At 38.0% G+C, this 56,292-nt stretch carries 65 protein-coding genes (1 of these 65 only partly in view); 22 read left to right on the plus strand and 43 right to left on the minus strand.

Annotated elements, in window-relative coordinates:
* Positions 1 to 98: 98 nt before the first annotated feature.
* The 3 genes from GJU39_RS12975 to gpmA all read left to right on the plus strand — a co-directional run bounded on the left by GJU39_RS12975 (position 99) and on the right by gpmA (position 2,300).
* Entirely contained in the window at positions 99 to 1,214 is a 1,116-nt protein-coding gene (locus GJU39_RS12975) for a M42 family metallopeptidase (protein WP_154281227.1), read from the plus strand.
* Positions 1,214 to 1,483 carry a hypothetical protein gene (locus GJU39_RS12980; RefSeq protein ID WP_154281228.1) on the plus strand — a complete coding sequence of 90 codons (270 nt, stop codon included), beginning with the start codon at positions 1,214 to 1,216 and terminating at the stop codon, positions 1,481 to 1,483. Before GJU39_RS12975 ends, GJU39_RS12980 begins: the two co-directional genes overlap by 1 nt.
* A 127-nt stretch (positions 1,484 to 1,610) precedes the next feature.
* Complete coding sequence (gpmA, locus tag GJU39_RS12985) at positions 1,611 to 2,300, plus strand: 2,3-diphosphoglycerate-dependent phosphoglycerate mutase (protein WP_154281229.1); 690 nt, start codon at positions 1,611 to 1,613, stop codon at positions 2,298 to 2,300.
* Positions 2,301 to 2,319: 19 nt separating this feature from the next.
* On the opposite strand, the gene cobA is transcribed toward gpmA, so the two are convergent.
* Entirely contained in the window at positions 2,320 to 3,078 is a 759-nt protein-coding gene (gene cobA, locus GJU39_RS12990; RefSeq protein WP_154281230.1) for a uroporphyrinogen-III C-methyltransferase, read from the minus strand.
* 96 nt (positions 3,079 to 3,174) lie between these two features.
* Between cobA and GJU39_RS12995 the strand changes: the two genes are divergently transcribed.
* The 3 genes from GJU39_RS12995 (at position 3,175) to GJU39_RS13005 (ending at position 6,461) form a co-directional block, all read left to right on the plus strand.
* On the plus strand, positions 3,175 to 3,390 hold the full coding sequence (locus GJU39_RS12995) for a hypothetical protein (protein WP_154281231.1): 216 nt from the start codon (positions 3,175 to 3,177) through the stop codon (positions 3,388 to 3,390).
* Positions 3,341 to 5,845: a nitrite reductase large subunit NirB gene (gene nirB / locus GJU39_RS13000; protein WP_154281232.1), complete on the plus strand. Its 2,505-nt coding sequence runs from the start codon at positions 3,341 to 3,343 to the stop codon at positions 5,843 to 5,845. Before GJU39_RS12995 ends, nirB begins: the two co-directional genes overlap by 50 nt.
* 220 nt (positions 5,846 to 6,065) lie before the next feature.
* Entirely contained in the window at positions 6,066 to 6,461 is a 396-nt protein-coding gene (locus tag GJU39_RS13005) for a hypothetical protein (RefSeq protein ID WP_245227871.1), read from the plus strand.
* 44 nt (positions 6,462 to 6,505) lie between these two features.
* Here GJU39_RS13005 and xth read toward each other — a convergent pair whose 3' ends face one another.
* Complete coding sequence (xth, locus tag GJU39_RS13010) at positions 6,506 to 7,288, minus strand: exodeoxyribonuclease III (RefSeq protein ID WP_154281233.1); 783 nt, start codon at positions 7,286 to 7,288, stop codon at positions 6,506 to 6,508.
* 110 nt (positions 7,289 to 7,398) lie between these two features.
* On the opposite strand from xth, the gene GJU39_RS13015 reads away from it, so the two are divergent.
* From GJU39_RS13015 to GJU39_RS13030, 4 genes are all read left to right on the plus strand, one after another.
* Positions 7,399 to 7,869 carry a sigma-70 RNA polymerase sigma factor region 4 domain-containing protein gene (locus GJU39_RS13015; protein WP_154281234.1) on the plus strand — a complete coding sequence of 157 codons (471 nt, stop codon included), beginning with the start codon at positions 7,399 to 7,401 and terminating at the stop codon, positions 7,867 to 7,869.
* Between the two features lie 7 nt (positions 7,870 to 7,876).
* The gene (locus GJU39_RS13020) at positions 7,877 to 8,353 is read left to right on the plus strand and encodes a hypothetical protein (RefSeq protein WP_209437644.1); all 477 of its coding nucleotides are present in this window, start codon (positions 7,877 to 7,879) and stop codon (positions 8,351 to 8,353) included.
* A 56-nt stretch (positions 8,354 to 8,409) separates the two neighbouring features.
* A complete protein-coding gene (locus GJU39_RS13025) occupies positions 8,410 to 8,991 on the plus strand; it encodes a DUF1543 domain-containing protein (protein WP_154281236.1) in 582 nt (193 codons plus the stop codon).
* An 85-nt stretch (positions 8,992 to 9,076) separates the two neighbouring features.
* Positions 9,077 to 9,664: a DUF4142 domain-containing protein gene (locus tag GJU39_RS13030; RefSeq protein WP_154281237.1), complete on the plus strand. Its 588-nt coding sequence runs from the start codon at positions 9,077 to 9,079 to the stop codon at positions 9,662 to 9,664.
* A gap of 39 nt (positions 9,665 to 9,703) precedes the next feature.
* On the opposite strand, the gene GJU39_RS13035 is transcribed toward GJU39_RS13030, so the two are convergent.
* The 3 genes from GJU39_RS13035 to GJU39_RS13045 form a co-directional block, all read right to left on the minus strand.
* Positions 9,704 to 11,440, minus strand: a complete 1,737-nt coding sequence (locus GJU39_RS13035; protein ID WP_154281238.1) for an FAD/NAD(P)-binding protein — start codon at positions 11,438 to 11,440, stop codon at positions 9,704 to 9,706.
* A 279-nt stretch (positions 11,441 to 11,719) separates the two neighbouring features.
* Entirely contained in the window at positions 11,720 to 14,215 is a 2,496-nt protein-coding gene (locus tag GJU39_RS13040) for a PAS domain S-box protein (RefSeq protein WP_154281239.1), read from the minus strand.
* A gap of 627 nt (positions 14,216 to 14,842) precedes the next feature.
* Positions 14,843 to 15,265, minus strand: coding sequence for a hypothetical protein (locus GJU39_RS13045; protein ID WP_154281240.1), 423 nt, complete (start codon positions 15,263 to 15,265; stop codon positions 14,843 to 14,845).
* 430 nt (positions 15,266 to 15,695) lie between these two features.
* Here GJU39_RS13045 and GJU39_RS23590 point away from each other — a divergent pair, with 430 nt between their 5' ends.
* From GJU39_RS23590 to GJU39_RS13075, 7 genes are all read left to right on the plus strand, one after another.
* The gene (locus tag GJU39_RS23590; RefSeq protein ID WP_209437645.1) at positions 15,696 to 16,700 is read left to right on the plus strand and encodes a hypothetical protein; all 1,005 of its coding nucleotides are present in this window, start codon (positions 15,696 to 15,698) and stop codon (positions 16,698 to 16,700) included.
* A 159-nt stretch (positions 16,701 to 16,859) separates the two neighbouring features.
* Entirely contained in the window at positions 16,860 to 18,113 is a 1,254-nt protein-coding gene (locus GJU39_RS23595) for an alpha/beta hydrolase family protein (protein WP_209437646.1), read from the plus strand.
* 886 nt (positions 18,114 to 18,999) lie between these two features.
* The gene (locus GJU39_RS13055; RefSeq protein WP_154281241.1) at positions 19,000 to 19,881 is read left to right on the plus strand and encodes a DnaJ C-terminal domain-containing protein; all 882 of its coding nucleotides are present in this window, start codon (positions 19,000 to 19,002) and stop codon (positions 19,879 to 19,881) included.
* A gap of 6 nt (positions 19,882 to 19,887) precedes the next feature.
* Positions 19,888 to 20,184 carry a chaperone modulator CbpM gene (locus GJU39_RS13060; protein ID WP_154281242.1) on the plus strand — a complete coding sequence of 99 codons (297 nt, stop codon included), beginning with the start codon at positions 19,888 to 19,890 and terminating at the stop codon, positions 20,182 to 20,184.
* Between the two features lie 97 nt (positions 20,185 to 20,281).
* Entirely contained in the window at positions 20,282 to 21,850 is a 1,569-nt protein-coding gene (locus GJU39_RS13065; protein ID WP_154281243.1) for a helicase HerA-like domain-containing protein, read from the plus strand.
* Between the two features lie 59 nt (positions 21,851 to 21,909).
* The gene (locus GJU39_RS13070; RefSeq protein WP_209437647.1) at positions 21,910 to 22,809 is read left to right on the plus strand and encodes a nucleotidyltransferase family protein; all 900 of its coding nucleotides are present in this window, start codon (positions 21,910 to 21,912) and stop codon (positions 22,807 to 22,809) included.
* Complete coding sequence (locus GJU39_RS13075; RefSeq protein WP_154281245.1) at positions 22,800 to 23,879, plus strand: phosphotransferase enzyme family protein; 1,080 nt, start codon at positions 22,800 to 22,802, stop codon at positions 23,877 to 23,879. The genes GJU39_RS13070 and GJU39_RS13075 overlap by 10 nt, the downstream gene beginning before the upstream one ends.
* A gap of 270 nt (positions 23,880 to 24,149) precedes the next feature.
* Here GJU39_RS13075 and dnaK read toward each other — a convergent pair whose 3' ends face one another.
* On the minus strand, positions 24,150 to 26,060 hold the full coding sequence (dnaK, locus tag GJU39_RS13080; protein ID WP_154281246.1) for a molecular chaperone DnaK: 1,911 nt from the start codon (positions 26,058 to 26,060) through the stop codon (positions 24,150 to 24,152).
* 463 nt (positions 26,061 to 26,523) lie between these two features.
* Here dnaK and GJU39_RS13085 point away from each other — a divergent pair, with 463 nt between their 5' ends.
* Positions 26,524 to 26,883, plus strand: a complete 360-nt coding sequence (locus GJU39_RS13085; RefSeq protein WP_154281247.1) for a DUF1304 domain-containing protein — start codon at positions 26,524 to 26,526, stop codon at positions 26,881 to 26,883.
* A 167-nt stretch (positions 26,884 to 27,050) separates the two neighbouring features.
* On the opposite strand, the gene GJU39_RS13090 is transcribed toward GJU39_RS13085, so the two are convergent.
* Positions 27,051 to 28,238, minus strand: coding sequence for a class I SAM-dependent methyltransferase (locus tag GJU39_RS13090; RefSeq protein ID WP_154281248.1), 1,188 nt, complete (start codon positions 28,236 to 28,238; stop codon positions 27,051 to 27,053).
* Between the two features lie 278 nt (positions 28,239 to 28,516).
* Here GJU39_RS13090 and GJU39_RS13095 point away from each other — a divergent pair, with 278 nt between their 5' ends.
* On the plus strand, positions 28,517 to 30,253 hold the full coding sequence (locus GJU39_RS13095; RefSeq protein WP_154281249.1) for a GMC oxidoreductase: 1,737 nt from the start codon (positions 28,517 to 28,519) through the stop codon (positions 30,251 to 30,253).
* 11 nt (positions 30,254 to 30,264) lie between these two features.
* Complete coding sequence (locus GJU39_RS13100; RefSeq protein ID WP_154281250.1) at positions 30,265 to 30,903, plus strand: gluconate 2-dehydrogenase subunit 3 family protein; 639 nt, start codon at positions 30,265 to 30,267, stop codon at positions 30,901 to 30,903.
* 100 nt (positions 30,904 to 31,003) lie between these two features.
* Here GJU39_RS13100 and GJU39_RS13105 read toward each other — a convergent pair whose 3' ends face one another.
* From GJU39_RS13105 to GJU39_RS13270, 34 genes are all read right to left on the minus strand, one after another.
* A complete protein-coding gene (locus GJU39_RS13105; RefSeq protein ID WP_154281251.1) occupies positions 31,004 to 33,976 on the minus strand; it encodes a glycoside hydrolase domain-containing protein in 2,973 nt (990 codons plus the stop codon).
* A gap of 356 nt (positions 33,977 to 34,332) precedes the next feature.
* Entirely contained in the window at positions 34,333 to 34,866 is a 534-nt protein-coding gene (gene rplQ / locus GJU39_RS13110; protein ID WP_154281252.1) for a 50S ribosomal protein L17, read from the minus strand.
* 134 nt (positions 34,867 to 35,000) lie between these two features.
* Positions 35,001 to 35,993 carry a DNA-directed RNA polymerase subunit alpha gene (locus tag GJU39_RS13115; protein WP_025145205.1) on the minus strand — a complete coding sequence of 331 codons (993 nt, stop codon included), beginning with the start codon at positions 35,991 to 35,993 and terminating at the stop codon, positions 35,001 to 35,003.
* 85 nt (positions 35,994 to 36,078) lie between these two features.
* Complete coding sequence (rpsD, locus tag GJU39_RS13120) at positions 36,079 to 36,687, minus strand: 30S ribosomal protein S4 (protein ID WP_029278658.1); 609 nt, start codon at positions 36,685 to 36,687, stop codon at positions 36,079 to 36,081.
* Between the two features lie 62 nt (positions 36,688 to 36,749).
* Entirely contained in the window at positions 36,750 to 37,139 is a 390-nt protein-coding gene (gene rpsK, locus GJU39_RS13125) for a 30S ribosomal protein S11 (RefSeq protein ID WP_131532654.1), read from the minus strand.
* Positions 37,140 to 37,239: 100 nt separating this feature from the next.
* Positions 37,240 to 37,617 (minus strand): 30S ribosomal protein S13, encoded by a 378-nt coding sequence (gene rpsM / locus GJU39_RS13130; protein WP_010599886.1) that lies wholly within the window; start codon positions 37,615 to 37,617, stop codon positions 37,240 to 37,242.
* Between the two features lie 70 nt (positions 37,618 to 37,687).
* The gene (rpmJ, locus tag GJU39_RS13135) at positions 37,688 to 37,804 is read right to left on the minus strand and encodes a 50S ribosomal protein L36 (RefSeq protein ID WP_010599887.1); all 117 of its coding nucleotides are present in this window, start codon (positions 37,802 to 37,804) and stop codon (positions 37,688 to 37,690) included.
* Between the two features lies 1 nt (position 37,805).
* A complete protein-coding gene (gene infA, locus GJU39_RS13140; protein WP_010599888.1) occupies positions 37,806 to 38,024 on the minus strand; it encodes a translation initiation factor IF-1 in 219 nt (72 codons plus the stop codon).
* Positions 38,025 to 38,095: 71 nt separating this feature from the next.
* Positions 38,096 to 38,881 (minus strand): type I methionyl aminopeptidase, encoded by a 786-nt coding sequence (map, locus tag GJU39_RS13145; protein WP_154281253.1) that lies wholly within the window; start codon positions 38,879 to 38,881, stop codon positions 38,096 to 38,098.
* 9 nt (positions 38,882 to 38,890) lie between these two features.
* On the minus strand, positions 38,891 to 40,231 hold the full coding sequence (gene secY / locus GJU39_RS13150; RefSeq protein ID WP_029282713.1) for a preprotein translocase subunit SecY: 1,341 nt from the start codon (positions 40,229 to 40,231) through the stop codon (positions 38,891 to 38,893).
* A 7-nt stretch (positions 40,232 to 40,238) separates the two neighbouring features.
* The gene (rplO, locus tag GJU39_RS13155) at positions 40,239 to 40,685 is read right to left on the minus strand and encodes a 50S ribosomal protein L15 (protein ID WP_154281254.1); all 447 of its coding nucleotides are present in this window, start codon (positions 40,683 to 40,685) and stop codon (positions 40,239 to 40,241) included.
* Between the two features lie 135 nt (positions 40,686 to 40,820).
* On the minus strand, positions 40,821 to 41,000 hold the full coding sequence (rpmD, locus tag GJU39_RS13160) for a 50S ribosomal protein L30 (protein WP_154281255.1): 180 nt from the start codon (positions 40,998 to 41,000) through the stop codon (positions 40,821 to 40,823).
* Between the two features lie 4 nt (positions 41,001 to 41,004).
* Positions 41,005 to 41,523, minus strand: a complete 519-nt coding sequence (gene rpsE / locus GJU39_RS13165; RefSeq protein WP_010599893.1) for a 30S ribosomal protein S5 — start codon at positions 41,521 to 41,523, stop codon at positions 41,005 to 41,007.
* Between the two features lie 17 nt (positions 41,524 to 41,540).
* The gene (rplR, locus tag GJU39_RS13170) at positions 41,541 to 41,894 is read right to left on the minus strand and encodes a 50S ribosomal protein L18 (RefSeq protein WP_025145211.1); all 354 of its coding nucleotides are present in this window, start codon (positions 41,892 to 41,894) and stop codon (positions 41,541 to 41,543) included.
* Between the two features lie 5 nt (positions 41,895 to 41,899).
* Positions 41,900 to 42,457: a 50S ribosomal protein L6 gene (gene rplF, locus GJU39_RS13175; protein WP_154281256.1), complete on the minus strand. Its 558-nt coding sequence runs from the start codon at positions 42,455 to 42,457 to the stop codon at positions 41,900 to 41,902.
* Positions 42,458 to 42,476: 19 nt separating this feature from the next.
* A complete protein-coding gene (rpsH, locus tag GJU39_RS13180; protein ID WP_056869756.1) occupies positions 42,477 to 42,875 on the minus strand; it encodes a 30S ribosomal protein S8 in 399 nt (132 codons plus the stop codon).
* A gap of 153 nt (positions 42,876 to 43,028) precedes the next feature.
* Positions 43,029 to 43,298, minus strand: coding sequence for a 30S ribosomal protein S14 (gene rpsN / locus GJU39_RS13185; protein ID WP_025145214.1), 270 nt, complete (start codon positions 43,296 to 43,298; stop codon positions 43,029 to 43,031).
* The gene (rplE, locus tag GJU39_RS13190) at positions 43,298 to 43,864 is read right to left on the minus strand and encodes a 50S ribosomal protein L5 (RefSeq protein ID WP_088301915.1); all 567 of its coding nucleotides are present in this window, start codon (positions 43,862 to 43,864) and stop codon (positions 43,298 to 43,300) included. The genes rpsN and rplE overlap by 1 nt, the downstream gene beginning before the upstream one ends.
* Entirely contained in the window at positions 43,861 to 44,202 is a 342-nt protein-coding gene (gene rplX / locus GJU39_RS13195) for a 50S ribosomal protein L24 (RefSeq protein ID WP_029282701.1), read from the minus strand. Before rplX ends, rplE begins: the two co-directional genes overlap by 4 nt.
* A gap of 1 nt (position 44,203) precedes the next feature.
* Positions 44,204 to 44,572 (minus strand): 50S ribosomal protein L14, encoded by a 369-nt coding sequence (rplN, locus tag GJU39_RS13200; RefSeq protein ID WP_010599900.1) that lies wholly within the window; start codon positions 44,570 to 44,572, stop codon positions 44,204 to 44,206.
* A gap of 1 nt (position 44,573) precedes the next feature.
* A complete protein-coding gene (gene rpsQ / locus GJU39_RS13205; protein WP_010599901.1) occupies positions 44,574 to 44,828 on the minus strand; it encodes a 30S ribosomal protein S17 in 255 nt (84 codons plus the stop codon).
* A gap of 13 nt (positions 44,829 to 44,841) precedes the next feature.
* On the minus strand, positions 44,842 to 45,054 hold the full coding sequence (gene rpmC / locus GJU39_RS13210; protein WP_132530128.1) for a 50S ribosomal protein L29: 213 nt from the start codon (positions 45,052 to 45,054) through the stop codon (positions 44,842 to 44,844).
* 73 nt (positions 45,055 to 45,127) lie between these two features.
* Positions 45,128 to 45,550: a 50S ribosomal protein L16 gene (gene rplP / locus GJU39_RS13215; RefSeq protein ID WP_010599903.1), complete on the minus strand. Its 423-nt coding sequence runs from the start codon at positions 45,548 to 45,550 to the stop codon at positions 45,128 to 45,130.
* A 40-nt stretch (positions 45,551 to 45,590) separates the two neighbouring features.
* Positions 45,591 to 46,451, minus strand: a complete 861-nt coding sequence (gene rpsC / locus GJU39_RS13220; RefSeq protein ID WP_154281257.1) for a 30S ribosomal protein S3 — start codon at positions 46,449 to 46,451, stop codon at positions 45,591 to 45,593.
* Positions 46,452 to 46,460: 9 nt separating this feature from the next.
* Positions 46,461 to 46,823, minus strand: a complete 363-nt coding sequence (gene rplV, locus GJU39_RS13225) for a 50S ribosomal protein L22 (protein ID WP_056097519.1) — start codon at positions 46,821 to 46,823, stop codon at positions 46,461 to 46,463.
* A gap of 7 nt (positions 46,824 to 46,830) precedes the next feature.
* A complete protein-coding gene (rpsS, locus tag GJU39_RS13230) occupies positions 46,831 to 47,097 on the minus strand; it encodes a 30S ribosomal protein S19 (protein ID WP_010599906.1) in 267 nt (88 codons plus the stop codon).
* Positions 47,097 to 47,921, minus strand: coding sequence for a 50S ribosomal protein L2 (gene rplB / locus GJU39_RS13235; RefSeq protein ID WP_029282695.1), 825 nt, complete (start codon positions 47,919 to 47,921; stop codon positions 47,097 to 47,099). Before rplB ends, rpsS begins: the two co-directional genes overlap by 1 nt.
* Positions 47,922 to 47,941: 20 nt before the next feature.
* Complete coding sequence (gene rplW / locus GJU39_RS13240) at positions 47,942 to 48,232, minus strand: 50S ribosomal protein L23 (protein WP_025145221.1); 291 nt, start codon at positions 48,230 to 48,232, stop codon at positions 47,942 to 47,944.
* Between the two features lies 1 nt (position 48,233).
* Positions 48,234 to 48,863: a 50S ribosomal protein L4 gene (rplD, locus tag GJU39_RS13245; protein WP_154281258.1), complete on the minus strand. Its 630-nt coding sequence runs from the start codon at positions 48,861 to 48,863 to the stop codon at positions 48,234 to 48,236.
* Positions 48,864 to 48,867: 4 nt separating this feature from the next.
* Positions 48,868 to 49,485, minus strand: a complete 618-nt coding sequence (gene rplC, locus GJU39_RS13250) for a 50S ribosomal protein L3 (RefSeq protein WP_029278646.1) — start codon at positions 49,483 to 49,485, stop codon at positions 48,868 to 48,870.
* A gap of 172 nt (positions 49,486 to 49,657) precedes the next feature.
* Positions 49,658 to 50,053 carry a DUF1634 domain-containing protein gene (locus GJU39_RS13255; protein WP_154281259.1) on the minus strand — a complete coding sequence of 132 codons (396 nt, stop codon included), beginning with the start codon at positions 50,051 to 50,053 and terminating at the stop codon, positions 49,658 to 49,660.
* A complete protein-coding gene (locus GJU39_RS13260) occupies positions 50,053 to 50,886 on the minus strand; it encodes a sulfite exporter TauE/SafE family protein (RefSeq protein ID WP_154281260.1) in 834 nt (277 codons plus the stop codon). Before GJU39_RS13260 ends, GJU39_RS13255 begins: the two co-directional genes overlap by 1 nt.
* Positions 50,887 to 51,044: 158 nt before the next feature.
* The gene (locus GJU39_RS13265) at positions 51,045 to 51,638 is read right to left on the minus strand and encodes a hypothetical protein (RefSeq protein ID WP_154281261.1); all 594 of its coding nucleotides are present in this window, start codon (positions 51,636 to 51,638) and stop codon (positions 51,045 to 51,047) included.
* Between the two features lie 9 nt (positions 51,639 to 51,647).
* On the minus strand, positions 51,648 to 52,904 hold the full coding sequence (locus GJU39_RS13270) for a prephenate dehydrogenase (RefSeq protein WP_154281262.1): 1,257 nt from the start codon (positions 52,902 to 52,904) through the stop codon (positions 51,648 to 51,650).
* A 172-nt stretch (positions 52,905 to 53,076) separates the two neighbouring features.
* Between GJU39_RS13270 and GJU39_RS13275 the strand changes: the two genes are divergently transcribed.
* Positions 53,077 to 53,688 (plus strand): BAR domain-containing protein, encoded by a 612-nt coding sequence (locus GJU39_RS13275; protein WP_154281263.1) that lies wholly within the window; start codon positions 53,077 to 53,079, stop codon positions 53,686 to 53,688.
* Positions 53,689 to 53,720: 32 nt separating this feature from the next.
* Here GJU39_RS13275 and GJU39_RS13280 read toward each other — a convergent pair whose 3' ends face one another.
* Together GJU39_RS13280 and dgt are read right to left on the minus strand one after the other, a co-directional pair.
* Complete coding sequence (locus GJU39_RS13280; RefSeq protein ID WP_154281264.1) at positions 53,721 to 54,359, minus strand: YiiX/YebB-like N1pC/P60 family cysteine hydrolase; 639 nt, start codon at positions 54,357 to 54,359, stop codon at positions 53,721 to 53,723.
* 11 nt (positions 54,360 to 54,370) lie between these two features.
* Positions 54,371 to 55,714 (minus strand): dGTP triphosphohydrolase, encoded by a 1,344-nt coding sequence (gene dgt / locus GJU39_RS13285; protein ID WP_154281265.1) that lies wholly within the window; start codon positions 55,712 to 55,714, stop codon positions 54,371 to 54,373.
* A gap of 348 nt (positions 55,715 to 56,062) precedes the next feature.
* On the opposite strand from dgt, the gene GJU39_RS13290 reads away from it, so the two are divergent.
* Positions 56,063 to 56,292 carry the 5' portion of a hypothetical protein gene (locus GJU39_RS13290; protein ID WP_245227873.1) on the plus strand. The gene runs 199 nt beyond the window's last position, so only the first 230 of its 429 coding nucleotides appear in the window; its start codon is at positions 56,063 to 56,065; its stop codon lies beyond the right edge, outside the window.

Below are 56,292 nucleotides of genomic sequence, written 5' to 3' on the forward strand. Positions count from 1 at the left end.
TGCTGGATCTTTTATGCTGAACAAAATTATATCCTGTCAGCAATTCTCAAAACCTATTTATACAAACTTACGATGACGAACAATTATAGAATAACATTATGGCTAAGAAAAAAGACGACGAGAAGAAAAATCATGTTCAGGTAGTTACCGAAAAATCACTGCAGTTTTTAGAAGAATACATTAATAACCCCGCTCCTACCGGTTACGAATGGGAAGGACAAAAACTCTGGTTAAATTATCTAAAGCCATATATCGACGAACATTTTGTAGATAATTATGGAACAGCAGTTGGCGTAATCAATCCGAAAGCCCCATACAAGGTTGTGATTGAAGCCCATGCCGACGAAATTTCCTGGTATGTAAATTACATCACCAGTGATGGATTAATTTATGTCATCCGCAATGGTGGTTCTGATCATCAGATTGCTCCATCAAAAAGAGTAAACATCCATACGGAAAAAGGTTTGGTGAAAGCCGTTTTCGGCTGGCCGGCGATTCATACCCGTCATGGCGAAAAAGAACAGGCACCAGAGTTAAAAAACATCTTTTTAGACTGCGGCTGTACGACCAAAGAAGAAGTAGAAAAATTGGGCATTCACGTAGGCTGCGTAATTACTTACGAAGATGAATTTATGATTTTGAACGATCGTTACTACGTTGGGCGTGCACTGGATAACCGTGTAGGTGGTTTCATGATCGCAGAAGTGGCACGTTTACTAAAAGAAAACAAGAAAAAATTACCATTCGGGTTATACATTGTTAACTCGGTACAAGAGGAAATTGGTTTGCGCGGGGCGGAAATGATTGCACAACGCATTAAACCAAATGTGGCCATCATAACAGATGTTACACACGATACCACCACCCCGATGATTAATAAAAACATTCAGGGTGATTTATCAGCAGGAAAAGGTCCGGTGGTTTCTTATGCTCCGGCGGTACAAACCAATTTAAATAAATTATTAATCAGAACTGCTGAGCAAAATGAAATTCCTTTCCAGCGTCAGGCTTCCTCTCGTTCTACGGGAACGGATACTGATGCCTTTGCTTATTCAAACGGAGGTGTTCCATCAGCATTGATTTCTTTGCCGTTGCGCTACATGCACACCACTGTAGAAATGGTACACAAAGAAGATGTTGACAATGTAATCAGCTTAATTTACCAGAGCTTGTTAAACATTGAAGATGGACAGGACTTTAGAGAATTTAAATAATGGATAGCAAAATTTCGCACCAGAAGATAGCCATCAGAACCTTCTTAAAGGTTTTGTTAATGATTGCAGTTATTTTCATCATTAATTCGTGGCCAAGCATAAAGCAAAGCCTGGATGGAAAAACGCCGCCATTTGAATATTGGCTCGACCATAGTTTTAAAATGAGTAATATTCTATTGATTATTGGCTTTGGTGCCTATTTCTATTATAAAGATTTAACGGATCAAAAAGCGCTCATCGCGCAGCAAAGCGAAATCGAAAAACCATAATTACAGGGCTTAAAGTTAATTCTTTAAGCCCTGTTGTTTTTAACAGATTTTTTAGCTGAACTCAAACTTTACAATCAGCCTACAGCAATCTAAATCAATTATCAATGCTAATTGTTATCAAAGGCAAATGAAAAAAATTGTATTAATCCGCCATGGTCAAAGCATTTATAACCTGGAGAACCGTTTCACCGGGTGGACAGATGTAGACCTTTCTGAAAATGGCTATCAAGAGGCTAAAAAAGCCGCAGCTATATTAAAGAAACACGATTATAATTTCGATATCGCTTTCACCTCAGTTTTGAAACGGGCCATTAAAACCCTTCACATAATTTTAGAAGATCTAGATCACCTCTGGATTCCTGAACATAAAACCTGGCACCTGAACGAGCGTTTCTATGGCGCATTACAAGGATTAAACAAAGAAGAAACCGCTAAGAAATATGGGGACGAGCAAGTACACAAATGGCGCCGTGATCCTGATGAAGAACCGCCTCAATTAACAAAAGAGGATGAACGCTACCCTGGAAACGATTTACGCTACCAGAATTTAACACCGGAACAACTACCATTGAGCGAAAATCTGGCCGATACCATTGCAAGGGTTCTCCCCTATTGGAATGAATCGATTGTGCCGGCAATTAGTAAAAATGAAAAAGTAATCATCGCCGCACACGGAAATAGCTTAAGGGCTTTGATTAAATACCTTGATCAGTTATCGAACGAGGAGGTTACCGCAGTGGAAATTCCAACCGGAATCCCCCTGGTTTATGAATTAGATGATGATTTAAAAAAAATCAGGCACTATTATCTGGAATAATATATTTTACTGATCAATGCTAAACAGCTACAGCCTGTTTATAATAGTTTTGAGCAGACACTATTTCCCTGGCCCTTACTACATCGCCGATTACAATAATCGCCGGGTGTGCAAGGCCTGCCCTAATGGCTGTTTCCTGAAGATCTTTAATCTCGCATGTTACTTGTTTTTGCTTTGGCAGGCTTGCATGCTGGATGATTGCCACAGGCGTAGCGCCTAAACCTGCTTGTTTATATACTGTTGATATTTCAGCGAGCTTTTTCATTCCCATATAAATTACAACAGTAGCAGAACTACTCATTGCGCATTTTAAATCTTTTGATAAACTACCATCTTTTTTCGTACCCGTTATTGCCCAAACGCTTTCGCTAATGCCACGATGTGTAAGTGGCACATCTACAAAACCTGCTCCTTGCATGCTGCTGATACCGGGAATATAGTGGGATTTAATGCCGTACTTCTCTGCAAAAAGTAATTCTTCAAATCCCCTGCCGAAAATAAACGGATCACCGCCCTTTAAGCGCACCACAACATTATAGGCTAATGCGTATTTCACAATCAAATCATTTATTTCATCCTGAGGGGTGCATCTGGCATAAGGTTTTTTACCTACGTATACCATTATACAATCTTTTGGAGCAATTTCCAACAACTTTTCGTTACTTAAATTATCATATAGGATTACTTCTGCCCTTTTCAGCACATTAAAAGCTTTCATTGTGATTAATTCAGGATCTCCAGGTCCGGCACCCATTATAAATAGTCCAAAATCTTCCATTTTTCAAGGTTAATTTTAATGATTTAATTAATTAATGGTAAATATGATTAAATAATATTAAAAATATAAATAAAATATGATAAAAATCATGTTTATATGAAAATATTGATCAATAAAGCTATATTTGAATATCTTAAATCATATAAAATCTTAGAAAGAATGAATAATTTGATTGATAATATCAATTATTCAATGCAAAAAGGTTTAAAAGAAATAAAAACAAACAAACACAGGGCAAAAAATCATCAAAAATCAAAAAGTCATGAACAAACTGAAGATAATCGTAATTGGAAATGGAATGGTTGGATATAAATTTTGCGAAAAATTGACTTCCAGGTCTGATGCCTTTAAATTAATTGTTTTTGGTGAAGAACCGAGAAGAGCTTATGACCGCGTTCACCTGAGCGAATACTTCAACGGCAAAACGGCAGACGACCTTTCGATGTCTACCGAAAGCTGGTATAAGGAACATGATATTGATCTTTATTTAAATAACCCGGTTATTGGTGTAGACCGCAATTTAAAAACGGTTAGAACATCCAATAGTGAAACTTATGGCTATGACTTTTTAGTTTTCGCAACAGGCTCTGCTGCATTTGTACCTAATATAGAAGGTATAGAAAAGGATGGCGTTTTTGTTTACCGCACCATCGATGACCTTGATCTGATTTCAGATTATTCAAAAAAGGCTAAGACAGCCACTGTAATTGGAGGAGGTTTATTAGGCCTTGAGGCAGCTAAAGCTTTGATAGATTTAGGAATTGCAGAAACCAGTATTGTAGAGTTTGCACCAAGACTGATGCCGAGACAAATCGATTTGGCAGGCAGCGAAATGCTCAAATCTATGCTCACCGAGTTAGGTTTGCAAATTCACCTTAATAAAAATACCAGTCGCATTGAAGGCGATAAAAGTATAACAGGTTTGAAATTCACTGATGATTCGGAACTGGCAGCAGATATGCTCGTTATTTCTGCAGGAATAAAGCCAAGAGATGAACTGGCGAGATTTTGTGGAATTGAGGTGGGCACAAGGGGCGGAATTCTAGTTGATGATAAAATGCAAACCAACGATCCTTGCATTTTCGCCATTGGCGAATGTGCTTTGCACGCAGAAATGATTTACGGTCTGATTGCACCGGGCTATGAAATGGCAGAAGTTTTAGCCACTAACCTCTGCGCAGAGGATAAATCATTTAAGGGCTTTGATATGAGCACCAAACTAAAACTCATTGGCATTGATGTAGCCAGTTTTGGAGATCCTTTTATTAATGAGCCAGACTGCCGTACCATCGTTTTTGAGAATAAACATAAAGGCATTTATAAAAGAATTAACATTAGTAATGACGGGCAGTACCTTTTAGGAGGTATTTTAATTGGAGATGCAGCAGCGTACAATATGCTGCTGCAAACCAGTGTAAATAAAATTGCACTGCCAGAAAACCCGGAAGAACTGATTATAGGTAGCCGGGGTGGCGAAACATCAGCCGGAATTACCTCACTACCAAACGAAGCTTTGATTTGTAGCTGCGAAGGGGTAACCAAAGGAGATATTTGCAATGCCGTTGCCGAACAGGGCTGCGAAACCATTGATAGCGTAAAAAAATGTACCAAGGCCGGAACAGGATGTGGTGGTTGTATGCCAATGGTGAAAGATTTAATGCTCCACACCTTAAAGTCGCAGGGAAAGTATGTTCGAAATGTAATCTGCGAACATTTTAGCTACAGCAGACAGGAACTTTACGATTTAATTCATATTCATGAGCTAAAATCTTACGATGAAGTGCTGAATAAATTGGGCCAGTCTGACGGTTGCGAAGTTTGCAAGCCGTTGGTTTCTTCGCTTCTGGCCAGTCTTTGGAATGAAATGATCCTCAAAAAAGGAAATGACACCGCACAAGACAGTAACGATCGCTTCCTGGCAAACATTCAAAAAGGCGGTTCCTATTCAGTGGTACCCCGTATTCCAGGCGGAGAAATTACACCTGATAAATTAATTGTAATTGGTGAGGTAGCAAAAAAATATAATTTATACACTAAAATAACCGGTGGACAGCGAATTGACCTGTTTGGTGCTCACTTAAACGACCTGCCGGTTATCTGGGAAGAATTAATTGCAGCAGGTTTTGAAAGTGGTCATGCTTATGGTAAGGGATTAAGAACGGTAAAAAGTTGTGTTGGAAGCACCTGGTGCCGTTTTGGTTTACATGACAGTGTAAGTTTCGCCATTAGAATTGAAGAGCGATATAGAGGAATCAGGGCACCACATAAGTTTAAATCTGCGGTAAGTGGTTGTATCAGGGAATGTGCAGAGGCTCAAAGTAAAGATTTCGGAATTATTGCCACAGAAAAAGGCTGGAACCTTTATGTATGTGGTAACGGCGGAAGCAAACCACAGCACGCACAGCTGCTGGCAGCAGATGTAGACAGCGACACTTGCATTAAATATATCGATCGGTTCTTAATGTTCTACATCCGTACCGGAGACCCACTAACCAGAACAGCAACCTGGCTAAATAAAATGGATGGCGGCATGGAATATCTTCGCAATGTGATCATTAACGATAGCCTTGGAATGGCAGAGAAATGGGAAAATGAAATAGAAAGCTTAATTGCAAGTTATAAATGTGAGTGGAAAGAAGCGGTAGAGAATCCAGCAATCAGAAAAAGATTTTCACACTTCGTAAATGCACCAGAAGAGAAAGATCCAACAATTGAATTTGTAGATATGAGAGGTCAGAAAAAGACCCCGGAATGGAAAACAGTCTAACCAAATATAACCAATTCACAAAGTTTAAACTTTAACTAAAGCTGATGATGAGAAAAACTGATTAATAAAGGCAATGCAGCCAGCGGGATTGAATTAAATTCAGCGAAGCATTCGCAAAAGTCAAACAATGAGCAATAAGCAGCTCGCCCATCCCTAACCAGGATGGGCGGATTTAAAAACCGAACAAACAAGTAAACCCCACTCAAACCAAACTTAAATTATGAAAAGAAGAAATAATCTCGCGCTTTTAGCCTGCTTTGCGCTGGCTTTACTTTCTTTTGAAACAAAGGCACAAACTAAAATTGCATTGTTCGATGGAACAATTGTGGGCGGCTATGTTGATCATGGAGGATATATCAACTGTATCGGCCCATCGATCAAATACTTAAAGAAGCCATTTTCAATAAGCGCAGGTTTACTCCCATCGTTAAGAATCAAAGAAGATAAAGTAGCGGCCGGAGCTACCAAAAACAGTCTGATCACCCCATCTCTGGGTTTAGGATTAACAGCTGTTTTTAACCACATCGCCCTTCAGCTTCCTTTGTATTATAACGCTAAAACGAGCGCAAAAAATGGTGAATGGAATGTGGGTGTAGGCCTAGGCTATAAACTATAAAACATTAGGACGTGTGTAAGCCACTCGTCCTGATTTACACCGCTCTATTTTACCTGATCAGCAATTTCTATCCATACCGGACAGTGATCACTTGTTTTTTCCCAGCCTCTTACGTGCTTATCTACACCTCCTTTTAGTAACCTGCCATCAAGCTGCGGACTCAACAAAAAATGATCGATCCTTAAACCGGCATCACGACCATATGCATTTCTAAAGTAATCGTAGAAAGTGTACACGGTCTCTGTTGGGTAGAGTTTTCTGATCGCATCTGTCCAGCCTTGATCCACCAGATTTTTAAAAGCTTCCCTAACCTCTGGCTTAAACAAAGCATCATTTACCCAACGTTCTGGTTTGTAAACATCCTTTTCGGTTGGCATTACATTGTAATCGCCCGCCAATACAACAGGCACCTTATATTCCAGCAATTTTGCAGCATGATCCGTTAATCGTTCAAACCAGGCCATTTTATAATCAAATTTTGGTCCGGGCGCTGGGTTCCCATTCGGGAGATACAAGCAGCCGATTACTACATCGTTGATTAACGCTTCTAAATAGCGGCTATGTAAATCTTCAGGATCGCCCGGCAAACCCCGTTTAAGTTCTTTTATTTCGTAACCGCGGGATAGGATAGCTACGCCGTTCCAGCTTTTTTGTCCGTGCCAAATGGCATGATAACCAGCATCTGAAATGGCTTGCTCAGGAAATTTTTCCTGGGGGGCTTTTAACTCCTGAAGGCAAACCACATCAGGTTTAGTTTCTTCAAGCCATTGTAACAGAACAGGTAAACGACCATTAACACCGTTAACATTATAGGTTGCAATTCTCATGATAAATTAAAGTGACTAAAGCAGTTAGTGATAAAAATTTTTCTTTTTGTAAATGTAAATCAAAATTTTGGCCTTATCTTGCAATTTTATTTAACTAGCCCCGTTAATTAATGTCTAACGCTATTTTAAATATTCCAAAAGAGGCATCAAAAAATATCCGGCAATTTTACGATAAATATGCAGGTATGCTTTTAGGCTTTATCCAAGGCACCGTTCCGGATGCTAAAAAGTCTGAGGAGCTGTTGATAAAAATAATAACATCTTTTGTATTGAAAACGAAATTAAATTCTGACAGCAACATTAGCACGTGGATACACCTTAGGCGGCATGCACAACAAATCCTGTCGCAACAGAATTTTAACGATCGTCCGGCATCAATCGTTAACCCGGATCTAAACAATATTCCTTCAGAAGATCACCAAAATGCTTTAACAGCACAAGAAAATATGATTTTCAAAGCAGTTTATTATCAGGGCAGATCAATTGCCTGCGTAGCAGAATCACTTGCCGAAGAGGAAAATAGCATACGCATTCAACTGAAATCATCCATAGATAAAATGAGGAGGTTACGTGAAAATTAAGGAAATAATGGAAAGTGGCATCATGGAAACCTATGTTATGGGGGTCGCCACCGAACAAGAAATTGAACAAGTATCAGTACTTCGAAAACAATTTCCGGAATTTGAGCAGGAACTTAGAAACCTGGAGTATGATATGGAAGTTCTTGCACATCGCATGGCCATACCTCCGCCCCCCGGAGTTTTAGCGAAAATTGAACACGAGGTGCATGAAATTCAACTGAGAGAGCAGAAAGTAAAAAAATATGCTGAACCTGAACCTACCACAAACCACGAGCAGGCTAAGAAAGACCGGTATATTGAGGTAGAATCAGCATCTAGCCATATGCGGATTCATAAAGCATGGCGTTGGGTTTTCGCAGCTGTTTTTGTTTTAGGAAAAATATTTTTAGGTTTTGCTATTTACTTTTATCTGGCAAACAAACAGGCGCAAGAGCAAATTCTGGAGCTTAAAACCGAGATTAGGCAAAATGCACCGTTCCGTTAATTCTGATTTTTTTTAAACTATAGCCTCGTTAAGGCGTTGTTATAAAAAAATTAAAAATGAGCGAAGATTTAAATCCTATTAATCAACCGAAATTATACATGCTTTTACTGGGCTCGAAAGCACCCAGGAGAAATGTAGAACAGCACGACTATTTCTTTGGAATAGCCACATCATTGAAAGAACTTGTTCCAGAAATTAAAGCTTTCTGGCCGGAAGCCGGAGCAAGTATTCATGTTGATGGCTGGAGAGAAGTAAACCAGGTAGATGGTTATGAAATTAAAATCCTCCCAAGGGAAGCCGCAAATGAAGATTCCCTGCATAAATTATTCTTCACAAATTTAGGCGGTTATCAGTCGGGCAAATTAGCCGAACAGCATTATATCGTATTAAGCGTAAAGGACGATCGCGCTTCGGCCATTCAGGAAGCTAAAAAAACAGTCTTTTTCAAAACCAATTCTATAAAAGGTGCAAATGCGCATATTGATGAAAAATACGGCATTGATATCGACGATATTTATCGTGTGGAAGAGATCTTAAGTCCGGTTTTTAAAGAGAAATATCATATCCAGATTTCGCCAGGCAGTGCTTTGCCGGAAGATGAAATTCATTTAGGTTATTTCAAACTCGATAAATTATAATATTCTAAAATCGTTTACGCCTCAGCATTCTCCAAACCATTCTGTAAATAACATGTTATTAGTGATACAACAAAAAACCAATAGTATGAAAAAGTTAATTTATGTAATGGCAATTTCTGCTTCAGCATTAGCATTTCAAGCCTGCAGTGGCGAAAACAAAGATGCTAAAGAAAGCGCAGACAGTTTAAACCAGGCGAAAGACACGACTACAAACGAAGCCGCAACGGGCGGAATCGCCGTTGATGATGCAGATTCTAAATTTGCAACAACCGCAGCTGTAGGCGGAATGGCTGAAGTGGAGTTAGGCAAGTTAGCCCTTCAAAAAAGCAGTAATGCGCAGGTTAAAGAATTTGCAACAATGATGGTTACAGATCATGGCAACGCAAACATGGAGTTAATGACGATTGCAAAAACCAAAAACATCACGCTTCCAACAACTCTTGATGCAGATCACCAGAAAAAATTAGATGATTTAAGTAAAAAATCTGGCGCAGATTTCGACAAAGCATATGTGAGTGATATGATCGACGGACACAAATCTACCTTAAAGTTAATGGAAGATGAATCGAAAAACGCTAAAGATGTTGAATTAAAGGGTTTTGCTACCAAAACTGCACCTATTGTTCAAAGTCATTTAGTTATGATTAATAAAATTAACGATTCGATGAAATAGTTGATCGAACCGCTTCAAACAACAGAAAAAATCCTGGAATTAAGTTCCGGGATTTTTTTTGCTTTGAATTTGTTTAAGTATTTCCATCGAGGCCATTTCACTAAAATCTATGCCTGAATAATCGGGATTGTAACCACCAATATAAGGCACAGCCATCATAGAAATTCGATCATTTGCTTCTTCAGAATCATCTAAAACCTGAAAGGAATCATTAATTTTAATTCCGGGAACGCGTAAAAAATACTCTCCTTGCTTATCCTTTTCCACCAGTTTGTTTCCATCCTCAACTTCTTTCTTGCCTTTTGCCTTGGATTTAAAATTTAACGTAGCCGGGCTAATGGTTCCGCCTTCCACTAAACCTTTAAAAGGAAAATCTTCATACGATAAATGTGGCTGGCCAATGCAGTTAACAAACGTTTTGTATACAACAGAAATTTCTTCACCATGCTCATTTGTATAGGTGTATTTTGCACCGCCTTTCTCTTCAGGATCTACCACACCATTTTCGCCAACAGAAACTATTTCGAGTACGCCGGCATCATGTAAGGCCATTAAATCCCTACAAGAACTTTGTGGTACAAACGCAATCACAATAGAAATAAGCGGCATCAACGCTTTTTGTAGGCGCTGCATATCTTCTGCACATAGATATTTAGCGGGGTAATTCATTGCGAAACTCAAAACGGCTAATGCCTCTTTCCAATAAATAGATTCTTCGCGATTAATCGACTTCTCGGCTTCTTCATATTCTTTTTTAAATAAATCGAATGCCGGAACATTTTCCCGGTAAGACATCATGGCATCCACAAAGTCTTCCAAATCCAGGTCCTTTATTTTTTTATAAAATGCAGGATCTTTTTTCTTAAACTGATCTTTAAAGTTTTTCTCAAATACATAATCGAGCGAGATGAAACCACCGTTATCTTTAATATATTTCTGAATTTGAGCCTTACTTAACGTTGCGTCTTTTCCTAAATGAGAATCTTCCAGGTGAAAGCGAATGGCAGGGAGCAAGCCATTTCTGGAATGCATAACAATCTTAAACTGATCATTATCTTTATCAAGAACAAATTTATATTTCCCATCTTTCTCTTCGCGAAAAACACCATTGTTTCTGGCCAGGGTCCTAATCGCATCGATTGCCGTAAGCGAAGAGCCCATTAAAGCGATAGGATGATTAAATTTCTTAGCCAGTTTTTGCGGAGGATATGGAGAATCAAAATAGTTTTTGATTTTGCCTTCATATTTCTTCGGCCAGTTGTGCCCAACACATACAATTACATGATTAAAAACGATAACCTGTTTACCATCAACTACTACACTGACTTCATCGTTTTTTGCATCATCAATGATATCTGTTACCTGCGTATTAAGGTGAATATTGGTGACGATGCCATTATCATCTGCAACTTTTTTAAGTAAATCAAACTGTGCAGACAAGTATTCCCCAAAAAACAGCCTGGGTAAAACTTTATATTCGTTAAAGCTATCTGCGTTGATATTGAATTTAGTTAAGATCGATTTAGGTGCAATTTTAACCCAATCTTCAATAGAATTAAAAATAACCGGAATCTCATTATCCGATACATTTGTAATGTGTTCTTTATTGGCACCTTCTGTGCTATAGGGCATTCCGGATCCAAGCGAATTTTTTCGTTCAAAAATATCGATCTCAAGATTTTCAATCCCGGATTCGACCAGTCTTTTGTACATAAAAAGCCCGCTCGGGCCACCGCCAAGTACGGCTATTTTTTGTTGGTTAGCGCTTTTAGTCATTTAATAATCGATGATCTTTTAATAGGAATTACAACAACGAATACAGGTCGCAGTTCACGTAGAAATCACTGTTTACACAATCTTAAAAAAAGAAAATTGTTTTGCTGAACGTTAAAAATAGCTGCTGCTAACAGGGAATTAACTGACGTGGAAAATAAAAAAATGCACTAATCCAAAACCAATACAACTTAAAGTTGTTTTTAGTTCGATTCATTCATGTTTGAGCGCGTGTTTGGGTTTAGATATAGGGATGGGCTTTAGCCTGTCCCTTTTTTATTTCTAATTGATTGGCAGGGAAAAATAGAAAGCAGAACCCATTTCCCCATCACTTTCTACCCAAATCTTTCCGTTATGGCGTTGAATAATCTCGGCACTGAGATATAATCCAATTCCAAAACCAGATATGGTATGATTACTTTGTACGCGGTAATAACGATCGAAAAGTTTCTTCGCATCTTCACCGGAAATCCCTATGCCCTGATCTTTAACACTCACAATTACCTCATTTCCTTTAATCTCACAATTAATCCGGATATCGCTTCCATTAGATGAATATTTGTGTGCATTGCTTAAAAGATTGGAAATGACATTGCCAATTTTATCTCGATCGGCGTATACAACAACCTCGCAGGATAGCGCAAGAATAATTTCATGAGTGGAAGGAGATATGAAAGTCTCATCTACCGTTTCCTGAAGCAGTTCATCTAACCTGAAAGATGTTTTATCTATCATTAACTTGCCAGATTCTAACCTGGAAACGTTTAAGAATCCGTTGATCATGGCCGTCATTTTTCTGATCTGGATATGGGTTTTTTCTAATGCATTGCTCGAATATTCATCAGCTTCTAACCTGGATTTCCGTTGCAATACCTGTACAAAACCATTTATAGCTGTTAAAGGCGTTTTCAACTCGTGACTCACCATCCCAATGAAATCATTTTTCCGAAGTTCATCAAGTTTACGCTCCGTAATATCCATGAACATTCCGGAGTATTCAGTTACGTTCCCCGCTTCATTTAAAAACACTTTACCAGTAGCCCTGATCCATTTTTCTTCACCAGTTTTTAAGTTATTGATCTGGTATTCGGTATCGCTCGAGGTATGGTGGTTCAATGCATCTTCCATAGCGTTCACAATTAGTTCATGATAATCTTTATGAATTGCTTTAAAAATCTGCTTTAAAGAAATGTCATGCTCATCCTCCAGGCCTAACAACTCGCGAACGAAACCAGATATAGTAACTTTAAATGTTTGAGGTTCTACGCTCCAGGTACCCATTTTTCCAGTTTCGATGGCCTGAAGCAATTTTTCTTCGCTATCGGATAATTTCCTGATGTATTGTACCAGATTATTATGGGCTTGAGCCAACTCTTCGTTTGTGGCAGCAAGTTCTTCGTTTGTTGCGGCGAGTTCCTCATTTGCCACAGCCATTTCTTCATTAATATTTTGCAGTTCTTCCTGATGCGATTTCCTTTCCGTTACATCTGGCCCTACGGTTGCCAATGCAATAAACTCATTCGAGATCGGGTCTTTTATGGAAATACCATTCCACTCTATCCAGAAAGGCTTTTGAGTTTTCTCATTCCAATAACGGATTTCTTGGCGGAAGTTTCCGTACTCAACTAAATTACTCAACGCTTTTCTTGCAAAATCCCTGTCCTGAGGATAGACGCAATCTAATATGGTTCTGTTTGCTACAGAATCCCATCCGAGCTTTTTTAAAGCGATAGGATTTGCATACGTCATCTCGTGATTCAAATTTGCGAGAGAGATAAATTCAGAGCTTGCATCAACCAGCGCAGTTAAGTTTTGCCTTTCAAGCTCTGCTAATTTACGCTCCGTAATGTCTACGCAAGAACTGATATATCCGGCAAAAGTACCATCTGTATTTAAACGTGGCGGACCACTCGCTAAAAGCCAGCGATAATCTCCCTTTTCACTTAATATCCTGAATTCGCCTGCAAAAGCAATCTTGCTTTCCAAAGCCGAAAGATAGATCCCTACAAAACGATCGCGGTCTTCCGGATGAATAAGATCTGCCCAACCAAAAGCAAGAAGATCACTCATTGATCTACCTGTTAAATTCATCCAGGGCTTATTGAAATAAATTGCATTTCCAGTTTCATCACCAACAGCGATATAAATATCAGTGCCTTCGGCCATTGTTCTAAAACGCTCCTCGCTTTCTGAAAGCGCTTTTACACGCTCAGCCACGCGGTCTTCTAATTCGGTATTTAAAATATGTAAACGGTGTTGTGCCTTTTGTAATTCTTTATTAGTTACAGAAAGCGCTTCGTTGGTTGTGGCGAGTTCTTCATTTAAGGCTTGTTCCCTGTCTAATGCGGCCTGCCGTTCTGCAGCAAGCTCCATTGCCTCTCTTTTTAAAACCCTTTCCGTAACATCAATCGCTGTATGCAAAATACAGATTACTTTATCAGATTTATCTTTTACCGCCCGGTATTCAAAATCAAAATAAAAGGTTTGTATTTCTCCGTTAATTTCGAGCTGCGCCGCGGTATCTTTCCCGGAAATTATGAGTCCTTCGTTCCATACCCTTTTAAACATATCTACAAAGGGCTGGCCTTTAAGCTCTGGCAAGGCATCCTCCAAAGATTTTCCAATTACACTTCTATCCTTACCCCAGATGGTAAGCATGGCATCATTAGCCTCTTGGATAATGGCATCTTCAGTTACATGTATTGCTGTGGCAGTATGGGTGAGGTTAAAAACCCCGAGTAATTCCTCGCTACTTAAAAGATATGATGGACGGCTCATTCTACATTTTACGGTGAAAGGTGAAAATTATGTTTTTTTAAGATTTCGTGGAAGAAAATTTTCAAAATAAACAACTCCTATTTTCTCTACAAATATGGTGATGAAACTCAATTATTTTAATATCTCGATTTACAAAACCCACATTTATAGTAAATGTTTGAGTTACTAATTTTTTAGTTATTCACATTATCCACAGGATGTGTAAAATTTTTTCATGGAATGAAACCAAGATTTCACTAAATTGTTTTTCATAAACAAAGCGACAAAAAAGTCCTGTGAGCGGGTGATCCGCGGAGGGCAGGCACACCATAAAAGGCTAACGCCTTGAAAAGTATAGCCACTTATTTTTGATAAGTGGCTATATTTGTTTTGTCAGAAACTGAATAAGTAACAGATTAGGTCTTATTCATTTAGATAGTGACCATCTCGGCTATATCTGGTTTGGTTGTTAGAATTATATCAAATTCTTTGTAAGACTTCCCTAATATTTAAAATGATTTTTTGCACCGTTATTTGAGATATATATTCCTTATTATGCGGAAATATCAACTTTTCCTTTGCCTTAATCTTTTTTAACTAAAGGTATTTTACATCGATTTAGATTCTTTGCAGTAATAGCTAAAGCTTTTACTGATACACGAACGTTTCCGTTCTTCTGTTTCTTAGGGGCATAGATTTATGCTGGTCTTCAGCATGCGCCTGCTCCTCTTCCACACTCAACAAACTGTTGTACTTTTCTAATAAATGAATGTATTTATTCATCCAGAAATATACTGAATTTGAGTCGCCGGCTGGTTTTGCAGTGGCTTCGACAGGGCGTGCTGTCTCGGGATTGCTTTTGGGAAAAACATCAGGAAAAGAAACTGAAAGATCCTGTCCTAATGAATGCCCAATCTGCCAAATGATTTCCTGGTGAAGCCGATCTTGGCCGAACCAATTGTAGATTGTTCTCCTGCTTACATTCAGCTTTCTTGAAAGCTCACTAATTCCCATTCGATTTCGGCGTACTACACGCTCTAAAATCTCACCATGTTTTTCTTTTGTTGTCATCGAGATAATTAATTTTTAAGTTTAAAAATTCAATTAAATCAATATCGGGGACGATTGACGGGACGAAAGTAGAAAAAAGTGCAATATATTGCACAAAACTTGTGCATTTTTTGACATAGATCAACATTTTGAGACCTTTTTAACCGAAAATGCCGTCAAAATAGTAATTAAAGCTGCTTAGCTTGTAATTCAAAAGCTACATCCATAACACTATTTGTCCGGGATTTAATAAGTCTCCGATCAATCCAATACTTCAAATTATACAAAAAATAAAACGGGATTATAAATTTTGATATTTATGAATACTTACCTAAAAAAGATGTTGGCAATACCAGGCTATAGTATTGTACTGTAAATAAGAAGTTACCCTACGATATCTTTAAATTTCCAATCTTTGAATATTCTTTTTATCAACCAACTCACTTAAAAAATGATTAAAAATTTCTACTCTTATTTATTGATTGCGGGTTCTTTTGTTTCGCTAAATGCAACTGCTCAGGATGCTATTGGCTATCAAACGCCTCCCAAAGAAATTGCAGATTTATTGCTGGCCAAGCCTACGCCCGGAGTAAGCATTGATGGAAAAGCAGAATGGATCTTATTTAGTGAACGTAATTCTTATCCATCAGTAGAAGAACTGGCCATGCCAGAGTACCGCATTGCAGGCTTGAGATTAAACCCTAACAACTATTCTCCAAGCAGACAGAATTATATTAATAATTTTAGTCTGAAGAATATTAAATCTAACCAAACTACTCAGGTTACAGGCTTGCCTAGCCCGCTATATGCCGGAAACCTTAGCTGGAACCCGGCGGAAACAAAAATTGCATTTACCAACACCACTCAAAAAGGTGTTGATTTATATATTATTGATATTGCAACAAAAAAGGCAGTAAAAACAAATAAAGCATTTTTAAATGTTGTTTTAGGTAGTGGCTTAACCTGGTTAAATGATAATACAATAATTTATCGCACCGCTACCAAACCGGCAAGCGCTGCACCTACCAAACCTTTAATGCCTAAAGGGCCAACCATTCAGCAAAACTTAGGTAAGGCTGCGCCAAGCGCCACCTATCAGGATTTAATTAAATCTCCCTTTGATGAACAATTGTTCGAGTTTTTTGCTACCTCCCAACTGGTAAAAAACACTGCCGGCGTAGAAACGCCAATTGGCAAGCCGGCAATTTACGGTACGGTGAGTTTATCTCCAGATAAAAATTATTTAATGATAGAAACCATCCGCAAACCTTTTTCTTACCTGGTTTCTGCCTATGGCTTTCCATCAACCGTTAGCATTACAGATTTAGCTGGCAAAACAGTAAAAGTAGTAGCAGAATTACCATCATCAGAAGGTACACCATCTGGCTATGATAACACACAAAACGTGGCCCGCAGCTTTGATTGGAGAGATGATGAGCCAGCTACCTTAGTTTAGGCTAAGCCTTTAGATAGTGGTTTAATTAAAAAAAATGTTCCCTTTCATGATGCTGTTTATGCTTTAAGCGCACCATTTACCGGAAGCGAAAAAGAATTATTTAAAACCCAAACCCGTTACCGTGGCGTACAATGGGGAGATGCAAACCTCGCCCTTGTAATGGAAGGCTTACGAAGCAAGCAAACCAGTAAAGTAAGCAGATACAATCCAGCCACTGGCGCAGTAGAAGAACTTTATACCCGCAACCAAACAGATGCCTATGGTAATCCAGGCACTCCGGTAACTACTAAAAACAAATATGGTCGCCAGGTAATAAAAACAGTAGATAATGGCACTAAATTATTAATGAATAACCCTATAGGTTCTTCAGAAAAAGGCGATTTACCTTTCCTGGCAAAGTTCGACCTTGCATCTAAAAAAAATGAAATTATCTGGCGAAGTGCTGAGGGTATATTCGAATATGTTACCGATGTGATCAATCCTGATAAATTGATTTTACTAACGCGTAAAGAGAGCCAAAAAATCGTTCCAAATTATTTCATCAAAAACCTGGTGCTTCGCATGGCTGATCAGCCAATTACTGATTTCGCTAACCCTTACCCATCACTGGATGGCATCACTAAAGAAAAGATTTCTTATAAACGTGCCGATGGGGTTGATCTAACCGGCGATTTGTACCTGCCGAAAGGTTATGACAAAGTGAAGGATGGTCCGTTACCCACACTGATTTGGGCTTACCCTCGTGAATTCAACTCTGCTGCAGATGCTGCACAAATTCGCGGTTCGAAAGACAAATTTACAACCATTAGCTGGGGATCGCCAATTTATTGGGTTACCCGCGGTTATGCCATTTTAGATAATGCAGAAATGCCTATTGTGGCTAAAGATGGCAAAAAACCGAACGATACTTTTATTGAACAACTTAAACTAAACGCAGAAGCTGCAATTAACAAACTTTCTGATTTAGGCGTTGGTGATAAGAAGAGAATGGCTGTTGGCGGTCACAGTTATGGCGCCTTCATGACGGCTAATTTACTTGCACATACCGATCTTTTTGCTGCAGGCATTGCCCGTAGCGGAGCCTACAACCGTACCTTAACGCCATTTGGTTTCCAAAATGAAGAACGCACCTATTGGCAGGTTCCCCAACTCTATTATGAAATGAGTCCGTTTAGCTATGCTGATAAAATTAAAACGCCATTGCTTTTAATTCATGGAGATTCTGACGATAACCCAGGTACTTTCCCAATTAATAGTGAGCGATTATTTAATGCCATTAAAGGCGCTGGTGGCACAACCCGTTTTGTGTTTTTGCCTTATGAAGCGCACGGATACCGTGGTAAAGAAAACATCCTTCACACCCTATGGGAAGAAGATCAATGGCTGGAAAAGTACGTAAAAGGAAAAAAATAAATCATCCCTATTGTTATCTATAAAAATGCCTCCAATTGGGGGCATTTTTTTTGACACTAAAATTTAGGATTGTCTTCGCTTTATGATAAACTAAAGCCCCTTCGATTGCCTAAAAATCTAATGGAATTGCTTTTACATTTCTTCTATTCGCCATTGGTTGAAACCAATGGCAATGAATCATAACCAAATCGCTATACGAAGCATCCATTCATCGCGGCTTGCTTCAGCTGGCCGCCATAAAAACTAAATCATATATTTCTTCTATTCGCCCTTGGTTGAAACCAATGGTAATGAATCTATAACCAAATCCCTATACGAAGCATCCATTCATCGCGGCTTGCTTCAGCTGGCCGCCATAAAAACTAAATCATATATTTCTTCTATTCGCCCTTGGTTGAAACCAATGGTAATGAATCTATAACCAAATCCCTATACGAAGCATCCATTCATCGCGGCTTGCTTCAGCTGGCCGCCATAAAAACTAAATCATATATTTCTTCTATTCGCCCTTCGTTGAAACTAATAGCAATGAATTTATAACCATATCGCTATACGAAGCATCCATTCATCGCGGCTTGCTTCAGCTGGCCGCCAATACTAAATCATATATTTTCTTCTATTCGCCATTGGTTGAAACCAAAGGCATGAATCTATAACCAGATCGCTATACGAAGCATCCATTTCATCGCGGCCTGCTTCAGCTGGCCGCCATAAAAACTAATCATATATTTCCTTCTATTCGCCATTGGTTGAAACCAATGGCAATGAATCTATAGTTAAGAGAATTTATCCACAAATTTCAGCACGAAACATAGACCTGAAATATTAACAGTAAATTTATCCGCGAGGCATTTGAACATTAGCCTCAATAATTTGTTAACAGCATATGGACTACATAGATTACTATAAAATCCTCGATTTAAAGACAAGTGCATCAATTGATGATATAAAAAAAGCTTATCGGAAATTAGCCAGGAAATATCACCCGGATTTAAACCCGAATAATGAGGAGGCGAATAAAAAATTTCAGCAGATTAATGAGGCTAATGAAGTTTTAAGTGATCCGGACAAGCGAAAGAAATACGATAAATATGGCAAAGACTGGCAGCATGCAGATCAGCTGGATGCTCAGCAAAGGCAACGTTCTCAATCTCAAGGCGGTGGTAGTGGCTACTCAGGCGGATTTGGTGGAGATGATTTCTCAGATTTTTTCTCTTCCATGTTTGGTGGTGGAGCTGGCAGAAGCAGCAGACAATCACCTTTTAAAGGTCAGGATTACAATGCAGATTTACAGCTAAACTTAAAAGATGCCTACACCACCCATAAACAAACGCTAACTGTTAACGGTCGTCAGGTGCGGATTACCATTCCGGCAGGTGTAGAAAATGGACAGAAAATAAAACTTTCTGGTTATGGAGCGCCGGGTGCAAACAATGGTCAGCCGGGAGATTTATACATCAAGTTTAATATTAGTGAAGACCCTAAATTTAAAAGAAAGGGTAATGATATTTATATTCAGGAAGAAATAGATGTATATACCGCCATTTTAGGGGGCGAAAAAATTGTAGATACACTCAATGGAAAAGTAAAGCTACAAGTTCCGGCAGGTACACAGCCAGATGCCACTTTACGTTTAAAAGGAAAAGGCTTTCCTGTTTATAAAAAAGATAATCAGTTTGGCGACCTCTATATTAAGTGGCAGGTAAAACTGCCAACAAACCTGAACGAAGCGCAAAAAGAATTATTCGAAAAACTTTCTAAAAGCTAAACTACAATGAGAAATAATTTAATAGCTGTTAGTGATATTTGTACCTATCACCATTTGGAAATTGATTTTATTCAATCACTCGAAGAATTTGGTCTAATCAAAACAACCACTCAAAAGCAATCCAGTTTTCTCTCGTCTGATGAACTTTCAAAGCTTGAGCGTTATGTTCGGTTAGCGAAAGATCTTGATATTAACCTGGAAGGCTTACATGCTATCGCGCATTTATTAACTCAGGTAGAAACCATGCAAAAAGAAATAAATAGTTTAAAAGCTGATTTGATCCATAGTAAACACTTTAATTAAACAGCAACCGAAATTGTGCAATAAATTGAACCGATTGGTAAGGTAAATGCGCATTTATTATAAAATTAGTTTCTTAAATTGCATTTATATAAACAATATGAGCGAGTCATCAACATTCATTGAAAAGATAAAGGCATCCTATGCTCCAACTGGCTCATATATCTATTTAGGTGCAGGTATTTTAGATGGACAGGTGTACAGCGATGCTGAGGTGAATTTATCTTTAAAGATGATGAACAGGCACGGCTTAATAGCTGGTGCAACGGGAACAGGTAAAACCAGAACGTTGCAACTTCTGGCCGAACAGCTTTCTGATGCTGGTGTACCTGTATTTTTGTTGGATGTTAAAGGCGATTTATCCGGATTAAACCAACCAGGCGAGGTAAATCCTAAAATTGAAGAACGTGCCCGGGAATTAAGTAAACCATTTTCACCTGCCGCTTTTCCGCTGGAAATTTATTCTTTATCTGGCAAACTGGGTGCTCAAATGAGGGCAACCATACTTGAGTTTGGCCCAACGCTTTTATCAAAAGTTCTGGATTTGAACGATACGCAATCAGGCGTAATGGCTGTCATTTTTAAATATGCTGATGATAACAAAATGCCTGTTATCGATTTGAACGATTTAAAAAAACTGGTATCTTATTTATCGGAGGGTGCCGGAGCAGCAGAAATTAAAAGCAGTTACGGCAGTATTTCAAGTTCTACATCTGGCACAATACTGAGAAAAATTGTAGCAATTGAGCAACAGGGTTTAGGCGGCATATTTGGCGAAAAATCTTTTGATATTGAAGATTTATTCGAACGGGTAGACGGTAAAGGAACCATCAGTTTACTCAATATCGCTGATGTTCAGAATCAGCCTGTCCTGTATTCTACTTTTCTATTAAGCCTGTTAGCTGAGTTGTTTAGTTCCATGCCTGAAGTTGGCGACTTAGAAAAACCGAAGTTGGTTTTCTTTTTTGATGAAGCACATTTATTATTCAAAAACTCTTCCAAGGCATTTCTAGAGCAAATTGAAACCATCATCAGGTTAATCAGATCAAAAGGAATCGGCGTATTTTTCTGTACCCAGTCTCCAACTGATGTACCTGAAAGTGTATTGGGGCAATTGGGAAACCGCGTGCAACATGCACTCCGGGCATTTACACCAAATGACGTAGATGCGCTAAAGAAAACGGTGAATACCTATCCAAAATCGGACTTTTACCAAATAGACAAAGTTTTAACCTCATTAGGTACTGGCCAGGCGCTGATTACGGTTCTTAATGAGAAAGGAATACCAACAGCGGTTTCTGCTACCATGCTTGCACCACCTCGCTCGGTAATGGGCCCATTAAGTGCTGTGGATTTTGAGAAATTGGTAAATAGCAGCCCGATGTATGCAAAATATAAAGATGCAATAGACCCTGAAAGTGCTTATGAAATTTTAACAAAAAAAATTAACGATCAGGTTGAAGTAGCAGAACAAGAGAAACAACAGAAAGAATTACAGAAGCAGGAAGCACAGGATAACAAGCCTAAGCCAGGAGAAAAGAGTCTGGTAGAGCAAGTAATGGGCGCAACAATAACTCGCCAAATTGGCAAAGAAATTGTTAGAGGTATATTCGGAATGCTAACAGGAAAGAAAACAAGATCTAAAACCGGAGGCCTTTTTGGTTTCTGAAAAAAATCTTCACAATAATTTAATACAATAAAAGAAACGCTCGATTAATATTTTAAATGATGAAACCTACACTATTAATATTGGCCGCTGGAATGGCGAGCCGTTATGGAAGTATGAAACAAATCGATGGCTTCGGTCCGAATGGCGAAACCATCATCGATTATTCGATATATGACGCAATTAATGCTGGTTTTGGCAAGGTTGTGTTTATCATTAAAGAAGAATTTGTAGACAATTTTAAATCTATTTTTGAGCCAAAATTAAATGGTAGAATAGAAACAGAATATGTTTTTCAAAATTTCGACCTTAAACAGTTTGGAATCGATGAAGAAATATACAGAGAAAAACCATGGGGAACTGCCCATGCCATTTTATCTGGAAGAAATGTAATTAAAGAGCCTTTCTGTGTAATTAATGCAGATGATTATTATGGATTTGATGCCTTCAAAAAAATGGCAGATTTCTTAAATACAGAGGCAACAGATAGCAATTATTCAATTATCGGATACGAAATCGGAAAAACACTTTCTGAATTTGGTTCGGTATCCAGAGGGGTTTGTAAAGTTGATGAATCTGGCAACCTATCAGAGATTATTGAGCGCACAAAAGTTTATCCAAAAGATGGAAAAATTTTTTACGAAGAAGATGGTGAAGAGTTTCCTTTAGATTTTAGCACACCAGTATCCATGAATTTCTGGGGTTTTACTCCTGCTGTTTTCGAAATCACTGAGGGCTTATTTAAAGAGTTTGCAATGGCAAATAAAGATAAACCCAAAGCAGAATTTTTCATTCCGCTTATTGGTGAAAACCTGGTAAAAAACAATACGGCTACATTTAAAGTGGTTCCAACTTCTAATAAATGGTTTGGCGTAACTTATAAAGAAGATAAGCCATATGTTCAGGATTCTATTGACCAACTGGTTAAAAACGGAACGTATCCTGAAAAATTATGGAACTAAATTTAGCATCCGAAGTATTAAAAACTTACGGATTTACTAAAGAAAATACAATAATCACACAAATAGGTACGGGCTTAATTAACCGTACCTATTTGCTTTCGCCACTGGCTGAGCAGAAGAAATATATTCTTCAGCAAATTAACACTACAGTTTTTAAATCGCCCTGGGCAATTGCCTGGAATTTAAAGGCAATTTCAGATTACCTCTCTCAACACTTTCCTGATTACCTTTTCATTAAACCCATTCCTACAATAGAAGGTGAGGAAATGGCTCAACTTAATGAGGAGTTCTGGAGGTTATTGCCATTCGTGCCCGATACCGTTTCTCTTGATGTTTTAACTGATTCCAGGCAGGCTTTTGAAGCTGCTAAACAATTCGGTAAACTTAGCAGGTTACTAAATAATTTCGATGCGAGCACCCTTAAGCCTACTATACCGGGCTTCCACGATTTAGCATGGCGATATGAACAATTTATAAAGGCATTAAGCGGAAGTTCTGAATCAATAAAAGCACAAGCTGAAGCGCAGATTGAAGATGCCCTGAATCATAAACATATTTTAGATTATTATATTTCCTACACTCATAGAAGTGATTTTCCAGACCGGGTGATGCATCATGACACCAAAATCAGCAATGTGCTCTTAGAGGAAGAAACTTTTGACGGTATTTGTGTGATTGATTTAGATACCATTATGCCAGGAAAATTCATCTCCGATCTTGGCGATATGATGCGAACTTACCTGTGTGCTTTCTCTGAAAATGAAAAGGAGCTAAACAGAATCAAAATCAGAATCCCTTATTTCGAAGCGATGATTAAAGGCTATCTTTCAGAAATGAAAGCAATTTTAACGGAAACCGAAAAAGAGTTAATCTTATTTTCAGGGCGCTATATGATTTACATGCAGGCTTTGCGCTTCCTGACAGACTTCCTGAATGGCAACCCATATTATCCAATAAGTTATCCCATTCAAAATTTAGATCGGGCTAAAAACCAATTTAAATTACTTAATGAAATTGCTGTAAACGAAAAAGAATTGCAGGATATTATCGAGGAAAACTTGATGTATTAAAGAGAGTTAGGAGATTAGAATTTTTTGTATTGCAGTCGGCTGAAGCCGGACTGCGATGAATGGATTACACAAACTATTTGTTGTTCCTACCCATATCGAACTATACTACATAAAAAAGCACTCCTGAACTTAATCAGGAACACCTGCTATTTCCGTCCAAACGCTCGACTCAAAACTTCAGACTCTAAACTAAAAAAGCGCTCCTGAACTTAATCAGAAACGCTTTTATATCTTCCCAAGACTCTCGACTCAGGACTTCAGACTCAAGACTTATTTCTTATCGTCTTCTTTTACTTCTTCAAAATCAACGTCAGTAACGTTATCGCCACCGCCTTGAGGTTGACCATCAGCTTGCGGTTGTTCACCACCCTGAGGCTGACCGCCATCTTTGTACATTTCCTCAGAAGCTACGTTCCATGCAGCTTGCAATTCAGCTTGTGCTGCATCGATATCTGCAAAGTTACGAGACAAGTGAGCTGCTTTTAATTTCTCTAAGCTTGATTCAATTGGCGCTTTTTTATCAGCTGATAATTTATCACCAAACTCTTTCAATTGTTTTTCTGTAGAGAAAATTAAGGCATCAGCACCATTAATTTTATCAGCTTCTTCTTTTTGCTTAGCATCATCTGCCGCATTAGCTTCCGCTTCTTCTTTCATTTTTTTGATCTCAGCATCAGTTAAACCTGAAGATGCCTCGATACGGATTTTTTGCTCCTTACCAGTTGCTTTATCTTTTGCACTTACATGTAAGATACCGTTAGCATCAATATCGAAAGATACTTCTACCTGAGGCACACCACGAGGCGATGGTGGAATACCATCTAAAATAAAACGACCAATTGTACGGTTTTGACCAGCCATTGGGCGCTCGCCTTGTAAAATATGAATTTCTACTGATGGCTGGTTATCAGCTGCAGTGGAGAAAGTTTCCGATTTTTTAGTTGGGATAGTGGTATTAGACTCGATTAATTTAGTCATTACACCACCCATAGTTTCAATACCTAGTGATAAAGGCGTAACATCTAATAATAATACATCCTTAACATCGCCTGATAAAACACCACCTTGAATAGCAGCACCGATAGCTACAACCTCATCAGGGTTAACACCTTTACTTGGCTCTTTACCAAAGAAAGCTTTAACAGCATCCTGAATTGCCGGAATACGGGTTGAACCACCAACTAAGATAATTTCATCGATATCACTTGTACTTAAACCAGCATTTTTCAAAGCCGATTTACATGGATCGATCGTACGTTTAATTAAATCGCCAGCTAATTGCTCAAATTTAGCACGACTTAATGTACGTACTAAGTGTTTCGGGCCGCTTGCATCAGCAGTAATGTATGGTAAGTTAATTTCAGTAGAAGTTGTGCTTGATAACTCTATTTTAGCTTTTTCAGCAGCTTCCTTTAAACGTTGTAAAGCCATTGGGTCTTTAGCCAAGTCCATGCTGTTTTCAGCTTTAAACTCGTCAGTTAACCAATCAATAATAATGTGATCAAAGTCATCACCACCTAAGTGTGTATCACCATCAGTAGATTTTACTTCGAAAACGCCATCACCTAATTCTAAAACAGAAACATCATGCGTACCACCACCACAATCAAAAACAACAATTTTCATGTCTTTGTGTGCTTTATCTAATCCATAAGCTAAAGCAGCCGCAGTTGGTTCATTAATGATCCGTTTAACACTTAACCCAGCAATTTCGCCTGCTTCTTTCGTAGCCTGACGTTGTGCATCGTTAAAATAAGCAGGTACAGTAATAACTGCTTCAGTAACTTCGTAACCTAAGAAATCTTCGGCAGTTTTTTTCATTTTCTGCAAAACCATTGCAGAGATCTCTTGTGGAGTATATTTTCTGTCGTCGATTTCAACACGTGGTGTATTGTTATCACCTTTAACAACTTTATATGGTACACGCCCAGCTTCTTTCGCACTTTCGTCGTAGCTGCTACCCATAAAGCGTTTAATCGAATATATCGTTTTTGTTGGGTTGGTTATAGCCTGACGTTTAGCAGGCTCGCCAACTTTACGCTCACCGTTTTCTGCAAAAGCAACAATAGACGGTGTAGTACGTTTACCCTCACTGTTCGCGATAACTACAGGCTCATTGCCCTCCATTACGCTCACGCAAGAGTTTGTTGTTCCTAAGTCTATTCCAATAATTTTTCCCATTGTATTTGTATTTTCTCTTTTTAAAAGTATTATAATTTCTACACTTGTTAAACAATGCTTGTGCCAATTGAATTTTGGCAGAAAATATCGTCAAAAGACTGATAAAATGTAAAAAACGTGGTCATAGAGTACTGACAGCATGACAGAAGGAAGACTGAAGATTAAAACTGAAGACCAAAGCAAAGAATGATTTTTAAAAATGATTAGAAAATGAAAGCCAGAAGTTCTTCGGCAACACCTGCCCCGCTATCCGCTTTACTTCGCTACACTCCGTGCCCGCTTCTATCGGGTTTAAGAACGCAGGTTGGTACTTTTTGGAGAAAATTAGCAGATTATAAAAACTTTATCAGAAATTTATCATCATCCGCAATTTATCCCCGTTGGTTTAGACTGAAAGCCCAGGAAGTTATATCTCAAAAAAGATCTCAAATAATTGTATCTTCAGCTAATAAACAAAATCGAAATGCAATTAGCAGCACAAATCTTAATCGGGATTATAGCCATCCTTCATCTATACATTCTATGGCTGGAAATGTTCGCCTGGACTACCAAAGCGCCAAATGTTTTTAAAACCATTCCGAAAGAATTATTTCCACAAACTAAAACATTAGCTGCAAATCAAGGCTTGTACAATGGTTTTTTGGCGGCCGGTCTAATCTGGTCATTATGCATCAGCGACCACCAATGGAAAATGTATGTAGCCATCTTTTTCTTATGCTGTATAATCGTTGCCGGTATTTATGGTGCCGCAACAGCAAGTAAAAAAATTCTTTATATACAATCTATTCCGGCACTAATCGCTTTGATTCTATTACACCTCTAAAAGGGGAACATTTCAGATTAGCACCTGGTAATCACGTCAATTTGAAAACCTTATAGTATATACCGTTAAATATTAGCATTGCAGGATAATATAAAAGTGCTTATTCAGCTATTTATTAAATTAAATGCTGACTCAGAAATTAGCTAAAGTATAATAAGCAGAATAAACTACAATTCTAACAGTCGCTCCAGGTGGTGATAACCGATTCCGAAATAGTCTTTGCTCGCTTTGATTTTCTGTAAAATCTCTTCTTTTTTCTCTGCTCCGTGCGCTTTGCTTTTCACGCCCACAACCAGCACATTCTTCGGCGTATGCGCATCAGAAATAAATTCGAAAACCTTGGTTTTATAGCCAAAATACTCAAGGATTAATGCACGAATTCCATCAGTCACCATCTCTGCCTGGCGTTCTAAAAAGATTCCGTATTTAGTTAAAAAAGAGACGTCGTTTTTCACTTTATGATGTTCAATCTCTCTTCTAATTTGTTTATGGCAGCAAGGTGCTACCACGATCAATTCTGCGTTTGCTTTAATGCCTTTGAAAATAGCATCATCAGTGGCAGTATCGCAAGCATGAAGCGCGATTAATAAATTAACCTGCTCTGCATTATAATCTTCAATTGTGCCCTGAACAAAACTTAATTGATCAAAATTAGCATTACCAGCAACAGTATTACATAAATCAACCATATCCTGACGATATTCCACGCCCACAACTTCCGAATCCAACTTCAAAACCGAATGTAAATAATCGTACAAAGCAAAGGTTAGGTAACCTTTACCAGACCCCATATCAGCAACTTTTTTAATAGTCCCTTCGGGTAATTCTTTTATCAATGAACTTAAAATTTCAATGTAATGGTTAATCTGACGAAATTTATCCTGAGCATTCTTGAACACCTTACCATCAGCATCAGTAATTTTCAAGTCAGTTAAATAAGCTTTAGCATCAGCCTTGATTAATCTCGCTTTCTCCTGATCATGCTGAGCCGCCGGAACATCTTTGGTAGATGCGTTAATTTCTCTTAAAACAACTTTACCATTATTTAATTCTTCAAAAATTAAATCCTTTTCAGTCGTAAAAAGCGTCGCTATTTTGAAACCGGACTGCAAATATTCTGAAATCAGCTTAACGGCTTCTTTTTCAATAAAATTTTTTACGATATCACGGGTTTTATAGCGAAAAGTTAAAGCCAGTTTAGCTTCTCTTTTAATTAAAACTTTTCTAACTAATATCTGCTTCAACCCTTCATCCAAACCCTTATAATTCCCCAAAGAAATTTTCACAAATTGTTGTAAGCTCAAGCTTTCTTCAAAAGCAGATATAAATTGTTCTACGTGTGCTGAAAATACCATCAATCAAATTTAAAGCACAAAGATAAACCAATTTCTTTGAAGAAGTGTCGGGGGCAAATCATGTAACAATGAAGCGATGCTTGCATTCTTACAAATGTTATTGAACTGATGGATCGCTATAAAGATTGTTGTACCATTGAAGAATCGTATTTCGCGAGGTAATACGATTTAGAAAACTTAGAAAAGACATTATCTGTAATCCTTCCAAAATGATTAAAGGTTTTTATTTAATAAAAAATAGCGTTAGATTAGATAAATAGTTTATCTAACCAATACAAATGAGTGAATTTCAGATTAAAAAATCGCCAACTGTTTATGACGTGATTATCGTTGGTTCTGGTGCAGGTGGCGGTATGAGTGCTTACGTTTTAGCGAATGCCGGACAAAAAGTTTTAATGCTCGAAGCTGGTCAGTATTTTGATCCGAGAATAGATGCACATCAATTAAAATGGCCATGGGAATCTCCGCGACGCGGGGCATCAACTACCAGGCCTTTCGGCGACTTTGATGCTTCTTACGGTGGCTGGGAACTGGAAGGTGAGCCTTATACTACAAAAGACAAAACTGAATTTGAGTGGTTCAGGTCACGCATGTTAGGGGGTCGCACCAATCACTGGGGAAGAATCTCCCTCAGGATGGGTCCGCTTGATTTTCAAGCCAAAGATGGTTTAACTGATGACTGGCCGATTACCTACGATGAAGTAAAGCCTTTTTATGATAAAGTTGACCGCATGATCGGCATCTATGGCACCAAAGAGGGTTTGCCAAACGAACCAGACGGCATTTTCATGAAACCGCCTAAACCACGTTTAACGGAACTGTTTATCAAAAAGGGTGCTGATAAAGCTGGTGTAAAAGTAATTCCCGGCAGGGGTTCTGTACTAACTGAACCATTACCAAATAATACAGATCGGGCACCTTGCTTTTACTGTGGTCAATGTGGTAGAAGCTGTAAAATTTACGGTGATTTCTCCTCATCATCCTGCCTCGTGATTCCTGCAGTAAAGACAGGAAACTTAACCGTAATTACCGATGCAATGGTCCGTGAAGTCATTACAGATAAAGATGGAACCGCCAAAGGTGTATCTTACGTAAACCGGAAAAATTTGCAGGAATATCAGGTAAATGGCAAAATCATTATTTTAGGTGCCAGTGCCTGCGAATCTGCAAGGATTCTTTTAAACTCGAAATCTTCATCACATCCCAATGGCTTAGCCAATAGCAGTGGCATTGTTGGTAAATATCTTCATGATTCAACCGGTGTAAGTGTTTCTGGTTTCCTTCCTCAGTTAATGGATCGGAAGCGTTATAACGAAGATGGGCTGGGGAGTGTTCACATTTATTCCCCATGGTGGCTGGATAATAAAAAACTTAACTTCCCCCGGGGATACCACATTGAATATTGGGGTGGAATGGGAATGCCAGCCTATGGTTTTGGCGCTGGTGTACCAGAAATGAATGGAATGGTGCCAGGCAGAGACGGTAAAATGAAAGAAGCTGGAGGATATGGAAAATCATTAAAGGATGATTATCGCCGTTTTTATGGTACTACTGTAGGTATGGCTGGCCGGGGAACCGCAATTGCCCGCGAAGATAATTATTGTGAAATTGATCCAAATACGGTTGATAAATACGGTATTCCGGTTTTAAGATTCCATTACAAATGGGCAAAAGAAGAAATTTTGCAGGCCAAACACATGCAGGATACTTTTCTCACAATGATGAAAGAAATGGGTGGTGTGGTAACTTCCAAAATTCAGGGACCAGAAACGAATTATGGATTGCTCCCTCCGGGAAAAATTATCCATGAAGTAGGTACAATCCGCATGGGCGATGATCCAAAAAAATCTGCATTAAATAAATATTGTCAGGCACACGATTGCAAAAATCTTTTCGTGGTTGATGCAGGGCCATTTGTTCAACAAGGTGATAAAAACGCAACGTGGACAATTCTTGCGCTCTCCATGCGTACCGCAGAATACATTTTAGCGCAAAAGAAAAAACATAACATTTAAAGAATTACAACATGAACAGACGTGATTCCATAAAAGCATTAGGCCTTACGGCCATTAGTACGGCCGTAATATTAGATGCCTGCAAGCAACCAGAAACTAAAACATCAGATGTTGTTGTACCGAAAGAAGAACCCGCATCAGAAGCCGGAAGAGAACAGTGGGAAATTGATCGGAATAAAAAACTGAAAGCAGAAACGTTTTTTGATAAACATGAAATGGCTACGATTACAGTTCTTGCGGATATTATCATTCCAAAAGATAATGTTTCAGGAAGTGCATCGGACGCCAAAGTACCCGAATTTATTGAGTTTATTGTTAAAGACATACCAGAACATAAAACCCCCATGCGAGGTGGCTTAAAATGGCTGGACGTTTACTGCTTTAATAAATTTGGTAAATCATTTATAGATGCTTCATCAAATCAGCAAATTTCTATAATTGACGAAATTGCTTACCCTAAAAAAGCGAAGCCGGAAGTTCAGGCAGGCGTTACTTTTTTCAATAGGATGCGAAGCCTGACGGCTTCAGGATTCTACACTACTGAGATTGGTGTTAAAGATATCGGTTATGCCGGAAATGCACCAAACCAGTGGACAGGTGTTCCAGATGATGTATTGAAGCAATATGGCATGCAAAACGTGAAAGTTTAATTTCATAAATCGTCATTTCGAGATACGAAGCAATCCTAAAACTATCGCTATAATATGAGCTTATTAAGATTGCTTCGTGCCTCGCAATGAAATTTTCAGGCTATTCCACAATCAGAATCAGCCCCTTCCCTTTTTGCACAGGAATAGATTTTCCTGCAGGATAATTTCCTTCTTGTTGAAACTGATCAATAGCAGGTGCAATAATTTTCACCTGAGCAGCATCCAAACCCAATTTAGCCCAATCAATGGTTAAGTCAATTTTAATATCGGTCGCTGCCCAGCTTGCCAAAGCAATCATTGTTTTACCTTTTTGTTTGTAAACAGTCGCTAAAACACTTGGATTATTCGTTTTAACGGGACAGTTTTCGCTCCAGTAACCAATCAGTTCAGAGCCTTTTATTCCAAAATTATCCCATGCCTTCCAAAGTGGCTTTGGATCACTTTTATCAGACCAGCCTAACCTGCTGGTCATTCCATAAATCATCCCACGCCATGGATTTCCATCATCCTGCAACATTTCTCCTATTAAACCAAAGGGAATACCGCTCACTTCACTAAGATAGAAATCCGGATTATTTTTCTCGTAATCAAAATATTCGCCGAACCATAACCTGTTTAGATAAGGGAAATGCTCCATATACAAAATGGCACTGTTGTTAAATCCGTCATTTTTATTAAACTGATTTGCTGAGTGTAAATCGATAATTCCCGGATGATTATTTTGCGTTAAAACACGTTTAATGCGTTTCATCGTAACCCGATCAAAAGCAACATCATCCAGATAAACACCATCAATCCCTACGTTATTAACCAGCCAGTTCATTCCTTCAACATAATAGTTATGCCAGCGGTTCATGCCACTATTCACAATTGCTGCATCTTTAATTTCGGGAACAAACCATGCTGCAATATAATTAGAATCCAGATGCTCCTGTAACCAGCTAAAGCCACCACCCTTCCCCGGAGAATATACCTCAGTGCCTAAACTTCTCAAGGCCGGCCACTCATATGCATGATTAGAAAGCTCCCGGACGGTGTTATAAATCTTAACCTTTAGTCCTTTCGTATGCGCCTCATCAACATAATTTTTCATCTTTTTCCATTCAATAAAAGGATAATTAATCCAAGGGTTAATTGGCGTGGCGTGATGAATGTTCACAACGGTTGCACCAGTAGCCTTAATAGAATCCAGGCTTCCATATTTATGATAGAAACGATTATCCCATTGGAAATCGGTATCAAGCAAGTGAAATGGCGTAATGAGCAAATTAAAATTATAATAAAGTACCTCGCCTTTTTTCATGCTCCTTGCGCCCGTAAAACTATCCGCCAGCATAGAACTGCCTTTTACATTCACCTGAATTCCGCCTTTGTTATCATTTCCCCACGATTTTGGCAAGACTAATGGTTTCTGGAGGTAAAAATTAGTATTCAACGGGCGAACATAATTCTCATCCCTTAGATTGAAGTATAAGCCTGCATTTACGTTCCCGATCCATACCGCATCCTGATTTTTATTGGCAACATCCCATTTCCACTTTACCGTATCTGGTCTGATCCCTCCTTTTTCACCCAGCCCCATCAGGTATTTTGTAGAAGATTTTTCAAATGGAATATGAAAATCAACATTGCTAAATTCCACATCCTTCAAAGCCGTAACCTTCACCACGTAATGCACATAGCCGTCAAATTCTAACGTACCATCTACATCCATTGTAAGGTTTTGTGAGGTATTGGTTACTTTCCATTTCACCGTTCCGGCTTCTTTGCTTGTAATCTGTAAATTACCAGGAATAAATTTCTCTTGCGTTTTGGGTGTATCGTAAAAATGAAAATGAATGGGTTCGTATAAAAGGTTATTGGGTTTATCGCTATAACCAGTCATTTCCGTATTAAAAAAAGTTTGGATTTGTTTTGGAAAACCGTCTGCGTTAATTTCAAATTTTCGTCCCAGAAGCGAGATTACATTTCCGTCAACGGTAAGCGGAGTATAGGGTGCAATAACTGTATTCGCCTGCGCCAGGTTAGAATTTAACCAGGTCAGGCGGGTTTGTTTATTTGGCGTTCCAACACCGGCATCGGCCAAAACCTCGTTACCAACGGTAATTTTTGCATTAATTACTTTAGATTCTCCATTGGCTTTTACAGTAAATTTCCCAGCATAAATACCTGCTGTTGTATTTTTAGGGATGTTAACGGTGATCCACATCGGCTGAATCTTTCCTGAAGCAACGTTTACCGTTTCAACCAAAGGCTTGTTATCGTAAGTTGTACCATTGATATTTAAACAGTTGATATATTTTGAAGGAATTACTTTTCCTGTTGAGGTTTTTAAATCGCCGAAACTCACTTCTACGTGCTGCAAATCTTTTAAAGCAAAAACACCTAACTGAAATGTATAATTTTCTCCCCTATTAGCAACGCCAGAAAATATCTTCGAAGCACCTTTCTGTATCCAAAGGTAAGGCAGATCATGCTGCATCTTAATAGGATACATTCTATCCTCGGGGAAGATAATAAACGAGTGGCCCGCATATTTGGCTTTTATCGCATTGGTTTCCGCTTTGGTAGCGATGACTTCCATTGGATAGAAAGAATTAAAAGCATCTATAGACTGGATTTCGGAAACGGTTGAATTTACTTTAACCTGTTTTGCTTTTGATAGCCAATTTTGGTCAACATGGTTTGGTTGTAAGTAAACGCCTTTAGGATAGCTACTCCTACCCTCGTTTTTGTAAGGAAGAAAGTAGACATAATATTTTCCAGCCCCGGAAGACGGCTCAAAATAGAGATCAGCGCTTTCTCTTGAAAACTTATCTAATCCAAAAACAGCAATAAGTTTACCGTTCACGTCCTGGATAATGATTCCTTTAGACGATGGATTTTCATCTCTCCTGCGCCAGATGATCTTCGCATGCGCAATCTTGCCAGTGCCGGCAAACTGAAGTATAACCCGATGATTTCCCAATGAATCAGGGTTCCAGGCATTGTTGCCATTGGTATATCTTGGGGTTTGGGCCAGAAGCGTTAGCTGGCAAAATAGACAACATAATAAAATTAGCCTGAATTTCATTTCACATTTGTTTGAAGCTAATTTATAGATACCGGATTGAATTTCTGCTATTTTATAAAAAAAGGAATTCGAATTGGTTTATGCCTTCATAAATTGTGAATTTAAAATCGATAAGCCGTCACCTTAATTTTTTCTACATAAAATTTCAAATCAAATGTCACCGAAGATCCTGATTCGAATGTTCGCGGTTACCGATGGAATCAAAATGAAAACATTGATCGAAAAGAGAACTTACACAAAGCTTGATCGCAGGAAAAAAACTTAACAAGAAATAGGAATAAAACCGGAAAATCAGAGGCACAAAAAAAGTCCGGCTCTTTCGAACAGGACTTTTTTTAATCTTAAGGTGAATGAAACTATTCTCCTTTTGGTTCTTCTGTAGCAGGAGCTTCTTCAGCAGCAGGCGCTTCAGTTGCAGCTTTTTCGGCAGTTTCAGCTTTCGCATCATCAGCTTTAGGAGCAGCAGCTTTACTTCTACCACGACGAGTAGTTTTCTTCTCTTCTTTTGCTTCTACATCTTTACCGTAAACTTCGTTATAATCTACCAATTCAATTAAAGCCATCTCAGCATTATCACCAGGACGGTTGTTTAATTTAATGATACGAGTGTAACCACCTGGACGAGTTGCAACTTTCTCAGCAATTTCGCGGAATAAAATAGTTACTACTTCTTTATCTTGTAAATAAGCAAATACTGTACGACGGGAGTGAGTAGTATCATTTTTTGATTTAGTGATAATAGGCTCAACATAAGTACGTAAAGCTTTTGCTTTAGCTAAAGTTGTTGTAATTCTTTTGTGCAAAATAAGTGATGAAGCCATGTTAGCTAACATCGCCTTTCTGTGGCTTGCGGTTCTACCTAAGTGGTTTACTTTTTTACCGTGTCTCATTGTTTTTTAATTGAGTGTATACCGTCTCTTTGCAATTAAGCTGAGGGAATTATACACTGTGAAAAATTATTTATTTTAGTTAAGCCTTTAGAAAGGATGACTTACGACTCCAGACTAAAGATTCAGGACTAATCTTACTCTTCGTCTAATTTAAATTTAGACAGGTTCATACCGAATGATAAACCTTTTGATTTTACTAATTCTTGAATTTCTGTTAATGATTTTTTACCAAAGTTTCTGAACTTTAACATATCAGCTACATCGTAAGAAACCAAATCAGCTAAAGTGCGGATATCGGCAGCTTTTAAGCAGTTTAATGCTCTAACTGAAAGATCCATATCCACTAATTCAGTTTTAAGGATTTTACGCATATGCAAAATTTCCTCATCAACTTCTTTAGTTTCTTCTTTAGCTTGAGATTCTAATACTAAATTCTCATCAGAGAATAACATAAAGTGTTGGATAAGAATCTTAGCCGCTTCTTTTAATGCTTCTTCAGGATGAATTGAACCGTCAGTAGAGATATCTAAAACCAATTTTTCATAATCCGTTTTTTGTTCAACACGAAAGTTTTCAATCGTGTATTTTACATTTTTCATTGGAGTATAAATCGAATCTATTGCAATAACACCTACAACAGCATCAGCAACTTTATTTTCTTCAGCAGGTACATAACCACGTCCTTTATTGATGGTCAATTCCACCTCCAAAGTAACAGATTTATCCATATTGCAAATTACATGCTCAGGGTTTAAAACTGTAAAGTTATTAGAGAATTTAGTAATATCACCAGCTTTAAACTGATCCTGACCATTAACGATGATGAAAACTTTTTCAGAATCACCTGAATCACCTGTTTTCTTAAAACGAACTTGTTTTAAGTTTAAGATAATATCAGTTAAATCTTCTACAACACCTTTCATGGTAGAAAACTCATGAGAAACACCTGAAAAACGAATAGTAGTAATAGCATAACCTTCTAATGAAGAAAGTAAAATTCTTCTTAAGGCATTACCAATTGTTACACCGAAACCGGGCTCTAAAGGACGAAATTCAAATGTGCCATCGAAATCGGTTGATTTCTGCATGATCACTTTGTCTGGTTTCTGAAATGCTAAAATTGCCATTTATAATTTTTTAAATTCGTTATTGAATATATAGTAACAAGAAAAAAGTTAATTACCCTTTTGAGGTAATTAACTATCTTATTTATTACTTTGAGTATAACTCGATGATTAAGTTTTCCTTAATGTTTTCAGGAATCTCATCACGTTGTGGGTAGGTTAAGAATTTACCGGTTAATTCACCAGCATTCCACTCTAACCAGGCAAATTTATTAATTGTTCTGCCTGCAACTGAGTTACTAATTGATTCTAAAGATTTCGATTTTTCACGAACAGCAACCACATCACCAGCTTTTAACTGATATGAAGGGATATTTACAACTTCACCATTCACGGTAACGTGTTTATGGCTAACTAACTGGCGTGCACCAGAACGGGTTGTTGAAATACCTAAACGGTAAACTGTATTATCTAAACGCGCTTCTAATAACTGAAGTAAGTTATCACCGGTAATACCAGCACGTGAAGATGCTTTTTTAAACAAGTTACTGAACTGTTTTTCTAATACACCATAAGTGTATTTTACTTTTTGTTTCTCCATTAACTGGATAGCATATTCAGATTGTTTTCCTCTTCTTTTTGATGAGCCATGTTGCCCAGGAGGATAATTTTTTCTGTCTAACACCTTATCAGGACCGAAAATTGGTTCTCTGAATTTACGGGCGATTTTTGATTTGGGGCCTGTATATCTTGCCATTCTTTTTTCTGTTTTAAAGTATCATTCGGCCTGTAACCGAAGATTCTTAGCTTTAAAATTAATTAAACTCTTCTCTTTTTAGGAGGACGACATCCGTTGTGAGGAAGTGGAGTGATATCTTTAATAGACATTACTTCGATCCCTGCTACTTGCAAAGTTCTGATTGCAGATTCACGACCTGAACCCGGACCTTTTACAAATACTTCAACTTTACGTAAACCTAAATCAAATGCAACTTTACCGCAATCTGAAGCTGCTTGACCAGCTGCATACGGCGTGTTCTTTTTAGAACCTTTAAAGCCCATTTTACCAGCAGAAGACCATGAAATGGTTTGTCCGCCGTTGTTTGTTAAGGTAACGATAATGTTGTTGAAGGTAGCATTGATATGTGCCTGACCAACAGACTCAATTACAACGATACGTTTTTTTGTTACTTTTTTACTCTTAGCCATGTTTTATATTACTATAATGAAAGAATGTTTGAGTGTTGAATGAGAGAATGTATAAACATTCAATAATCCAGTCATGCTATCATTCGATCATTAATTTTTTCTACTTAGTAGCTTTTTTCTTGTTAGCAACTGTTTTTCTCTTACCCTTACGAGTACGTGAGTTGTTTTTAGTACGCTGACCACGAGAAGGTAAACCTTTTCTGTGACGTAAACCGCGGTAACAACCAATATCCATTAAACGTTTGATGTTTAACTGAACCTCTGAACGTAAAGCACCTTCTACTTTAATTTCATCGTTAATCATTGTACGGATCGCTGATAACTCATCATCAGACCAGTCTTGTACTTTTTTGTTTAAGTCGATACCTGCAGTAGTTAAAATACGTTGTGCAGTAGTTCTTCCTATTCCGTAGATATAAGTTAAACCAATCTCTCCTCTTTTGTTTCTTGGTAAGTCAATACCTGAAATCCTTGCCATATTTGTTTATGTTTTTACGTAATTCCGAACGGCGGGCCACCGTTGTGCGGATCATTACAATATTTTAAAATTACCCTTGACGTTGCTTGTATTTAGGATTTTTCTTGTTGATAACGTAAAGTTTACCTTTACGGCGAATAATCTTGCAATCAGCGCTACGTTTTTTAATTGATGATCTAACTTTCATTTTATTTATATCTATAAGTGATGCGTCCCTTTGTTAAATCATAAGGAGACATCTCTAATTTTACTTTGTCGCCAGGAAGGATTTTGATGTAGTGCATCCTCATCTTACCTGAAATGTGGGCAATAATCTCATGTCCGTTTTCAAGTTCTACCCGGAACATTGCATTAGACAATGCTTCTCTGATTACTCCGTCTTGTTCAATTGAGGCTTGTTTAGCCATATTTTGTTGATTGTTACTTAATTAGCTGCTTCTAAACAGGGTTGCAAAATTAAATAAAAAATTTTAATTATTTATTTTTTTTGTTGTAAAACTTCTTCTATAATAGAAAAGGTGGATAAAACATCTGCATTGCCCCTTTTTATGGCCACTGTGTGTTCAAAATGTGCCGATGGTTTATTGTCTTTACTGGTTACCGTCCATCCATCGTTATGGAATTTAACACCGGCAACGCCTGCATTAATCATGGGCTCGATGGCAATAACCATTCCTTCTTCAAGTTTTGGGCCCGCTCCGCGCTTTCCATAATTAGGAACTTCAGGTTTCTCGTGAAGTTTTACACCAACGCCATGCCCAACAAGTTCTCTTACTACGCCGAAACCATTAGCTTCAGCATATTGCTGAACTGCAAAACCAACATCACCAATGCGCATCCCTACCACAGCTTTTTCTATCCCTAATTCCAGGCAACGTTTAGTAACTTCAACCAGCTTTTGCTTTTCTGCATCAATCTCTCCGATAGAAAAAGTATAAGCCGAATCGCCGAAGTAGTTATTTTTAATTACACCACAATCAACCGAAATTAAATCACCTTCTTTTATCACGTATTCGCTCGGAAAACCATGAACAACCTGCTCATTTGGCGAGATACACAAAGAATTTGGGAAACCGTTATAGTTTAAAAACGCTGGAATTGCACCGTGATCACTTATGAACTCATAAGCCAGTTTATCCAGTTCAATAGTAGTCATGCCTGCCTTTATCACTTTAGCCACTTCAGCTAAGGTCTTAGAAACAAGCATGGAACTTTCTCTTATTAACTCGATCTCCTCAAGAGATTTGTAATAAATTTTAGACATTCTTCAGAACTACAACGCTGCATTACTACTGGCAGCAGGAACACCTGTTCTACCGGTAACTCTGCCTGTTTTCATTAAACCATCATAGTGACGCATTAACAGATAACTTTCAATTTGTTGTAAAGTATCCAAAACTACACCAACTAAAATCAATAATGAAGTACCACCAAAGAAGTGTGCAAACTCTTGTTTAATACCGAATTTAACGGCCAAAGAAGGTAAGATTGCAATGATTGCTAAAAATACTGCTCCCGGGAAAGTGATTTTAGAAATTACATCATCAATAAAAGTTGATGTTGCAAAACCTGGTTTAACACCTGGAATAAAACCACCATTTTTCTTCATATCGTCACTCATTTGAGTTGGATTTACTGTAATTGCAGTATAGAAGAATGTAAATGCGATAATTAAAAAAGCGAATGTTAAGCTATATGCTAATGATGTTGTATTGCTGAATTGAACTAACCATGAACCTTGTAATGAAGGAACAAACTGCATTAAAGCGCCAGGAATGAACATCAATGCCTGAGCAAAGATAATTGGCATTACACCAGCTGCATTTACTTTTAACGGAATGTATTGACGAACACCACCAAACTGACGGTTACCTACAATTTTTTTAGCGTATTGTACAGGTACCTTACGCACACCTTGAACAATTAAAATAGTAAACATTACAACAGCGAATAAAGCAACAATCTCTAAAACAAGTGCTACCGGACCTCCACCTTCACTGGCAGAACCCACACGGGCACTAAATTCCTGGCTAATGGCCTGCGGTAAGCGGGCGATAATACCAGTCATAATAATTAAAGATGTTCCGTTACCAATTCCTTTATCAGTAATTTTTTCCCCTAACCACATTACAAATAATGTACCTGCTGTTAATACAAACGTAGATAACACTAAGAATAAGGTATTGGGTAATAAAATAGCTTCTGCCGGAACCTGTGTTTTAACGTAACCTACAGATTGAACGATTGTAATCGCTACCGTAAGGTAACGAGTGATCTGGTTCATTTTCTTTCTACCACTTTCGCCCTCTTTCTGCATTTTTTGGAAAGATGGAACAGCAATACCTAATAGTTGTACCACGATAGACGCGGAGATATAAGGCATTACGCCCAACGCTAAAATAGACACACGAGAGAACGAACCTCCGGCAAACATATCTAGTATGCCTAAAAGTCCTGATTTTTCGTTAGCGTCTAAAGCAGTTGGATCCACACCTGGTAAAACCACGTGAGATACGAAACGGTATACCAGAAGAATTAAGAGCGTAAACAAGATACGCTCTTTTAATTCTTGAATTTTCCAGATATTACTTAAAGTAGTAAATAGCTTCTTCATTTAATAATTACAATTTTACGATAGAACCACCTGCAGCTTCAATAGCTTTTTGTGCGGTTGCAGAAAACGCATGTGCAGTAATCTCTAATTTTGCTTTCACTTCACCACGACCTAAAATTTTAACTAAGTCATTTTTTGAAGCTAAACCATGCGCTTGGAGAGCAGCGAAATCGATTGTTGTTAAGCTGTGTTTTTCAGCTAAAGTTTGTAATACATCTAAGTTTACACCAACATATTCTGTACGGTTAATTGGTTTGAAACCAACTTTAGGCACACGACGTTGTAAAGGCATCTGACCACCTTCAAAACCGATTTTGGTTTTATGACCAGAACGAGAACCCGCACCTTTGTGACCACGAGTTGAAGTACCACCACGACCAGAACCTGTACCACGACCAATTCTTTTGCTGTTTTTTGTAGAACCTTTTGCAGGTTTTAAATTACTTAAATTCATTTTTTTGAATTTGTGTTGCCCTTCGCTTTCACTAAACAGGTACAACGATAAATAATAATGATTGAATTTTGAATGATTGAAGGTTTTATGTTATGCCCATTCGCTCACTCAAAACTCATTCATTTAATAATTCTCTTAAATTGCTTCGATTGCTATCAGGTGGTTCACTTTGCGAACCATACCAATAATTTGTGGCGTAGCCTCAACCTCAACACTTTGGTTCATTTTAGATAATCCCAAAGCTTGAACAGTTCTTTTTTGGCGCTCGCTTCTATCGATAACGCTTTTTACTTGTGTTATTTTGATCTTAGCCATGATATTATCCGTTAAATACTTTGTTTAAATCTATACCACGAGTTTGAGCTACTGTATAAGCATCACGCATTTTTGTTAATGCATCAACAGTTGCTTTTACCACGTTGTGTGGGTTTGATGAACCTTTAGATTTTGCCAATACGTTATGCACGCCAGCACTTTCTAATACAGCACGCATTGCACCACCAGCAATTACTCCGGTACCTACTGCAGCAGGTTTAATTAAAACAAAACCACCTGAAAATTTACCGATTTGTTCGTGAGGAACAGTACCGTTTAAAATTGGCACTTTAACTAAGTTCTTTTTAGCATCATCCACACCCTTAGCGATTGCTTCAGTTACTTCTTTCGCTTTACCTAAACCGAAACCAACAACACCGTTCTCATCTCCAACAACAACAATTGCTGAGAAGCTGAAAGTACGACCACCTTTGGTTACTTTGGCAACACGTTGTATACTAACCAAACGATCCTTTAATTCGATATCGGTGGTTTTAACTCTTTTTATATTGATAGTTGACATCTTACTTTTTCTTCAGATTAAAATACTAAACCAGCCTCGCGAGCACCTTCTGCCAACGATTTCACACGACCGTGGTATAAGTAGCCGTTTCTATCGAAAACAACTTCTTTAACACCAGCAGCAATTGCTTTTTCAGCAACTAATTTGCCAACTGCAACTGACTGATCGCTTTTGTTACCTGTTCCAGAAAAATCTTTAGACAAAGATGATGCTGAAGCTATTGTTGTACCGGTTACATCGTTAATTACCTGCGCATAAATCCCTTTATTGCTTCTATATACAGATAACCTTGGACGTTCTTCTGAACCGGTAAGTCTTTTTCTGATCCCTTTTTTAATACGATCTCTTCTTGATAATTTTTTACCTGCCATGATTACTATTTTTTAGACGCTGATTTACCTGCTTTTCTTCTTAACACTTCACCTACAAACTTGATACCTTTACCTTTATATGGTTCTGGTGCACGTAACGAACGGATTTTCGCTGCTACCTGGCCAATCAATTGTTTGTCTATACTTTCTAAAATGATTTTAGGAGTCTGACCTTTTTCTGATGATGTAGTTACTTTAATTTCTTCCGGTAACTGGAATACATAATGGTGAGAGTAACCTAAAACCAAGTCTAATGTATTACCAGTATTTGTAGCACGGTAACCAACACCTACTAATTCTTGAGTTAATTTGTAACCTTCTGTAACACCAATAACCATGTTATTAAGCAAAGAGCGATATAAACCGTGTAAAGCTTTGTGTTTCTTTTGTTCTGAAGGACGGGAAACTGTTAAGATTCCATCTTCCTGACTTACAGTGATATCTGAATCTACTGTTTGTGTTAATTCACCTTTAGGGCCTTTTACACTTACAACGTTATCGTTAGATACGGTAATGGTAACACCTGAAGGGATTGTAATTGGGGCTTTTCCTATTCTTGACATTGTGCTGTTCTCCTAATAATTAATAAACGTGACACAATACCTCACCACCAATATTTAATTTGGCTGCTTCTTTATCAGTCATTACACCTTTAGAAGTAGATAAGATTGCGATACCTAAACCGTTTAATACTCTTGGCATATTTTCAACACCAGCATAGTTTCTCAAACCTGGTTTACTAATTCGCATCAAAGTACGAATAGCAGGAACTTTTGTAATCGGATTGTATTTCAAAGCGATTTTGATTGTGCCTTGAACAGTGGTATCTTCAAACTTGTAGTTCGCGATGTAACCTTTATCGAAAAGAACTTTTGTAATTTCTTTTTTAAGGTTTGATGCAGGAATTTCTACAACACGGTGGTTGGCCTTAATGGCATTCCTTACTCTTGTTAAATAATCTGCTATTGGATCTGTATTCATTTTTTATTGTTTTTGATAGTGGTTTCCTTCTGCTACTCAGCTGTGGGACCTGCTATCGGTTAAAATTCTTTATAAAAGCAAAAAGACTAAAGCACAAAGACTAAAGCGATATCACTATTGCTTTAGACTTTGAACTTTCAGCTTTAAGCTATACTACCAGGATGCTTTTTTAACACCCGGTATTTTACCGTCTAGTGCCATTTGGCGAAATGTTACCCTTGAAATACCAAAGGTACGCATATAACCACGTGGACGACCAGTTAATTTACAACGGTTGTGTAAACGTACCGGAGATGAATTTTTAGGTAATTTATCTAAACCTTCGAAATCTCCTGCAGCTTTTAATACTGCACGTTTTTCAGCGTATCTAGCTACCAATTTTTGGCGCTTAACTTCGCGTGCTTTTACACCTTCTTTTGCCATTATTCTGCTGTTTTTTGATTTTTAAATGGTAATCCGAATTGTTTCAATAACTCAAGTGCTTCAACATCAGATTTCGCCGAAGTTACGAAAGTTATATCCATCCCTAAAATTTTATTGATTTTATCTATATTAATCTCTGGGAAGATGATTTGTTCAGTAACACCTAAAGTGTAGTTACCTTTTCCATCAAAACCTTTATCGTTAATACCTTTGAAATCACGAATACGTGGCAAAGCTACAGAGATCAAACGATCTAAGAACTCGTACATATTGTTGTCACGTAATGTTACGCGTACACCAACCGGCATACCTTTACGCAATTTAAAGTTCGAAATATCTTTCTTAGAGTTAGCCGGAACCGCTTGTTGACCAGTGATAGTAGACAATTCAACAATTGTCGTATCCATAATCTTTTTATCAGTTACAGAAAAACGACCTACACCCTGATTGATACAGATTTTTTCCAATTTAGGAACCTGCATTACAGTTTTATACTGAAATTTTTCTTTTAATGCATTTACAACTTCTTCTTTGTATTTGCTTTTTAATCTAGGTGTAGCCATTATTTAATTTCCTCCCCTGAAATTTTAGCAACTCTAACTATTTTACCATCCGCGTTTAGTTTACGACCAACACGTGTAGCTTTACCAGATTTTGGATCAACCAACATCAGGTTAGAAATATGAAGAGCAGCTTCTTTTTTAATAATACCACCGTTTGGATTTGCAGCATTTGGTTTAGTATGTTTAGATACTAAGTTAACGCCTTCTACAATGGCTCTGTTTTTATCTATTTGTACTGAAAGTACTTTTCCTTGTTGACCTTTTGAATCGCCAGCAATTACTTTAACTAAATCTCCTGTGCGGATTTTAAGTTTTGATGGTGTATTTACTTTGTTTCCCATTTTATAATACCTCCGGTGCTAATGATACAATTTTCATGAATTGTTTTTCACGTAGTTCTCTCGCAACCGGGCCAAAGATACGTGTACCTCTTGGCTCATCCTGTGCGTTCAATAATACAGCTGCATTATCGTCAAAACGGATATAAGAACCATCTTTACGACGAATTTCTTTTTTAGTTCTTACAACAACTGCTTTAGAAACTGTACCTTTTTTAATATTACCTGACGGTAATGCGCTTTTTACGGTAACAACTACTTTATCACCAATTGAAGCATAACGTTTGCCGGTTCCACCTAGCACGCGAATTACTAATACTTCTTTTGCGCCGCTGTTATCAGCAACGTTTAATCTTGATTCCTGTTGTACCATCTTATTTAGCTCTTTCTAAAATTTGTACCAATCTCCAGTTCTTGTTTTTACTCAAAGGACGAGTTTCCATGATCAATACTGTATCACCGATACCGCATTCGTTCTTCTCGTCGTGAGCCATAAATTTGGTAGTTTTCTTAACGAACTTACCATAAATCGGGTGCTTTACTTTACGCTCAACGCTCACTACAACAGATTTATCCATCTTGTTGCTCACTACTAATCCCGTTCTTGTTTTTCTTAATTGTCTTTCCATGTCGACTCTCAAATTATTTAGTTTCAGTAGCTGACTCAGTGTTTTTCACTTTAGTCAACTCAGTGTTTAAACGGGCTATGTCTTTCCTTACTTTCGCAATACGCGAAGGATTTTCGATAGCTGAAATAGTGTGTGCGAACTTTAATTTTGATAAGCTCTCTTTTTCTTCCGCAATCTTAGCTACTAATTCTTCTTTTGAAAGCCCTGTGATTTCTGAATTTTTCATTTTTCTTTTTCTTTTACGTTGAGTGTAGCGGTTATAATAAACAAGTATTTACAACATTCACCTCAACACTTTACTATGCTTCTACGTAATCTCTACGTACTACGAACTTGGTTTGGATTGGTAATTTCTGAGCGGCTAAACGCAATGCTTCTTTAGCTACTTCTAAAGGCACACCTTCAGCTTCGAAAATTACGCGTCCAGGTCTTACAACTGCTACCCAATACTCAGGAGCACCTTTACCTTTACCCATACGTACCTCAGCAGGTTTTTTAGTTACCGGTTTGTCCGGGAATATCCTGATCCATACCTGGCCTTCACGTTTCATGAAACGTGTTACCGCGATACGGGCAGCCTCTATCTGCCGACTTGTAATCCAAGTTGCTTCTAAAGATTTGATACCGAAAGATCCGAATGCTAATTCAGCTCCACGAGAAGCTAAACCCTTCATTCTGCCTTTTTGCATCTTCCTGAACTTCGTTCTTTTTGGCTGTAACATTTTATTTTGTTCTAATCGTTAAACGATGTTAATAAATCAATTATTTACGAGGACCTCTGTTAGCGCCTGCGCCACCACCTCTATTTGCTCCGGGACCACCTTGACCTTGACCTGGACCACGACCACCACCTTGGTTTCCACCACGTCTGTCGTTGTTACCACCGCCACGGCTATCTCTTCCACCGCCTCTGTTGTCTCTTCCACCAAAAGCTGGTTTGTCTGATGCGCCTTTTGGACCGTTGTTTGTCGAACCGATGTTTGGAGACAAATCACGTTTTCCATAAACTTCACCTTTACAAATCCAAACTTTAACACCGATTTTACCATAAGTGGTTAAAGCTTCAGCTAAAGCGTAGTCGATATCAGCACGGAATGTATGCAAAGGCACTCTTCCTTCTTTGTACTGCTCGGTACGCGCCATCTCAGCACCACCTAAACGACCAGAAGTCATGATTTTAATACCTTCAGCACCCATACGCATGGTTGATGCGATAGAAGATTTCATTGCTCTACGGAATGAGATCCTTGCTTCTAATTGTTTTGCAACACCTTCTGCAACTAATTGTGCATCAAGTTCAGGGCGTTTAATTTCAAAGATGTTAATTTGAATTTCCTTTTTAGTCAGTTTCTTTAACTCTTCTTTGATTTTATCAACCTCAGCACCTGCTTTACCGATTACGATACCTGGGCGAGCTGTGTGGATTGTTACCGTGATACGTTTTAACGTACGCTCAATAACAACTTTAGCAACACCACCTTTAGCAATACGGGCAGAAAGGTATTTTCTTATTTTCTCATCTTCAACTAATTTATCGGAGTAGTTGTTGCCACCGAACCAGTTAGAATCCCATCCTTTGATGATACCTAACCTGTTACCTATTGGATTTGCTTTTTGTCCCATTTCCTAAAATTAGTTTTGAGTTGTTTCTGTATTTTTACTATCTACAATCAGCGTTACGTGGTTAGAACGTTTACGAATTCTATATCCACGGCCTTGAGGAGCTGGACGTAAGCGTTTTAACTGACGGCCTCCATCAACCATAATTGTTTTAACAAAAAGTTGATTTTCTTCAGGACGAGCACCTTCATTTTTAGATTCCCAGTTTTTGATCGCAGATAATAATAATTTCTCAACTCTTATTGCTGCTTCTTTATTGGTAAACTTTAAAATGCTTAATGCTTTCTCTACACGTTCACCTCTGATAAGATCTACAACCAAACGCATCTTACGCGGTGAGGTTGGACAATTGTTTAATTTTGCTATTGCTTCCATTGTCTAATTATTTTTTCTTTTCAGCGTGTCCTCTGAATGTTCTGGTTGGAGCAAATTCTCCCAACTTGTGACCAACCATGTTTTCTGTAACATACACGGGAATAAATTTATTTCCGTTGTGTACTGCAAATGTATGATTAACGAAATCTGGTGAGATCATTGATCTACGTGACCAAGTTTTGATTACAGACTTTTTGCCTGAATCATTCATAGAGTTTACTTTTTTCTCTACGTTATGGTCAATATACGGTCCTTTTTTTATCGAACGAGCCATTATTTCTTCCTTCTCTCTATGATGTAACGATTAGAATATTTTTTAAGTTCTCTGGTTTTAAAGCCTTTAGCTAAAACGCCATTTCTTGAACGTGGGTGACCACCTGATGATCTACCTTCACCACCACCCATTGGGTGATCGACAGGGTTCATCGCTACCGGTCTAGTTCTCGGACGACGGCCCAACCAACGTTTACGACCTGCTTTACCTAATACTTCGTTTGCGTGATCTGAGTTAGATACCGCACCGATAGTAGCAAGACAAGTAGTCAGGATTAAACGGGTTTCGCCTGAAGGCATTTTCAAAGTAGCATATTTACCATCGCGGGCAGCTAATTGTGCGTAAGCACCTGCACTACGAGCCAATTGTGCTCCTTTTCCAGGGTGAATCTCCACATTGTGGATGATAGAACCTAATGGAATGTTCGATAATTTTAAAGTGTTACCTACTTCTGGTGCTGCAGTTTCGCCCGATAATAATACCGAACCAACTTGCAATCCTTCAGGAGCAATGATATAACGCTTCTCGCCATCTGCATAATGTAATAATGCAATGCGGGCAGTACGGTTTGGATCGTATTCAACAGTAGCTACTGTTGCAGGAATATCAAATTTATCGCGTTTGAAATCGATCAAACGGTATGATTTTTTATGACCACCACCCATGTAGCGCATAGTCATCTTTCCTGTGTTGTTACGTCCACCAGACTTTTTTGATGATACAACCAATGATTTTTCGGGCGTGGTTGCTGTAATCTCCGTAAAACTAGCACCAACTCTGAAGCGGGTACCTGGAGTAACTGGTTTAAATTTTCTTAAGCCCATAGTTATAATGAATTATTAAATTAAAGGGTTGCGTAATAATCTATTGTTTCGCCGTCTTTCAACGTTACGATTGCTTTTTTGTATTTCGGGCTACGGCCAGATACAAAACCTGCTTTAGTGTAACGTGATTTAGCTTTTCCATCAACAACCATTGTGTTAACTGCAACGATAGTTACACCGTACAATTTTTCAATAGCTGCTTTAATCTGGATTTTGTTAGCCTTGTGGTTAACGCTAAAGGTGAAACGGTTAGATTTCTCAGTTAAAGCTGAAGCTTTTTCGGTTAATATTGGTTTTTTTAAAATTTCCATATTATTTGGCAAATGCCTCCTCCAAAGTTTTTACAGAATCAGCAGTTAACACAAGCACACCAGCATTTAATACATCATAGGTATTTAAATCTGCTGCAGAGATTACTTTTGTTTTCTGAACGTTTCTGCTTGATAAATAGATATTATTATTTTGTGCAGGTAAAACCAATAAAGTTTTTTGAGTACCTACGTTTAACGCAGCCAATAAACTTGTGTAGTTTTTAGTTTTAGCTGTATCGAAGTTGAAATCTTCTAAAATTACCACGTTGTTATCTTTTGCTTTATAAGCTAAAGCAGATTTACGTGCCAATGATTTTAATTTCTTGTTCAATTTAAAGCTATAGTCACGAGGTTGAGGACCGAAAACACGACCACCACCGTTAAATAACGGAGATTTAATGCTACCAGCACGTGCACCACCTGTACCTTTTTGTTTGTATAGTTTACGGGTCGAACCAGCAATCTCATTACGTTGTTTAGATTTGTGAGTACCCTGACGCTGATTAGCCAAATACTGTTTTACATCTAAATAAATCGCGTGGTCGTTAGGCTCGATACCAAATACCGATTCAGGAAGTTGCACCTTGGCACCTGTTTCTTTACCTGAAATGTTTAATACTTTAACTTCCATCTGATTACTTGTCTAAGATTACGTAAGAACCTTTAGCTCCTGGAATGGAACCACTAACTACTAATAAGTTTTGCTCAGCATAAACTTTCAAAACCTGTAAGTTCTGAACTTTTACCCTGTCTCCACCTGTTCTTCCAGCCATGCGCATTCCTTTGAATACACGTGAAGGGAATGACGATGCTCCCAATGATCCCGGGGCACGTAAACGGTTATGCTGACCGTGAGTCTGCATACCAACACCGGCAAATCCGTGGCGTTTTACAACACCTTGAAAACCTTTACCTTTTGAGGTACCTACAACATCAACAAAATCGCCTTCTGCGAAAGAATCAACCGTTACTACATCACCTAAATTAAGTGAAGTTGTAAACGAATCAAATTCTACCAGCTTGCGTTTCGGAGTTGTGTTTGCTTTCGCGAAATGGCCTTTCAATGGTTGAGTTGTGTTTTTCTCTTTTTTCTCATCGTAACCCAACTGGATTGATGAATAACCATCTACTTCTTCGGTTTTTACCTGTGTAACTACACAAGGTCCAGCCTCGATTACCGTACAAGGAATGTTTCTTCCTTCGGCATCAAAGATACTGGTCATTCCTACTTTTTTTCCAATAATTCCTGACATTTTATCTTTTAATTTTAACACCCATCGAAGCAGTAGGGCTTCGTTCAAGGTGGTTGTACATCCCCCGAAAGGGACGGCAAAGATAGGCAAGAAATATTAATTTTCAAATAGTTAGCGAATTATTTTTTCAAATAAATTGCTGATATGATGGGATTTAACTAAAAAAGAGATGTTAATGTGCCAAACCACCATTTAAACTGATGGTTATGATCGCTAAAATGATAAATCCAATAAGTACATATAGGTAATCCCGCTCGATTAAAAAGCTAAAAATAGCGAAAACAATGCGTGCAATCGGCGTAAAAATTAACATCAGGATACCAAACTGCACAATGGCATCGCCCTGAAAAGTAGATACCCCTTTAAATATGGCTATTATGGAAGAAAACTTGCTTAACTCAGGTTTAAAAACTTTATAGTTGGTAATAGCGCCTTTGTTATGGATCAGAAAAATTGTACCACCTATTAATACAATACTCATCGAAATGATTACACCTGCACGCAAAAGCGTACCCAGAATCACCTGAATATCTCTGTCGTTCATTTTTTCTTTTTCCAGTGTATTCATTATAATCCGCTTATTCCTTTATAGATCATTTGCAGTGCTAAAAAAGCAACCACTACAGCAAATACAATTTTAAGTTTACCGGTATTGGCCTTTAATAAAACTTTAGAGCCAACTGTTGCACCCGTTAAAACACCTATGCAAACCGGCATGGCAATCCCGGGGTCGATCTGGCCGCGGTGTAAATAAACCACCGCACTGGCTGCTGCCGTAACGCCCATCATAAAATTACTGGTTGTAGTTGATACCTTAAAGGGTAAACGCATAATGTTATCCATTGCGATTACTTTTAATGCTCCGCTCCCAATGCCGAGTAAACCAGAAAGTGTGCCGGCGAAAAGCATCATTAAGAAACCGCCCGGAATGTTTTTAACGGCATATTGATGATCTACCCCTTTATCTGGATAAGATCCATTTAATTTAAAGAATTTTGCCCATTTATCGGTATTATCTAATGTGCTATGATCTACCTTCTTCTTTAAAGTCATGATGGCCGAAAAGATTAGGATGCAACCAAAAAGAATAGCAATATAGTTCGCATTAAGATAAACAGCTACAATGGCACCACTAATGGCACCAACAGTTGTTGCAATTTCGAGAAACATCCCAATTCTAATATTGGTGATTCCCTCTTTTACATAAGCCGCCGCTGAGCCCGATGAGGTGGCAATTACCGAAACAATAGACGCGCCAATGGCATAATGAATGTCTACGCCGAGGGCTAGCGTAAGCAATGGGATAATAATTACACCGCCACCCAAACCCGTTAGCGAGCCTAATAAACCAGCTAAAAAAGCGCCTAATAAAACGATTATGGTAAATAACAATACCGACATGCGGGCAAATATAAGTGACTTGTTTTGGGGAAACGAAGGATTTAGGGAATAAAATAAAGTCTATATGTTAAGGGGATAAAATAGAATTTGATTGATTAAGTTTTGAATGACTGAATGCTATAGGCGAAGGTTATTCTCTCATTCAAAAATCACTCATTCTATAATTTATAATGCAATTTACTTTCCTGATTCAAATCAACATGCTCAAAACTCTCCAACAGTTCAAAAGCAATTTGTCTCACCGTTTCAGGGATTGGGTTAATGGTCGATTTATTGCCTTCAGTATCTTTTACCGTCCAGCCTGATGTATTTAACACCAAAGGCTCGGCATTGGCCAACGATTTAATTATTTTGCCTCTTGCAAAAGCAATACCATCCGAATCGATAATCACCTTTTTATTGTTCCACCAGTTTTCTTGTGATACCGTTGTTAAAACAGAACGATCTAACTTGGCAGTATAGTCCCAACCCTTCCCCACCTTATGCATTAATTTTAATAAACCGATAAAATTGGTGAGACTTTTAGGATTATAAACTTCCGAACTGCAATACATTTCGAGGTGGCTTAGTTTAAGTTGTCCCAACAATGCTTTCGAATGATCAGTATTATGAAAAATCACCATTATTCTTTCAGCAATTAAAGAAATAACCGCTTCGTTTCCCTGATCATATTCACCACAAAGTATTTCGATATCTTTTAATTGTTGCTGCAACATCGAAACCAGTTCAGGTTTATTCAAAATGGTTTTCATATAGAATAATTACTTGCCCAGCCTTTTAATCATTTCGGCACTTAAATCTCTTCCATCATTTAAACGGTTGGCGAAGAATGATTTGGCCGCTTCGAAATGTTCTTTGTAACCTTTTAAATCGCCATAGCCAATAATCGATGCCCACTCATGCACCGCCGTGTGAAATTCCAAATCATCTCCACGAATAGATTTATCATATAAAGCAGTATTAATCGACTCCTCTAACATTTCTTCATTCTTGAAAAGATATTCGGCAATGCCCAACCTCAATTTAAAAGGTGGCGTTTGGCAGATCAGGTTATCGTAAGGGTTTACGCCCATTTTATACCAGGCATAAACCATGCTTAATAAACTTAAATGAGAATTTGGTTTTTGTTTATGATTAGCATCAGAAAGACTAAATTCTTTCATAATGTTATCATCCAAAAGTAAAAGGGTACGGCTTTCATGAAACACAAAATCTCTGGCTGCGTAAATTTTCGCCCTGAATTCCGTTTCATTTTCGCAAATCATTAATTTATAAAGCTCAGATTCTGCCTGCGCATAATATTTAACCTGCTTTTGAGCATAAGGATTTAAAATGGCCAAGCCTGCATAAATGTGAGATTTATAGCTAAAAATTCTCAGTGTAGTTAAAATTTTGACATTGTCTATTCCTCCGGAATAAGCTGGATTATCCCATGGAAAAAAGCCTGCATTTTTCCAGGCAGACCCCATACTTTCAAAACCCATATGGGTTACCGCCTGCGTGTCGGCAACAATTCTATCGTGTTCACGATAATCATCCATCTCAATGATGTTCGATTTTAATGACTTGTAAATTTCCAGTGCCTGCCCATAAACTTCGTCTGTAGCACGGTGACGAACCACTACAAGCGTTTGCCCTTCGGGACTAAATGCCGGGCCATGTAAAGAGTGACAGGTTACAATCTGTGTATCGGCTGGTAAATGTTTTTCGAATGCTGCAATTTCAGGGTGTTTAACTGAGGTTTGGCCGGAAACGATTGCACCGAACTTTGTCGACCGGGCGAAGGTTGCCACCACTTCATCTATTTTCTCTGCTTCTACACAATAAATGATAAAGTCTGATTTTCTTGCTACCTCATGTCCGTCTAATAAAACTTCAACACCTTTTGGTTCGAGTTCACTTTTTAATTCGGCAAAACGCAAGGGCATATCTGCTCCACATACTCTATAACCAGCACCTGCAAACGATACGGCATACAATTTACCCATATCGCCTAAACCGATAATTCCTATTTGCATGCAGCAAATGTAATCTATCACGATTAATTTATAATAAAACCCAGATAAAATTGTTAATTTATAAATCAGATAAAATCAATTTTGTTAGAACTACAGGGCAAAAAGTAAAATTAGATTGCCTTGTAATTGTATAAAAATGTAGTTTTACACTTTAACACCTATTATTTAAACTATGCAGAAACTTAAACCAACCCTATTGTTTTTAGCGGTTATGCTATTCGTAAACATTGCATTTGGGCAAACTAAACAAGACACTTCAAGAAATACGGACCCTTCTTTAAGTGGCCAGTACAATTTTATGTTGAAAAAATCTAAAAGTTTATATGGTGCAAAATTGATTAATCCATCCAAATTAGCGTCATTTTGGAAAAGCGTTAACGATACTTTGAGAAAAGAGCGGAAACAACTCGGTGAAGCCAGACAGGAAATTAAATCACAAAGTGAAAATATAGCCAGTTTAAAAGGTGAAGTAACTGGTAAGGAAAGTTCATTGGCAAATGCAACCGCATCTGTAAATGAAATCAGTTTTCTGGGCATTTCTTTCAATAAAGGAACATACAATACCCTTGTTTGGGCAATTATTATCTTTTTAAGCGCTGGCTTGGCGATCGTAATATTCCAGTCTGGAAAATACCGTAAAGAAGCTGCTTACCGGACTCAACTTTACCAGGAAGTTGCAGATGAATTTCAAACACACAAGGTGAAGGCAAAAGATAAGGAAATGAGGCTCGCCAGGGAATTGCAAGATGAAAGGAATAAATGGGACGATGCAAGAGGCAGGTAACCGCTTATCCAGTTTTATCAATTAGCTGAACGTTAATTGATAAAATTACCTAATAACATCAACTTATTACTGGCAGCTAAGCCATTCGGATTACAACCGAGTTTACCTTCCGGAACTTCAAGGTTCTGTTTTTTGTAAAAGTTAATCCAAAAATCGTCAGTTTTTCCGGTTTTTGGATTAATAAAAGTCATGGGCTCCAATACAAAAATGTGATCTTTTCTAAACGACCGCTCAATAAAATCGGAACAATAATAAGAATCCTCATTCAGAATATAGGTCCAGTTGTAAGGCTTTCCAAGCATTCTCTTAGCCGATGCTAAAGCCGCTGGAATAGCACTTTGAAAACTGTCTTTTAAGCGGTAGAGCATTATTTTATTGTCTGCCGTTTTTTGTGTCTGATAAAACTGCTGAATACTTTCCTTTACCGAACCTTTTTTGGAGGATGCGTGCAAAACAAATGTCGAGTCTGGCTGCTTTTCGATAATCCCAATATGATCAAAAGCAATAGCATCCCTTTTTTGCGTAACCCGGTTAATGGCACCGGAAAGATTGTCTTTTTCGGCACCAACAAAGATTAAATCGCCATTTTTCAATTCAGCTACCTGAAGCGTTTGTGAATTGGCAAGATGAAAAAACAGTAAAAAACCGCTTATAAAAATAAAAAATCTCATAAAATTAATCCTTAGGTTTCTGATGGAAATGATATTCCTTTAATGTTGCGATATAAATCAACCGCATACAAATCAGTCATGCCCGAAACAAAATCTAAAACACTTTGTGTACGGGAGTAAATATCGGTTAAGTCGGTATGGTATTGCTTTGGAATAAGCTTTACCAGTTTTTGATAATAGTGTGTATTATTATTAATCAGTGCTGGAACAAATTCTTCCAGTAAACCAGCCATAATTTTATAGCCTGCAACCTCTTTTTGTATTACTGATGAGAAGTTATAGATTCGCTCTATGGATACCGTCTCTATTGCTTTCCACGAGGTTAAATAAGGCTCTGGCAAAAGGTCGGTAAGGCTATAATTCAATTCACCTTTTAACAAAGCTTCCTGCTGATCAAAAAAGATACCAGCGCAAATATTAGTAAGCGTATTAATCGCCTTTGCCCTGAGTAAACCTATTTTTGCATCATCGTCTTCGTAATCATTTTTTAACCTGTCTTCTATTGTGTTAGAATTGGAGAAAGGCAATAAATAGTTTTTTACTTCTTCGTAAGATAAAATTTTTAAACGGTGTGCATCTTCCAAATCAATAATACTATAACAAATATCATCGGCTGCTTCAACCAAATAAACCAACGGATGCCTTTTGTAAATCAGGTATTCGTTTTCCTCTCGGGTTAACCTTAGTTCAGTTGCAATCTTTTTGAATGTTTCTTCTTCCGACTGGAAAAAACCATACTTCTTTCTATGTAAAAGTTTTTTTTGTTTCCCGGCTATTGATGCGCAAGGGTACTTGGCAATGGACGCTAAGGTTGAATAAGTTAAAGCATAAGCATCATTTCCCTTTCCCTTTAACGGATGTGTAAGGATTCTAATGGCGTTCGCATTCCCTTCAAAATTAGTGAGATCTTGCCACTGCGATGCTTTCATTTCCTTTTCATAAACGCGACCGTCACCGTCAGTAAAATACCTCGATATTGCGGCTTCGCCTGAATGACCGAATGCGGGGTTGCCAAGATCGTGAGCAAGTGCCGCCGCCGCTACAATATTTCCGACTTCATTAATTAAAGGCACTTCCTTAATTAATGAAGGCTGATGTTCTTCGAGGTTATTGAGAAAGATGTTTGCCATTGAACGGGCTACACTTGCCACCTCTAAACTATGTGTTAACCGATTATGAACAAAAACGCTTCCTGGCAAGGGAAACACCTGCGTTTTATTTTGCAAGCGCCTGAATGGAGAAGAAAATATTAAGCGATCATAATCCCTTTGAAAATCTGACCGGGCCTTATCCCGATCACCCGTCCAACTCTCCTGCCCAAATCTTTTATTCGAAAGTAAATATTTCCACTCCATTTAATGTAATCTCTAAAATTTGGCGCAAGTTAAACAAAAGCAGAAAACTCCTATTTAAAATAATCGTTGTAATTATATAACCTATTTACAGTTAAAAATTTATATTCGTTCCAAAATCAAACAAATTAAAATGAAAAAAATCTTATTAACCCTCACGGTGTTGTTTGCGCTATTGTCAACTGTTCAGGCACAATTCGAAGGCTCGAAGCAAATTTTTGAAAGTCCTAAATTAAAAGAGGCCGTTAAATTGCAAAAACTGGTTGCTATCTTGCCTTTTGAGGTGAAAATTTCTATCGCAAACAGCCTAAGAACTTCAATGCAGATGCTAACAAAGCACAAGAATTGTCAATGGCGAAATCGATACAGGCCAGCATGTACACTTTCCTGTTAAGAAAAAGTGATGATTACACCGTTGCATTTCAAGATGTAAACAAAACTAATATTTTGTTAAAAAAAGCCGGCGTTTTAGATAAGCTAGATGAAACAACCAAGGATGAGCTTGCTAAAATTTTAGGCGTAGATGCTGTAATTGGCGGGAAGTTTGAAACAGAACAGACAAAAACTGAAGCTGGTGCAAT

The organism is Pedobacter petrophilus (genome assembly GCF_009674725.1).
GTDB lineage: Bacteria > Bacteroidota > Bacteroidia > Sphingobacteriales > Sphingobacteriaceae > Pedobacter > Pedobacter petrophilus.

Coding starts and splice junctions, on each gene's coding strand:
- GJU39_RS23590 (WP_209437645.1), top strand. CDS start 15,696: ATGATTAAAAATTTCTACTCTTATTTATTGATTGCGGGTTCTTTTGTT.
- GJU39_RS13005 (WP_245227871.1), top strand. CDS start 6,066: ATGAAAAGAAGAAATAATCTCGCGCTTTTAGCCTGCTTTGCGCTGGCT.
- GJU39_RS13085 (WP_154281247.1), top strand. CDS start 26,524: ATGCAATTAGCAGCACAAATCTTAATCGGGATTATAGCCATCCTTCAT.
- GJU39_RS13015 (WP_154281234.1), top strand. CDS start 7,399: ATGTCTAACGCTATTTTAAATATTCCAAAAGAGGCATCAAAAAATATC.
- rplC (WP_029278646.1), bottom strand. CDS start 49,485: ATGTCAGGAATTATTGGAAAAAAAGTAGGAATGACCAGTATCTTTGAT.
- GJU39_RS13055 (WP_154281241.1), top strand. CDS start 19,000: ATGGACTACATAGATTACTATAAAATCCTCGATTTAAAGACAAGTGCA.
- rplQ (WP_154281252.1), bottom strand. CDS start 34,866: ATGAGACACGGTAAAAAAGTAAACCACTTAGGTAGAACCGCAAGCCAC.
- GJU39_RS13100 (WP_154281250.1), top strand. CDS start 30,265: ATGAACAGACGTGATTCCATAAAAGCATTAGGCCTTACGGCCATTAGT.
- GJU39_RS13070 (WP_209437647.1), top strand. CDS start 21,910: ATGAAACCTACACTATTAATATTGGCCGCTGGAATGGCGAGCCGTTAT.
- GJU39_RS23595 (WP_209437646.1), top strand. CDS start 16,860: ATGGAAGGCTTACGAAGCAAGCAAACCAGTAAAGTAAGCAGATACAAT.
- dgt (WP_154281265.1), bottom strand. CDS start 55,714: ATGGAGTGGAAATATTTACTTTCGAATAAAAGATTTGGGCAGGAGAGT.
- rplW (WP_025145221.1), bottom strand. CDS start 48,232: ATGGAAATTTTAAAAAAACCAATATTAACCGAAAAAGCTTCAGCTTTA.
- GJU39_RS13265 (WP_154281261.1), bottom strand. CDS start 51,638: ATGAAAACCATTTTGAATAAACCTGAACTGGTTTCGATGTTGCAGCAA.
- nirB (WP_154281232.1), top strand. CDS start 3,341: ATGAACAAACTGAAGATAATCGTAATTGGAAATGGAATGGTTGGATAT.
- GJU39_RS13255 (WP_154281259.1), bottom strand. CDS start 50,053: ATGAATACACTGGAAAAAGAAAAAATGAACGACAGAGATATTCAGGTG.
- GJU39_RS13280 (WP_154281264.1), bottom strand. CDS start 54,359: ATGAGATTTTTTATTTTTATAAGCGGTTTTTTACTGTTTTTTCATCTT.
- rplF (WP_154281256.1), bottom strand. CDS start 42,457: ATGTCAAGAATAGGAAAAGCCCCAATTACAATCCCTTCAGGTGTTACC.
- rpsS (WP_010599906.1), bottom strand. CDS start 47,097: ATGGCTCGTTCGATAAAAAAAGGACCGTATATTGACCATAACGTAGAG.
- GJU39_RS13090 (WP_154281248.1), bottom strand. CDS start 28,238: ATGGTATTTTCAGCACACGTAGAACAATTTATATCTGCTTTTGAAGAA.
- rpsN (WP_025145214.1), bottom strand. CDS start 43,298: ATGGCAAAAGAAGGTGTAAAAGCACGCGAAGTTAAGCGCCAAAAATTG.
- GJU39_RS12975 (WP_154281227.1), top strand. CDS start 99: ATGGCTAAGAAAAAAGACGACGAGAAGAAAAATCATGTTCAGGTAGTT.
- rplR (WP_025145211.1), bottom strand. CDS start 41,894: ATGGCAGGTAAAAAATTATCAAGAAGAGATCGTATTAAAAAAGGGATC.
- secY (WP_029282713.1), bottom strand. CDS start 40,231: ATGAAGAAGCTATTTACTACTTTAAGTAATATCTGGAAAATTCAAGAA.
- GJU39_RS13020 (WP_209437644.1), top strand. CDS start 7,877: ATGGAAAGTGGCATCATGGAAACCTATGTTATGGGGGTCGCCACCGAA.
- rpsE (WP_010599893.1), bottom strand. CDS start 41,523: ATGTCAACTATCAATATAAAAAGAGTTAAAACCACCGATATCGAATTA.
- GJU39_RS13270 (WP_154281262.1), bottom strand. CDS start 52,904: ATGCAAATAGGAATTATCGGTTTAGGCGATATGGGTAAATTGTATGCC.
- rpsC (WP_154281257.1), bottom strand. CDS start 46,451: ATGGGACAAAAAGCAAATCCAATAGGTAACAGGTTAGGTATCATCAAA.
- gpmA (WP_154281229.1), top strand. CDS start 1,611: ATGAAAAAAATTGTATTAATCCGCCATGGTCAAAGCATTTATAACCTG.
- GJU39_RS12980 (WP_154281228.1), top strand. CDS start 1,214: ATGGATAGCAAAATTTCGCACCAGAAGATAGCCATCAGAACCTTCTTA.
- rpsD (WP_029278658.1), bottom strand. CDS start 36,687: ATGGCAAGATATACAGGCCCCAAATCAAAAATCGCCCGTAAATTCAGA.
- GJU39_RS13035 (WP_154281238.1), bottom strand. CDS start 11,440: ATGACTAAAAGCGCTAACCAACAAAAAATAGCCGTACTTGGCGGTGGC.
- rpsK (WP_131532654.1), bottom strand. CDS start 37,139: ATGGCTAAGAGTAAAAAAGTAACAAAAAAACGTATCGTTGTAATTGAG.
- GJU39_RS13030 (WP_154281237.1), top strand. CDS start 9,077: ATGAAAAAGTTAATTTATGTAATGGCAATTTCTGCTTCAGCATTAGCA.
- GJU39_RS13045 (WP_154281240.1), bottom strand. CDS start 15,265: ATGACAACAAAAGAAAAACATGGTGAGATTTTAGAGCGTGTAGTACGC.
- rpmD (WP_154281255.1), bottom strand. CDS start 41,000: ATGGCTAAGATCAAAATAACACAAGTAAAAAGCGTTATCGATAGAAGC.
- GJU39_RS13075 (WP_154281245.1), top strand. CDS start 22,800: ATGGAACTAAATTTAGCATCCGAAGTATTAAAAACTTACGGATTTACT.
- GJU39_RS13095 (WP_154281249.1), top strand. CDS start 28,517: ATGAGTGAATTTCAGATTAAAAAATCGCCAACTGTTTATGACGTGATT.
- GJU39_RS13275 (WP_154281263.1), top strand. CDS start 53,077: ATGCAGAAACTTAAACCAACCCTATTGTTTTTAGCGGTTATGCTATTC.
- rplO (WP_154281254.1), bottom strand. CDS start 40,685: ATGAATTTAAGTAATTTAAAACCTGCAAAAGGTTCTACAAAAAACAGC.
- rpsH (WP_056869756.1), bottom strand. CDS start 42,875: ATGAATACAGATCCAATAGCAGATTATTTAACAAGAGTAAGGAATGCC.
- rpmC (WP_132530128.1), bottom strand. CDS start 45,054: ATGAAAAATTCAGAAATCACAGGGCTTTCAAAAGAAGAATTAGTAGCT.
- rplX (WP_029282701.1), bottom strand. CDS start 44,202: ATGGGAAACAAAGTAAATACACCATCAAAACTTAAAATCCGCACAGGA.
- GJU39_RS13260 (WP_154281260.1), bottom strand. CDS start 50,886: ATGTCGGTATTGTTATTTACCATAATCGTTTTATTAGGCGCTTTTTTA.
- GJU39_RS13115 (WP_025145205.1), bottom strand. CDS start 35,993: ATGGCAATTTTAGCATTTCAGAAACCAGACAAAGTGATCATGCAGAAA.
- map (WP_154281253.1), bottom strand. CDS start 38,881: ATGTCTAAAATTTATTACAAATCTCTTGAGGAGATCGAGTTAATAAGA.
- GJU39_RS13040 (WP_154281239.1), bottom strand. CDS start 14,215: ATGAGCCGTCCATCATATCTTTTAAGTAGCGAGGAATTACTCGGGGTT.
- rplN (WP_010599900.1), bottom strand. CDS start 44,572: ATGGTACAACAGGAATCAAGATTAAACGTTGCTGATAACAGCGGCGCA.
- rplV (WP_056097519.1), bottom strand. CDS start 46,823: ATGGAAGCAATAGCAAAATTAAACAATTGTCCAACCTCACCGCGTAAG.
- rpmJ (WP_010599887.1), bottom strand. CDS start 37,804: ATGAAAGTTAGATCATCAATTAAAAAACGTAGCGCTGATTGCAAGATT.
- GJU39_RS12995 (WP_154281231.1), top strand. CDS start 3,175: ATGAAAATATTGATCAATAAAGCTATATTTGAATATCTTAAATCATAT.
- rplB (WP_029282695.1), bottom strand. CDS start 47,921: ATGGGCTTAAGAAAATTTAAACCAGTTACTCCAGGTACCCGCTTCAGA.
- rplD (WP_154281258.1), bottom strand. CDS start 48,863: ATGGAAGTTAAAGTATTAAACATTTCAGGTAAAGAAACAGGTGCCAAG.
- cobA (WP_154281230.1), bottom strand. CDS start 3,078: ATGGAAGATTTTGGACTATTTATAATGGGTGCCGGACCTGGAGATCCT.
- GJU39_RS13105 (WP_154281251.1), bottom strand. CDS start 33,976: ATGAAATTCAGGCTAATTTTATTATGTTGTCTATTTTGCCAGCTAACG.
- dnaK (WP_154281246.1), bottom strand. CDS start 26,060: ATGGGAAAAATTATTGGAATAGACTTAGGAACAACAAACTCTTGCGTG.
- GJU39_RS13025 (WP_154281236.1), top strand. CDS start 8,410: ATGAGCGAAGATTTAAATCCTATTAATCAACCGAAATTATACATGCTT.
- rpsM (WP_010599886.1), bottom strand. CDS start 37,617: ATGGCAAGGATTTCAGGTATTGACTTACCAAGAAACAAAAGAGGAGAG.
- infA (WP_010599888.1), bottom strand. CDS start 38,024: ATGGCTAAACAAGCCTCAATTGAACAAGACGGAGTAATCAGAGAAGCA.
- rplP (WP_010599903.1), bottom strand. CDS start 45,550: ATGTTACAGCCAAAAAGAACGAAGTTCAGGAAGATGCAAAAAGGCAGA.
- xth (WP_154281233.1), bottom strand. CDS start 7,288: ATGAGAATTGCAACCTATAATGTTAACGGTGTTAATGGTCGTTTACCT.
- GJU39_RS13060 (WP_154281242.1), top strand. CDS start 19,888: ATGAGAAATAATTTAATAGCTGTTAGTGATATTTGTACCTATCACCAT.
- GJU39_RS13065 (WP_154281243.1), top strand. CDS start 20,282: ATGAGCGAGTCATCAACATTCATTGAAAAGATAAAGGCATCCTATGCT.
- rpsQ (WP_010599901.1), bottom strand. CDS start 44,828: ATGGAAAGACAATTAAGAAAAACAAGAACGGGATTAGTAGTGAGCAAC.